Origin of the sequence: Rhodococcus sp. WWJCD1 (genome assembly GCF_002258735.1) — a bacterium.
Taxonomy (GTDB): domain Bacteria; phylum Actinomycetota; class Actinomycetes; order Mycobacteriales; family Mycobacteriaceae; genus Rhodococcoides.
On record NZ_NOXY01000020.1, the window covers coordinates 56,940 to 112,930 of the forward strand.

General features: G+C 65.1%; 59 protein-coding genes (2 of these 59 cut by a window edge). 36 read left to right on the forward strand and 23 right to left on the reverse strand.

All coding sequences use genetic code 11. The annotated features are described in order from the left end of the window. The 11 genes from folK to CH286_RS12520 all read left to right on the forward strand — a co-directional run. Positions 1–100 carry the final stretch of a 2-amino-4-hydroxy-6-hydroxymethyldihydropteridine diphosphokinase gene (gene folK, locus CH286_RS12470; RefSeq protein WP_032380128.1) on the forward strand. It extends 410 nt beyond the left edge of the window, so the window shows 100 of its 510 coding nt (coding positions 411–510); its start codon lies off the left edge, out of view; it ends in the stop codon at positions 98–100. Beyond that, the gene (locus CH286_RS12475; RefSeq protein ID WP_032403783.1) at positions 97–567 is read left to right on the forward strand and encodes a DUF3180 domain-containing protein; all 471 of its coding nucleotides are present in this window, start codon (positions 97–99) and stop codon (positions 565–567) included. The genes folK and CH286_RS12475 overlap by 4 nt, the downstream gene beginning before the upstream one ends. Before the next feature lie 90 nt (positions 568–657). Next, positions 658–1,959 (forward strand): DUF6779 domain-containing protein, encoded by a 1,302-nt coding sequence (locus CH286_RS12480; RefSeq protein WP_176458222.1) that lies wholly within the window; start codon positions 658–660, stop codon positions 1,957–1,959. Between the two features lie 114 nt (positions 1,960–2,073). Continuing rightward, entirely contained in the window at positions 2,074–2,988 is a 915-nt protein-coding gene (locus CH286_RS12485) for a Rossmann-like and DUF2520 domain-containing protein (RefSeq protein ID WP_032380129.1), read from the forward strand. After that, entirely contained in the window at positions 2,985–3,929 is a 945-nt protein-coding gene (panC, locus tag CH286_RS12490; protein ID WP_094609375.1) for a pantoate--beta-alanine ligase, read from the forward strand. Before CH286_RS12485 ends, panC begins: the two co-directional genes overlap by 4 nt. Before the next feature lie 4 nt (positions 3,930–3,933). Then, positions 3,934–4,365: an aspartate 1-decarboxylase gene (gene panD, locus CH286_RS12495; protein ID WP_032403785.1), complete on the forward strand. Its 432-nt coding sequence runs from the start codon at positions 3,934–3,936 to the stop codon at positions 4,363–4,365. A gap of 4 nt (positions 4,366–4,369) precedes the next feature. Further along, a complete protein-coding gene (locus CH286_RS12500; protein ID WP_032403767.1) occupies positions 4,370–5,170 on the forward strand; it encodes a type III pantothenate kinase in 801 nt (266 codons plus the stop codon). A gap of 135 nt (positions 5,171–5,305) precedes the next feature. Next, a complete protein-coding gene (locus CH286_RS12505) occupies positions 5,306–5,875 on the forward strand; it encodes a cysteine dioxygenase (RefSeq protein ID WP_032403768.1) in 570 nt (189 codons plus the stop codon). Between the two features lie 11 nt (positions 5,876–5,886). Further along, a complete protein-coding gene (locus CH286_RS12510) occupies positions 5,887–6,309 on the forward strand; it encodes a rhodanese-like domain-containing protein (protein WP_032380719.1) in 423 nt (140 codons plus the stop codon). Positions 6,310–6,345: 36 nt separating this feature from the next. Continuing rightward, a complete protein-coding gene (lysS, locus tag CH286_RS12515) occupies positions 6,346–7,869 on the forward strand; it encodes a lysine--tRNA ligase (RefSeq protein ID WP_032380133.1) in 1,524 nt (507 codons plus the stop codon). A 274-nt stretch (positions 7,870–8,143) separates the two neighbouring features. Next, positions 8,144–10,684, forward strand: coding sequence for an ATP-dependent Clp protease ATP-binding subunit (locus tag CH286_RS12520; protein WP_032380134.1), 2,541 nt, complete (start codon positions 8,144–8,146; stop codon positions 10,682–10,684). Positions 10,685–10,852: 168 nt separating this feature from the next. Here CH286_RS12520 and CH286_RS12525 read toward each other — a convergent pair whose 3' ends face one another. Together CH286_RS12525 and CH286_RS12530 are read right to left on the reverse strand one after the other, a co-directional pair. Further along, positions 10,853–12,175: a serine hydrolase domain-containing protein gene (locus CH286_RS12525; RefSeq protein WP_094609376.1), complete on the reverse strand. Its 1,323-nt coding sequence runs from the start codon at positions 12,173–12,175 to the stop codon at positions 10,853–10,855. A gap of 65 nt (positions 12,176–12,240) precedes the next feature. Continuing rightward, positions 12,241–13,428, reverse strand: coding sequence for an alpha/beta fold hydrolase (locus CH286_RS12530; RefSeq protein WP_094609595.1), 1,188 nt, complete (start codon positions 13,426–13,428; stop codon positions 12,241–12,243). A gap of 111 nt (positions 13,429–13,539) precedes the next feature. On the opposite strand from CH286_RS12530, the gene CH286_RS12535 reads away from it, so the two are divergent. After that, positions 13,540–13,977 carry an OsmC family protein gene (locus CH286_RS12535; protein ID WP_032401489.1) on the forward strand — a complete coding sequence of 146 codons (438 nt, stop codon included), beginning with the start codon at positions 13,540–13,542 and terminating at the stop codon, positions 13,975–13,977. A gap of 173 nt (positions 13,978–14,150) precedes the next feature. Next, positions 14,151–16,463, forward strand: a complete 2,313-nt coding sequence (locus CH286_RS12540; protein ID WP_052058239.1) for a putative bifunctional diguanylate cyclase/phosphodiesterase — start codon at positions 14,151–14,153, stop codon at positions 16,461–16,463. A gap of 10 nt (positions 16,464–16,473) precedes the next feature. Here the strand turns inward: CH286_RS12540 and CH286_RS12545 are convergent, their stop codons facing one another. After that, entirely contained in the window at positions 16,474–16,785 is a 312-nt protein-coding gene (locus CH286_RS12545) for an antibiotic biosynthesis monooxygenase family protein (RefSeq protein WP_094609377.1), read from the reverse strand. Between the two features lie 36 nt (positions 16,786–16,821). Here CH286_RS12545 and CH286_RS12550 point away from each other — a divergent pair, with 36 nt between their 5' ends. Both CH286_RS12550 and CH286_RS12555 read left to right on the forward strand, forming a co-directional pair. Beyond that, positions 16,822–17,559 carry an alpha/beta fold hydrolase gene (locus CH286_RS12550; RefSeq protein WP_032401490.1) on the forward strand — a complete coding sequence of 246 codons (738 nt, stop codon included), beginning with the start codon at positions 16,822–16,824 and terminating at the stop codon, positions 17,557–17,559. Positions 17,560–17,563: 4 nt separating this feature from the next. After that, positions 17,564–18,373 (forward strand): alpha/beta fold hydrolase, encoded by an 810-nt coding sequence (locus CH286_RS12555; protein WP_032401491.1) that lies wholly within the window; start codon positions 17,564–17,566, stop codon positions 18,371–18,373. 31 nt (positions 18,374–18,404) lie between these two features. On the opposite strand, the gene CH286_RS12560 is transcribed toward CH286_RS12555, so the two are convergent. Then, positions 18,405–18,749 carry a MerR family transcriptional regulator gene (locus CH286_RS12560; RefSeq protein ID WP_037149002.1) on the reverse strand — a complete coding sequence of 115 codons (345 nt, stop codon included), beginning with the start codon at positions 18,747–18,749 and terminating at the stop codon, positions 18,405–18,407. A 57-nt stretch (positions 18,750–18,806) separates the two neighbouring features. On the opposite strand from CH286_RS12560, the gene CH286_RS12565 reads away from it, so the two are divergent. Next, a complete protein-coding gene (locus tag CH286_RS12565) occupies positions 18,807–19,367 on the forward strand; it encodes an RBBP9/YdeN family alpha/beta hydrolase (protein ID WP_094609378.1) in 561 nt (186 codons plus the stop codon). A 45-nt stretch (positions 19,368–19,412) separates the two neighbouring features. Here the strand turns inward: CH286_RS12565 and CH286_RS12570 are convergent, their stop codons facing one another. Then, on the reverse strand, positions 19,413–20,297 hold the full coding sequence (locus CH286_RS12570; RefSeq protein WP_094609379.1) for an A/G-specific adenine glycosylase: 885 nt from the start codon (positions 20,295–20,297) through the stop codon (positions 19,413–19,415). 90 nt (positions 20,298–20,387) lie between these two features. Here CH286_RS12570 and CH286_RS12575 point away from each other — a divergent pair, with 90 nt between their 5' ends. From CH286_RS12575 to CH286_RS12585, 3 genes are all read left to right on the forward strand, one after another. Continuing rightward, positions 20,388–21,014, forward strand: a complete 627-nt coding sequence (locus CH286_RS12575; RefSeq protein WP_032401495.1) for a carbonic anhydrase — start codon at positions 20,388–20,390, stop codon at positions 21,012–21,014. Between the two features lie 90 nt (positions 21,015–21,104). Beyond that, the gene (locus tag CH286_RS12580; RefSeq protein ID WP_032401496.1) at positions 21,105–21,842 is read left to right on the forward strand and encodes a hypothetical protein; all 738 of its coding nucleotides are present in this window, start codon (positions 21,105–21,107) and stop codon (positions 21,840–21,842) included. 15 nt (positions 21,843–21,857) lie between these two features. After that, the gene (locus tag CH286_RS12585; RefSeq protein WP_032401497.1) at positions 21,858–22,733 is read left to right on the forward strand and encodes an SCO6745 family protein; all 876 of its coding nucleotides are present in this window, start codon (positions 21,858–21,860) and stop codon (positions 22,731–22,733) included. On the opposite strand, the gene disA is transcribed toward CH286_RS12585, so the two are convergent. From disA to CH286_RS12600, 3 genes are all read right to left on the reverse strand, one after another. Then, positions 22,730–23,815 (reverse strand): DNA integrity scanning diadenylate cyclase DisA, encoded by a 1,086-nt coding sequence (gene disA / locus CH286_RS12590; protein ID WP_032380142.1) that lies wholly within the window; start codon positions 23,813–23,815, stop codon positions 22,730–22,732. The two genes, CH286_RS12585 and disA, sit on opposite strands and share 4 nt — an antisense overlap. A gap of 109 nt (positions 23,816–23,924) precedes the next feature. Then, positions 23,925–25,322, reverse strand: coding sequence for a DNA repair protein RadA (gene radA / locus CH286_RS12595; protein ID WP_032401498.1), 1,398 nt, complete (start codon positions 25,320–25,322; stop codon positions 23,925–23,927). Positions 25,323–25,365: 43 nt separating this feature from the next. Next, positions 25,366–25,974, reverse strand: coding sequence for a hypothetical protein (locus CH286_RS12600; protein WP_032401499.1), 609 nt, complete (start codon positions 25,972–25,974; stop codon positions 25,366–25,368). 288 nt (positions 25,975–26,262) lie between these two features. Between CH286_RS12600 and CH286_RS12605 the strand changes: the two genes are divergently transcribed. From CH286_RS12605 to rlmB, 5 genes are read left to right on the forward strand one after another with little or no spacing between them, the layout of a single operon-like run. Beyond that, a complete protein-coding gene (locus CH286_RS12605) occupies positions 26,263–26,751 on the forward strand; it encodes a CarD family transcriptional regulator (protein ID WP_027494344.1) in 489 nt (162 codons plus the stop codon). Between the two features lie 18 nt (positions 26,752–26,769). Further along, positions 26,770–27,435, forward strand: a complete 666-nt coding sequence (ispD, locus tag CH286_RS12610) for a 2-C-methyl-D-erythritol 4-phosphate cytidylyltransferase (protein ID WP_094609380.1) — start codon at positions 26,770–26,772, stop codon at positions 27,433–27,435. Positions 27,436–27,445: 10 nt separating this feature from the next. Next, on the forward strand, positions 27,446–27,910 hold the full coding sequence (gene ispF, locus CH286_RS12615; RefSeq protein ID WP_032380146.1) for a 2-C-methyl-D-erythritol 2,4-cyclodiphosphate synthase: 465 nt from the start codon (positions 27,446–27,448) through the stop codon (positions 27,908–27,910). Positions 27,911–27,933: 23 nt separating this feature from the next. Then, a complete protein-coding gene (gene cysS, locus CH286_RS12620) occupies positions 27,934–29,349 on the forward strand; it encodes a cysteine--tRNA ligase (protein ID WP_037149278.1) in 1,416 nt (471 codons plus the stop codon). Next, positions 29,349–30,332: a 23S rRNA (guanosine(2251)-2'-O)-methyltransferase RlmB gene (gene rlmB, locus CH286_RS12625; protein ID WP_032380147.1), complete on the forward strand. Its 984-nt coding sequence runs from the start codon at positions 29,349–29,351 to the stop codon at positions 30,330–30,332. The genes cysS and rlmB overlap by 1 nt, the downstream gene beginning before the upstream one ends. A 2-nt stretch (positions 30,333–30,334) precedes the next feature. On the opposite strand, the gene CH286_RS12630 is transcribed toward rlmB, so the two are convergent. Next, positions 30,335–31,108, reverse strand: coding sequence for an IclR family transcriptional regulator domain-containing protein (locus CH286_RS12630; protein WP_052058237.1), 774 nt, complete (start codon positions 31,106–31,108; stop codon positions 30,335–30,337). 117 nt (positions 31,109–31,225) lie between these two features. Between CH286_RS12630 and shiA the strand changes: the two genes are divergently transcribed. Both shiA and CH286_RS12640 read left to right on the forward strand, forming a co-directional pair. Further along, positions 31,226–32,620, forward strand: a complete 1,395-nt coding sequence (shiA, locus tag CH286_RS12635; RefSeq protein ID WP_094609381.1) for a shikimate transporter — start codon at positions 31,226–31,228, stop codon at positions 32,618–32,620. Beyond that, positions 32,617–33,453, forward strand: coding sequence for a shikimate dehydrogenase family protein (locus tag CH286_RS12640; RefSeq protein WP_176458223.1), 837 nt, complete (start codon positions 32,617–32,619; stop codon positions 33,451–33,453). Before shiA ends, CH286_RS12640 begins: the two co-directional genes overlap by 4 nt. Here the strand turns inward: CH286_RS12640 and CH286_RS12645 are convergent. From CH286_RS12645 to CH286_RS12670, 6 genes are read right to left on the reverse strand one after another with little or no spacing between them, the layout of a single operon-like run. After that, positions 33,443–34,297, reverse strand: coding sequence for a biotin-dependent carboxyltransferase family protein (locus tag CH286_RS12645; RefSeq protein ID WP_094609382.1), 855 nt, complete (start codon positions 34,295–34,297; stop codon positions 33,443–33,445). The genes CH286_RS12640 and CH286_RS12645 overlap by 11 nt on opposite strands. Beyond that, positions 34,294–34,896 carry a 5-oxoprolinase subunit PxpB gene (pxpB, locus tag CH286_RS12650; RefSeq protein WP_094609383.1) on the reverse strand — a complete coding sequence of 201 codons (603 nt, stop codon included), beginning with the start codon at positions 34,894–34,896 and terminating at the stop codon, positions 34,294–34,296. The genes CH286_RS12645 and pxpB overlap by 4 nt, the downstream gene beginning before the upstream one ends. After that, on the reverse strand, positions 34,896–35,654 hold the full coding sequence (locus CH286_RS12655) for a LamB/YcsF family protein (protein ID WP_094609597.1): 759 nt from the start codon (positions 35,652–35,654) through the stop codon (positions 34,896–34,898). The genes pxpB and CH286_RS12655 overlap by 1 nt, the downstream gene beginning before the upstream one ends. Before the next feature lie 10 nt (positions 35,655–35,664). Beyond that, positions 35,665–36,543 carry a metal ABC transporter permease gene (locus CH286_RS12660; RefSeq protein WP_032401506.1) on the reverse strand — a complete coding sequence of 293 codons (879 nt, stop codon included), beginning with the start codon at positions 36,541–36,543 and terminating at the stop codon, positions 35,665–35,667. Then, complete coding sequence (locus tag CH286_RS12665; RefSeq protein WP_032401507.1) at positions 36,540–37,373, reverse strand: metal ABC transporter ATP-binding protein; 834 nt, start codon at positions 37,371–37,373, stop codon at positions 36,540–36,542. The genes CH286_RS12660 and CH286_RS12665 overlap by 4 nt, the downstream gene beginning before the upstream one ends. Before the next feature lie 31 nt (positions 37,374–37,404). Next, positions 37,405–38,415: a metal ABC transporter solute-binding protein, Zn/Mn family gene (locus CH286_RS12670; RefSeq protein ID WP_255182645.1), complete on the reverse strand. Its 1,011-nt coding sequence runs from the start codon at positions 38,413–38,415 to the stop codon at positions 37,405–37,407. A 142-nt stretch (positions 38,416–38,557) separates the two neighbouring features. Between CH286_RS12670 and CH286_RS12675 the strand changes: the two genes are divergently transcribed. Beyond that, entirely contained in the window at positions 38,558–39,664 is a 1,107-nt protein-coding gene (locus tag CH286_RS12675; RefSeq protein ID WP_032380155.1) for a LacI family DNA-binding transcriptional regulator, read from the forward strand. Positions 39,665–39,840: 176 nt separating this feature from the next. Here the strand turns inward: CH286_RS12675 and otsB are convergent, their stop codons facing one another. Together otsB and CH286_RS12685 are read right to left on the reverse strand one after the other, a co-directional pair. Next, the gene (otsB, locus tag CH286_RS12680) at positions 39,841–42,393 is read right to left on the reverse strand and encodes a trehalose-phosphatase (RefSeq protein WP_094609385.1); all 2,553 of its coding nucleotides are present in this window, start codon (positions 42,391–42,393) and stop codon (positions 39,841–39,843) included. A gap of 59 nt (positions 42,394–42,452) precedes the next feature. After that, positions 42,453–43,196 carry a FadR/GntR family transcriptional regulator gene (locus tag CH286_RS12685; protein ID WP_094609386.1) on the reverse strand — a complete coding sequence of 248 codons (744 nt, stop codon included), beginning with the start codon at positions 43,194–43,196 and terminating at the stop codon, positions 42,453–42,455. An 80-nt stretch (positions 43,197–43,276) separates the two neighbouring features. Here CH286_RS12685 and CH286_RS12690 point away from each other — a divergent pair, with 80 nt between their 5' ends. The 4 genes from CH286_RS12690 (at position 43,277) to CH286_RS12705 (ending at position 45,538) form a co-directional block, all read left to right on the forward strand. Next, positions 43,277–43,837, forward strand: coding sequence for a gluconokinase (locus CH286_RS12690; protein ID WP_032401511.1), 561 nt, complete (start codon positions 43,277–43,279; stop codon positions 43,835–43,837). Positions 43,838–43,956: 119 nt separating this feature from the next. Next, the gene (locus CH286_RS12695; protein WP_094609598.1) at positions 43,957–44,259 is read left to right on the forward strand and encodes a WhiB family transcriptional regulator; all 303 of its coding nucleotides are present in this window, start codon (positions 43,957–43,959) and stop codon (positions 44,257–44,259) included. Positions 44,260–44,307: 48 nt separating this feature from the next. Beyond that, positions 44,308–45,003: a DUF2637 domain-containing protein gene (locus tag CH286_RS12700; RefSeq protein ID WP_094609387.1), complete on the forward strand. Its 696-nt coding sequence runs from the start codon at positions 44,308–44,310 to the stop codon at positions 45,001–45,003. Between the two features lie 22 nt (positions 45,004–45,025). Then, positions 45,026–45,538: a DUF427 domain-containing protein gene (locus CH286_RS12705; RefSeq protein WP_032380167.1), complete on the forward strand. Its 513-nt coding sequence runs from the start codon at positions 45,026–45,028 to the stop codon at positions 45,536–45,538. 4 nt (positions 45,539–45,542) lie between these two features. On the opposite strand, the gene CH286_RS12710 is transcribed toward CH286_RS12705, so the two are convergent. Genes CH286_RS12710 through CH286_RS12720 form a run of 3 tightly spaced genes read right to left on the reverse strand, consistent with a single transcriptional unit; the run spans position 45,543 to position 49,488 of the window. Then, on the reverse strand, positions 45,543–46,586 hold the full coding sequence (locus tag CH286_RS12710) for a hypothetical protein (RefSeq protein WP_094609388.1): 1,044 nt from the start codon (positions 46,584–46,586) through the stop codon (positions 45,543–45,545). After that, positions 46,583–47,203 (reverse strand): 5,6-dimethylbenzimidazole synthase, encoded by a 621-nt coding sequence (gene bluB / locus CH286_RS12715; protein ID WP_170944735.1) that lies wholly within the window; start codon positions 47,201–47,203, stop codon positions 46,583–46,585. The genes CH286_RS12710 and bluB overlap by 4 nt, the downstream gene beginning before the upstream one ends. An 11-nt stretch (positions 47,204–47,214) precedes the next feature. Continuing rightward, complete coding sequence (locus CH286_RS12720) at positions 47,215–49,488, reverse strand: putative bifunctional diguanylate cyclase/phosphodiesterase (RefSeq protein WP_255182646.1); 2,274 nt, start codon at positions 49,486–49,488, stop codon at positions 47,215–47,217. 167 nt (positions 49,489–49,655) lie between these two features. On the opposite strand from CH286_RS12720, the gene dinB reads away from it, so the two are divergent. Continuing rightward, the gene (gene dinB / locus CH286_RS12725; RefSeq protein ID WP_032402001.1) at positions 49,656–50,843 is read left to right on the forward strand and encodes a DNA polymerase IV; all 1,188 of its coding nucleotides are present in this window, start codon (positions 49,656–49,658) and stop codon (positions 50,841–50,843) included. Here the strand turns inward: dinB and CH286_RS12730 are convergent, their stop codons facing one another. Then, positions 50,844–52,241 carry a cytochrome P450 gene (locus tag CH286_RS12730; protein WP_094609389.1) on the reverse strand — a complete coding sequence of 466 codons (1,398 nt, stop codon included), beginning with the start codon at positions 52,239–52,241 and terminating at the stop codon, positions 50,844–50,846. A 96-nt stretch (positions 52,242–52,337) separates the two neighbouring features. On the opposite strand from CH286_RS12730, the gene CH286_RS12735 reads away from it, so the two are divergent. Together CH286_RS12735 and CH286_RS12740 are read left to right on the forward strand one after the other, a co-directional pair. Then, the gene (locus CH286_RS12735; RefSeq protein ID WP_032401518.1) at positions 52,338–52,913 is read left to right on the forward strand and encodes a TetR/AcrR family transcriptional regulator; all 576 of its coding nucleotides are present in this window, start codon (positions 52,338–52,340) and stop codon (positions 52,911–52,913) included. A 22-nt stretch (positions 52,914–52,935) separates the two neighbouring features. Next, positions 52,936–53,214 (forward strand): DUF2277 domain-containing protein, encoded by a 279-nt coding sequence (locus tag CH286_RS12740; RefSeq protein ID WP_032401519.1) that lies wholly within the window; start codon positions 52,936–52,938, stop codon positions 53,212–53,214. On the opposite strand, the gene CH286_RS12745 is transcribed toward CH286_RS12740, so the two are convergent. After that, a complete protein-coding gene (locus CH286_RS12745) occupies positions 53,211–53,630 on the reverse strand; it encodes a helix-turn-helix domain-containing protein (protein ID WP_032380730.1) in 420 nt (139 codons plus the stop codon). The two genes, CH286_RS12740 and CH286_RS12745, sit on opposite strands and share 4 nt — an antisense overlap. 291 nt (positions 53,631–53,921) lie before the next feature. Between CH286_RS12745 and CH286_RS12750 the strand changes: the two genes are divergently transcribed. Then, positions 53,922–54,593 (forward strand): hypothetical protein, encoded by a 672-nt coding sequence (locus CH286_RS12750; RefSeq protein WP_141215841.1) that lies wholly within the window; start codon positions 53,922–53,924, stop codon positions 54,591–54,593. A 17-nt stretch (positions 54,594–54,610) separates the two neighbouring features. Here CH286_RS12750 and CH286_RS12755 read toward each other — a convergent pair whose 3' ends face one another. Next, complete coding sequence (locus tag CH286_RS12755) at positions 54,611–55,774, reverse strand: globin domain-containing protein (protein WP_094609390.1); 1,164 nt, start codon at positions 55,772–55,774, stop codon at positions 54,611–54,613. A gap of 200 nt (positions 55,775–55,974) precedes the next feature. On the opposite strand from CH286_RS12755, the gene clpB reads away from it, so the two are divergent. Further along, positions 55,975–55,991 carry the start of an ATP-dependent chaperone ClpB gene (gene clpB, locus CH286_RS12760; protein WP_032380174.1) on the forward strand. Its footprint extends 2,530 nt past the window's final position, so 17 of the gene's 2,547 nt are visible here — the first part of the coding sequence; its start codon is at positions 55,975–55,977; its stop codon lies beyond the right edge, outside the window.

The following is a 55,991-nucleotide window of genomic DNA, read 5'->3' on the forward strand; positions in this document are numbered from 1 at the left end:
TGACGAGGATGTGCCGGTGACCGAGTTGCTGTCGCGATTGAGTGCGGAGGAGCGTGCCGGAGTCGTACGTCTCGACGGCATCGGTGATCGCCTGTGGTGACCAATCCCACCAAGGTCGGGGATGTCTTGGGTATTTTCCTGGTCGCCTCGGTCGGCACCTGGCTGCTGGTCCGGGTTTTCTACGGTTCGTTACCGCCGATTCCGGTGTACGCCGGGGCGTCGTTGTATCTGGTGGCGGTGGTGGAAGTGGTGACCGCGGTGATCGTCCGCAATCGCATCGCGGAGCACCGCGTGGGCACCGGACTGCACGATCTGAATCCGTTGACGGTGTACAGGGCACTGGTGCTGGCGAAGGCATCGATGCTGGTGGGGACGGCTGTCGTCGGGGTGTGTGTCGGATTTCTGGTGTATGTGATGCCGCGTGCCACAACGGTGCGGGCCGCGTCGTCCGATCGGGTCGGGGCGATGGTGGCGCTGGTTGCGGGAGTGGCCGTCGTCGGTGCCGCGGTATGGCTGGAGCAGTGTTGCCGAACCCCGAAAGATCGGGACGACGAGCGTTCCCGGTAACGCACGAAACATTTGATTGTTACCTCGGTTGTGTAAGCGATCGGCCGAGGATGACTATTTGCGAACGGGTTGCCAGTTACCCTTGTGAACATGACAGATCAGACTCGCGCAAAGAAGGGGCGCCGAAACAGGCGTAGTGCGAGCCAGCTGTTTCTTGCGGCGCTCGTCGTGTTCGGCATCGTCGCCAGCGTGTTCCTGTTGTTTACCGAGAGTGTGCAGTGGATGAGGGTCGGCGTTCTCTCGGCGCTGTGGGCTGCCGTGATCGGTGCTTTCGCAATGACCAAGTACCGCCGGGAATCGGCTGCGGACCAGACCAAGGCCAAGGATCTGCAGACGGTCTACGAGTTGCAGTTGGCCCGTGAAATTTCGGCGCGACGCGAGTACGAGATGAGCGTCGAGGCCCGGGTTCGTAGCGAATCGCGAATGGAGATCGACGAAGTCGCAGCATTGCGCAACGAACTCGCCGCACTCCGCCAGAACCTGCAGGTGCTGTTCGACGGCAATCTGCCGACCGAACGCGTCGCGTTGCGGGCCGAGGCGATGAGAATGCAGGAACTCGGCGGTCGGCGATACGACAGCTACCAGCCTGCGCCGTCCGGCTTGTACATCCCCGGTGGTGGGAACAGCAACGGTGTCGGAACTCCCTACGACGAGCCGGTCACGGCCGAGACGTCGGTGGTGTACCCCGAAGGACCGGACGAGATGCCGCAGGCCACCGCCGCGCAGGGTTCGTACGCCGAGAACTCGTTCGAGCCCGAGGAGCCGAGCTACGACGCGACGGCAACAGCGGTGGACGAGGTCGATGCTTTCGAGCGCCCAGCAGCGCGACCGCGTCCGTACGGCGCGCCGAGGCCGGCCGCGCGAGTCACTCCGCCCAGCTCGCCGTTCACGGCGTACAACTTCGAGCAGACGCGTCCGCCGGCAGCGGAGCCGGACGCGCAGGACTACGAACCTCAGCCCGCCGCGGAAACGTACGAGGCCGAGAACGACGTGGCCGAGGAGTACCAGGCCCCCGAGTTCTCGACCCCCGTCGAGCCTGATCAGCCCGAGTATTCCGAGACCGAGCCTGCAGCGGACTACGTTTCCGGTCCTGCGTACGGATCGGACTCGGCCCAGGACGGCGACGCCTACCCGGCGTCCCGCAGTGCGTTGCGTGAATCGGCGGATGCGTTCTTCTCGGCCGATCGTGACCACGAGACTTCGGCCGTGGATACTTCCAGTTCGCCTCGGCGCGGTCGTAGGCGCGCAGAGTCGACCGACGAGGATGCCACCGGCGCACACTCGAACGGCCGTTCCGTCGCCGAGATCATGGCCGGTCTGGCCGGCGGCGACTCGGCCGACACGACGACCACCGACGCAGGCACGCGTCGTCGTCGCCGTCGCGCAGACTGAGAACCAGATCACACCGGTTTTCCATGGCACCGTCGGTGCCGCTGTCGCTATTGTTCCCTGCAGGACGTCTGGTACCCGCCGAGCGGGACTGGAACGAACGAGAGGAAGTTTTCGGTGACCTCATCAGGGTTCACTGGTGGTCTGTCTCCAGCTCGATTGACGGTGGGTGTCGTCTCGGCCGGGCGGGTAGGTACTGCATTCGGTGAGGCGCTCGAACGCGTCGGTCACGTTGTCGTCGGTGCTGCCGCTGTGTCGGACGCGTCGCTCGCTCGGGTGCGCGACCGTTTGCCCGAGTCGCAGGTTCTGCCGGTCGACGACGTCGCTCGCCGCGCAGAACTGCTCATTCTTGCTGTGCCGGACAGTGAACTGGCGTCGATCGTCGCCGGACTGGCAGCAACGGGAGCGGTGGCGCCCGGAAAATTGGTGGTGCACACCTCCGGTGCGAACGGCGTCTCGGTCCTCGAACCACTGGCCGCCCTCGGTGCCGTGCCTCTTGCCATCCATCCGGCCATGACGTTCAGCGGCAGAGCCGAGGACACGGACCGGATGACGGCGGCGTGTTTCGGGATCACCGCGAGTGACGAGATCGGATACGCCGTCGCGCAGGCTCTGGTGCTCGAGATCGGCGGCGAGCCGGTGCATGTGGCCGAGAACAATCGGGCGCTCTACCACGCTGCGCTCGCGCACGGTAGCAATCACCTCGTCACCCTTGTGGTCGACGCGGTCGAAGCGCTTCGAGTTGCGTTGGCCGGACCAGGTTTTCCCGGTTCCGACGCCGAACGTGGTGTGCCCGAGCGTGTTCTGGCTCCATTGCTCGAAGCTGCGCTGGACAATGCACTGCGCAACGGGCAATCGGCGCTCACCGGCCCGGTGGCCCGAGGCGATACCGCCGCCGTCGGTAAGCACCTCGACGTGCTGGGGACCGTCGATCCTCGCATCGCTGCCGGGTATCGGGCGCTGTCTCTTCGCTCTGCGCAGCGCATCGGTGCCAGGGCAGACCTGATCGAACTTCTGGAAGGGAAGCAATGACCCTCGCGGGTAGCTACACCAAGGGGCAGTTGACAGTTCACCACGATCCCGCGGTGATCACGTCGGTGTCCAAGGCCCTACGGGGTGTCGGGAAGCAGGTCGCGCTGGTGCCGACCATGGGCGCGCTGCACGCCGGTCACCTGCAATTGGTGCGCCAGGCCAAGCTCACCGGCGCGGTGGTCATCGTGTCGATCTTCGTCAACCCCCTTCAGTTCGGGGTCGGCGAGGATCTCGATGCCTACCCACGAACCCTCGACGCCGATGTCGCGCTACTCCGCGAGGAGGGCGTCGAGCTGGTCTTCGCGCCGTCGGTATCGGACATGTATCCGGCGGGACCGCGCACCACCGTCAATCCCGGACCGCTCGGCGCAGAACTCGAAGGCGGCAGTAGGCCAACGCATTTCGCGGGCATGCTCACCGTCGTCGCCAAACTGTTGCAGATCGCGGCTCCCCATCGCGCGTACTTCGGGGAAAAGGACTACCAGCAGCTGACTCTGATCCGGCAGATGGTGCGAGATCTGAATTTCGACGTCGCCGTCATCGGGGTACCGACGGTCCGCGAGCAGGACGGTCTCGCACTGTCCTCGCGTAACCGGTATCTCGATACCGAGCAGCGTGATGCGGCGATGGCGCTGTCGGCCGCGCTGGTGGCCGGGGCACACGCTGCGGCAGGCGGCACCGAGGCCATCATCGCCACTGCGCGTGCCGTTCTGGACGAGGCACCGCTGGTTCAGGTCGATTACCTCGAGGTACGAGACCCGCATCTCGGCCCGGCTCCCGAGCGCGGAGACGGCAGACTGCTCGTGGCGGCCAAGGTCGGTACCACGAGATTGATCGACAACGTCGGTGTCGCAGTCGGCACCGGGTTTTTGGAGGCAGGAGTGGAGCCTGCGGAACGACCAGAAAAGAACAGTCCTGACGATCCGAAAAGTGGAGAGTGACACGATGTTTCGTACCATGATGAAGTCCAAGATCCATCGCGCCACCGTCACGCATGCAGACCTGCACTACGTGGGCTCGGTGACTGTCGATGAGGATCTGATGGAGGCCGCCGATCTGCTCGAAGGCGAGCAGGTCACCATCGTCGATATCGACAACGGGGCTCGGCTGGAAACCTATGTGATCACCGGTGAACGCGGCAGCGGGGTCATCGGAATCAACGGTGCTGCAGCGCATTTGGTGAACCCTGGTGACCTGGTCATTCTGATCGCCTACGGAGTGATGAACGAGCAGGAAGTCGCCGACTACGCGCCTCGGGTCGTGTTCGTCGACGAGAAGAACCGGCCGGTCGAACTCGGCAGCGACCCGGCTCATGCGCCTGCGGGCTCGGGTCTGATCACGCCGCGCGATCTCCGGGCCGATTCCGTGCTGGTCTGATTCGATGCTCCTCGCGATCGATGTGCGCAACACCAGCACCGTGGTCGGGCTGTTCACCGGCACCGGTGATCACTCGAAGCTGCTGCGGGACTGGCGCATTCGAACCGACCCTCATGTGACGGCCGACGAGCTGGCGTTGATGTTGCGTGGGTTGCTCGGAGCCGATTCGGAACAGATCACCGGCATCACCGCGCTGTCGACGGTGCCGTCGGTGCTTCGAGAGATGCGCACCATGCTCACGCGCTACTGGGATCATGTGGTGCACGTGGTCGTCGAACCCGGCGTCCGGACCGGCGTTCCGCTGCTGGTGGACAACCCGAAAGAAGTCGGAGCCGATCGGATCGTCAATACCCTTGCCGCGCATGATCTGTACGACTCGGCGTGCATCGTGGTGGATTTCGGCACCACCACCTGCGTCGACGTAGTATCCGCCAAAGGGGAATTCCTCGGCGGTGCCATTGCGCCCGGACTCGAAATGTCGGCGTGGGCGATGTCGACCCGCACCGCCACGCTGCGCGAGGTGGAGATGATCCGACCGCGGTCGGTGCTGGGCAAGAACACCGTCGAATGCATCCAGTCGGGCACCATCTTCGGGTTCGCGGGCCTGGTGGACGGTCTCGTCGGACGGATCAGGCGCGAGGTGCCGGAGGTTACCGGTACGGACGTCGCGGTCATCGGCACCGGAGACATCGCGGCGCTGATCCTGCCCGAGTCGACCACCATCGAGCACCACGAACCGGACCTGACGCTCGAAGGGCTGCGACTGGTCTACGAACGAAACATGGCAAAACGGCGTCCGCGCTGAATGTTTCGGTAAGCGGGTAGCGCATCGGGCGTTCGTGTGTCAGAATCGTCGGCGTGATGACGTGCATGGCCACCCAGGAGTGTTGTCGAGGCTGACCGCTGCCTCGTTCGTCACACACCCCTGGAGTAGAGCTTCATGCTTTCCACACCTGTATTTTCTGCACCCTCCCGACCCACATTGTCCTCGCGATCGGTCTCGACGTTGCCGACGCGGCTGCGTCCTCCCGACCTGCTGCGGATCACCGACCAAGGCGCATCGGACGTCCTCGAAGGTCGTTTCGACCACCTGCTGCCCGGCGGTGGGCTGTGGCCTACCGACGAGCGCTGGGCCACTCGACTGCACTCCGACGATGATCTGGACCTCTGGTTGATCAGCTGGGTTCCCGAGAGATCCACCGAACTGCACGATCACGCCGGATCGCTCGGTGCACTGACCGTCCTGAGTGGGTCGCTGCTCGAATATCGTTGGGCAGGAACCGAACTGAAGGAGCGTCATCTCGACGCTGGAGATCAGGCGGCCTTCCCGCTGGGATGGGTGCACGACGTGATGCACGATCCGGCGTCGACCACGGCCGGGCCCACTCTCAGCGTGCACGCATACTCACCGCCACTGACGGCAATGTCCTACTACGAGGTGACAGAGCGCGCGACTCTGCGCCGCACCCGCAGCGAGCTCACCGACGAACCCGAGAAGGCCACACGATGACCATCCACACCATGACCATCGTCGACATGCTCGAATCCGCTCGCGAGACCATCGACCGCATCACCGTCTTCGAGCTGCGCGACGCAGTCGACCGCGGTGCCGTCGTGATCGACATTCGCCCGCAGGCCCAGCGTGCCGTCGAGGGAACGCTGCCCGGCGCGCTGGCCATCGAACGCAACGTTCTCGAATGGCGTCTGGATCCCACCAGCGACGCGCGTCTGGCGATCGCCACCGACCACGACGTCGAGTGGATCGTCATCTGCTCCGAGGGCTACACCTCCTCGCTCGCGGCCGCGTCGCTCAAATTGCTGGGTCTGCACAAGGCCACCGATCTGGTCGGCGGCTATCAGGCCCTCAAATCGGCCGGGCTGCTCGGAGTGTTGACGCAGGCCAAGCACTGTGTTCGTGAGGCAGAGGCCGTCGCAGCGCACTGACCGTCCTTACACGCTCGGACTGTAAAGTATCTGCGCGTGAGTGATACAGCTTCTACCCAGCCCGCCGACGACACCCCGGAGCAGCTACGGATTCGTCGTGCCAAGCGCGCTGCGCTGCTCGAGCGCGGGGTCGAGGCGTACCCGGTGTCGGTTCCGCGGACCCATTCTCTGCTCGAGATCCGCACCGAGTTTCCCGAGCTCGAGGCCGACACGACCACCGGTCTCATCGTGGGAGTCGTCGGCCGCGTCATCTTCGTCCGCAACACCGGCAAGCTGTGCTTCGCCACGCTGCAGGAGGGCGACGGTACCCAGCTGCAGGCGATGATCAGCCTGGCCGGCGTCGGCGAGGACGCCCTCGCAGCATGGAAGGCCGATGTCGACCTCGGCGACTTCGTGTTCGTGCACGGAGAGGTGATCAGCTCCCGTCGCGGCGAGCTCTCGGTCATGGCAGACGCGTGGCAGATCGCGTCGAAGTCGTTGCGGCCGTTGCCCGTCGCGCACAAGGAACTGAGCGAAGAGACGCGCATCCGGCAGCGTTACCTGGATCTGATCACCAACCCGACCTCGCGCGAAACTGCGCGCAAGCGCATCGCCGTGGTTCGCGAACTACGCAACGCGCTCGAGCGTCGCGGCTTCCTCGAAGTCGAGACACCTATGCTGCAGACGCTGCACGGCGGTGCCGCGGCCCGGCCGTTCGTCACCCATTCCAATGCCATGGACACCGATCTCTACCTGCGGATCGCGCCGGAGCTGTTCCTCAAGCGATGCGTCGTCGGCGGCATAGAGAAGGTATTCGAGATCAACCGCAACTTCCGTAACGAAGGTGCCGACTCCTCGCACTCGCCGGAGTTCGCGATGCTCGAGACGTACGAGGCCTACGGCACGTACGACGATTCGGCGAAGATGACGCGTGAGCTCGTTCAAGAGGTGGCCATGGCCGCGCTCGGATCCACGGTCGTGACGTTGCCCGACGGCACCACCTACGACCTCGGCGGAGAATGGACGACGCTGGAGATGTACCCGTCGTTGTCGGAGTCGCTCGGGTTCGACGTCACCCCCGACACCACCGTCGACGAACTGCTCGCGATCGCGGACAAGGTCGGGCTGGACGTGCCGCGCAAGGACGGCGTCCCGATCTACGGCCACGGCAAGCTGGTCGAGGAGCTGTGGGAACACCAGGTGGGTGACGCGTTGACCGAGCCGACGTTCGTTCGCGATTTCCCCGTCGAGACGTCCCCGCTGACGCGGCAGCACCGGAGCAAGCCCGGCGTCACCGAGAAGTGGGACCTGTACGTTCGCGGATTCGAGCTGGCGACCGGATACTCCGAGTTGATCGACCCGATCATCCAGCGCGAGCGTTTCGAGGACCAGGCTCGTCAGGCTGCGGCGGGCGACGACGAGGCGATGGTTCTGGACGAGGACTTCCTCGCCGCGATGGAGCAGGGCATGCCGCCGACCACCGGAACGGGCATGGGCATCGACCGTCTGTTGATGGCGCTGACCGGCCTCGGCATCCGCGAAACGATCCTGTTTCCGATCGTCAAGCCCTCCCAGGCCTGATCGGTCGGTACAGCGCTGTTCGCCAGCAGCGGACATCGAATGGGAAACGTTTTGCATTGTGCCTGCGTTATGAACAGTAAGCAGGCAAGGCAGTCCGTATTTGCGGGCGGTCGCGCAGCATTTCAGGGGTGGAGGGTCGGCGTTCGTAACGTCGGCCAACTACAGTGAGTACCAGTCTTACCTTCAAATGCACAAGCGACCTCAGCGTATGGACACTGCGGCGCTAGAAGAACTGGTGGGCGAGCTACCACCCACCAAGAAGTGAGGGAGAGCGATGTTCGAGAGGTTCACCGATCGCGCGCGGCGTGTTGTCGTCCTGGCTCAAGAAGAAGCCCGGATGCTCAACCACAACTACATCGGCACGGAGCACATTCTGCTCGGCCTCATCCACGAGGGCGAAGGCGTCGCCGCCAAGTCTCTCGAGTCGCTGGGCATCTCCCTCGAAGGAGTACGCAGCCAGGTCGAGGAGATCATCGGCCAGGGCCAGCAGGCTCCGTCCGGTCACATCCCGTTCACCCCGCGCGCCAAGAAAGTACTCGAGCTCAGTCTGCGTGAAGCACTGCAGCTCGGCCACAACTACATCGGCACCGAGCACATCCTGCTCGGCCTGATCCGCGAAGGCGAAGGCGTCGCAGCTCAGGTTCTGGTCAAGCTCGGAGCCGACCTCAACCGGGTACGCCAGCAGGTCATTCAGCTGCTGTCCGGTTACCAGGGCAAGGAGCCGTCCGAGAGCGGCAGCGGCCGCGGCGAGGCGGGCACCCCGTCCACGTCACTGGTCCTCGATCAGTTCGGTCGCAACCTCACCCAGGCAGCACTCGAAGGCAAGCTCGACCCGGTCATCGGTCGCGCGAAGGAAATCGAGCGCGTCATGCAGGTGCTCTCGCGTCGTACCAAGAACAACCCTGTTCTGATCGGCGAGCCCGGTGTCGGTAAGACGGCCGTCGTCGAGGGACTGGCTCAGGCCATCGTCAACGGCGAAGTTCCCGAGACGCTCAAGGACAAGCAGCTCTACACCCTCGACCTCGGCTCGCTCGTGGCCGGCAGCCGTTACCGCGGTGACTTCGAGGAGCGCCTGAAGAAGGTGCTCAAGGAGATCAACACCCGCGGCGACATCATCCTGTTCATCGACGAGCTGCACACGCTCGTCGGCGCGGGTGCTGCCGAAGGTGCCATCGATGCCGCGTCGATCCTCAAGCCGAAGTTGGCTCGTGGTGAGCTGCAGACCATCGGTGCCACCACCCTCGACGAGTACCGCAAGTACATCGAGAAGGACGCCGCACTCGAGCGTCGTTTCCAGCCCGTCCAGGTCGGCGAGCCGACCGTCGAGCACACCATCGAGATCCTCAAGGGTCTGCGCGATCGCTACGAGGCACACCACCGCGTCTCGATCACCGACGGTGCACTCGTCGCGGCCGCCACGTTGGCCGACCGGTACATCAACGATCGGTTCTTGCCCGACAAGGCAATCGACCTCATCGACGAGGCGGGCGCGCGGATGCGCATCCGCCGGATGACCGCGCCGCCAGACCTGCGCGAGTTCGATGACAAGATCGCCGACGCGCGCCGGGAGAAGGAATCGGCCATCGACGCACAGGACTTCGAGAAGGCTGCGAACCTGCGCGACAAGGAGAAGACCCTCGTCGGTCAGCGTGCCGAGCGTGAGAAGCAGTGGCGCTCCGGCGATCTCGACGTTATCGCCGAGGTGGACGACGAGCAGATCGCCGAGGTTCTGGGCAACTGGACCGGCATCCCCGTCTTCAAGCTCACCGAGGAAGAGACCACTCGTCTGCTCCGCATGGAGGACGAGCTGCACAAGCGGATCATCGGACAGGTCGAGGCAGTCAAGGCCGTCTCGAAGGCGATCCGTCGTACCCGTGCAGGTCTGAAGGACCCGAAGCGTCCGTCGGGCTCGTTCATCTTCGCCGGCCCGTCCGGTGTCGGTAAGACCGAGCTGTCGAAGGCTCTCGCGAACTTCCTCTTCGGTGAGGACGACGCGCTGATCCAGATCGACATGGGCGAGTTCCACGACCGCTTCACCGCCTCGCGTCTGTTCGGTGCTCCTCCCGGATACGTCGGCTACGAAGAGGGTGGCCAGCTCACCGAGAAGGTTCGCCGCAAGCCGTTCTCCGTCGTGCTGTTCGACGAGATCGAGAAGGCCCACCAGGAGATCTACAACACGCTCCTGCAGGTGCTGGAAGACGGCCGTCTCACCGACGGCCAGGGACGCACGGTCGACTTCAAGAACACCGTGCTGATCTTCACCTCGAATCTCGGTACCTCGGACATCTCGAAGGCAGTGGGCCTCGGCTTCTCCTCGGGTGAAGGCACCGGCTCGAACTACGAGCGGATGAAGCTCAAGGTCAACGACGAGCTGAAGAAGCACTTCCGCCCCGAGTTCCTGAACCGTATCGACGACATCGTCGTGTTCCACCAGCTCACCAAGGACGAGATCATCCAGATGGTCGATCTCATGCTCAACCGAGTCGAAGGTGCGCTCAAGAACAAGGACATGGCGATCGAGGTCACCGAGAAGGCGAAGTCGTTGCTCGCCAAGCGCGGATTCGACCCCGTCCTGGGTGCGCGGCCACTGCGTCGCACCATCCAGCGCGAGATCGAGGACCAGTTGTCGGAGAAGATCCTCTTCGGCGAAATCGAAGCCGGCCAGATCATCCTGGTCGACGTCGAGAACTGGGACGGCGAAGGCGCAGGCGAGGACGCGAAGTTCACGTTCCGCGGTGAGAAGAAGGCCATCATCGTCCCCGACGAGGTCCCGGTCGATCTGGCCAAGGCCACCGGAGACAGCGACAGCGAGTAAGTTCCACCAGCTCCACACAACGGGCGATCCTCTTCGGAGGGTCGCCCGTTGTTGTGTGTCCACCCGGCGTCCGCCCCGTTCGCGTCAATGGACCCCTGCAGCGCCCAGACGTATGCAAAGGTCCATTCACGCAGATCAGTTCCGTGGGTGAATGGACCTTTGAACCGCTCAGACGTGTGCAGTGGTCCATTGACGGAGGGCCCGGGCGGCGAGAGCACCAGCGATGATCGCAAGTTCGGCCAGCACGATCCAGAACAACAGCGTCACATCCGGAGCCCAGCGGGAAAGGGTCGAGATGGGGGTACCGGTGAGCATCGGCATCCCGAAGTACAGCGTTCCGCCGGCAATGACGGCCATCAGGATGTGCGCAGGTGCCCATCGACCCGGGGCAGTCCTGATGCGAAGCAGGATTCGGCCTGCGCACAGTGCCAGCAACACCGCGAGTGTGCTCGACGCGATCAGCGCAATCTCGTACATGCCGAGGCCGGTGCTGCGGGGCTCGTCGATTCCGAGTCGGTTGAGGACGAGTGAGCGGGCCGCCGACGCCAGGTTTTCGGCCTCCAGTTCGCCGTATCTGTTGGCCGCGAACACCACGGCCAGATGGCGTTCGGGAATCAGCGCAACGTGCGTGAAGTAGCCGGGAACCGCTCCGGAATGCCATCGCATCTCGGTACCGTCGGACAGCGTTTCGACGTACCACCCGTCTCCGTATGCCATGCCCGAGCCGGTCGGCACCGTATCGAGACTGTTCGACGCCGGGTCGGTCAGTTGCCGCGCTGCGTAACGCGAGAGTTCGTCGATCGAACCACCGAGGTAGCCGTAGCCGAGTCCGGCGGCATCTATCCCGGTGTCGACGCGTCGGGGTAATCCGAAGAACGGAACGTGTCCGGGCGCGACGGCACCCGCGGTGTGCACTCCGGTTTCACGAGCCACGACGTTCGCAAACGGTTCGGCAGTGATCTTCTCGACGATGGCCTGCAACAGTAGGTAATCCAGGCTGGAGTATCGGAAAGTGCCACGCTCGGCAGCGGTGACGTCGAGGGTGGGCACGACGTCGAGTGCCCGGTCGGTTCGTCCCCACACATCGAGTCGGGCGACGTCGTGGGGGAGTCCGCTGGTGTGGTGGATCAGGTCGGTGATCGTGACGTCGTCGGGAAGGATCGAATCGCTCTCCGGGAGAACCGAATTCACGGTGCCACCTAGATCGAGGCGATGTTGCGAGGCGAGAGAGTGCACCGTCGCCGCCGTCACCGACTTCGACACCGAACCCCAGACGAACGGCGTGCCGTCATCGATCGGCGCACCGTGTCCGTCCACCCCGTATTCGACGTTCTCGATGACCTCACGTTCGGAGACCACTCGAAAAGCCACTCCCGGCAGGCCCAATTCCTGGGCGACGACCGCGACATCCGACGCGGTCTCACCACCGGGCAAGGTAGGCGATGCGGTCAGGACTGCTGCGACGGTCAAGAGGGCGTGCACGATTCGCATGGATGGAGTGAACCAACGTCACCGGGGTCGACGCCTCGGTGAACACCCTGATTTCACACCTGAGATCAGCTCGAGCGCACGAGGTCGGCGATCCAGGGCAGGACGTCGGAGTAGGCGGCCAGAGACCCGGGGAGGTGGTTCGCGCCCTTGTACGGGATGGCTGGAAACTCGTACTCGCGGTAGGTGATCCGGGCTCCCAGATCCTGCCAGCGCTCGCGCAGAGTTCGACTCTGCTCGATGGGCACGGTGTCGTCTTCGACTGCATGCGACAGGTACACCGGCATGGTGGGGGCGATGCGGCCGACGGTGTTCGCTGCGGTCACCTCGACGAAAGCTGGGTTGCTCAGCTGCTCGATCAGTGGTCGGCCGTCCCGGGTGAGGTCGTTGGTGTGCACTATCTCGGTGGCCGCGGGGTCGGTGGTGCACCAGTTCTGCGCGGCATCGAGCGCGGCGACGCCGTCGGAGTCGAAGAAGCTGCGGATGTTCTCCGCTCGTTCCGGGTAGGAGTTGATCATGCCGTCGACGGCGAAGAGTACGGCGCTGCCGAGAGTCGTGTTGTCCAGGTTGTCGATGTTGAGCGTCGGATCTGCCGGTGGTGCACCGACATACGCCCCGACGATATCGAGGTCCGGGGCGTACGTGGCAGCGAGTTCGGCGGCGGCTCCCGACGCGAATCCGCCTTCGGAGTAGCCGAACAACACGACCGGGGTGGCTGGGTCGGCGTCTGCCGCTCTGGCTGCGTCCAGCAGAGCGCGGCCCGAGGCGAGCCGGTTCAGATACGTGTGTCCGCCGGGAGTGCCCAGCCCCTGGTAGTCGGTTGCGACGACGCGGTATCCGGCCAGGAGCAGCGGCAGGATGGCCGGGGACGACCCGACGGTGCCGAGGACGGCCGATCCAGCGCAGCGGTCGGCCATGCCGGAGGTGCCGGGCGCGTAGGCGATCACCGGCCGCGGGCCGGGGCCAGGCCACGGAGCGGTGGGGGTCATGGAGTACCCGGACACGACCATGGGGTCGTCGTGAGTGTCGTTGGACCGATAGAGAATGCGTTCGATGTCGAAGCCCAATCCGAATCCCTTGGGTGAGGTGACCGGCTTTGTCCGCACCACCTCGCCGGGGGCCGCTGCGGCGATGGTCGGGACGGGCGCGTCGTAGAAGTCTCGCAGTGAATCGGCGCTCGCCACCGGGGTCGACACCACTGCGCTCGCCAGGATCACCGTCGACGCGATCGCGAGTGCGTACACGCACTTCTTCATCTGTTGCATCCTTCGTGTCGAGATTCCCGCACTCGATGGCCCGGCCGTGCCGCCGACGTTAGCCTGAGTATCGGTCCTACACAGGGTCGACAACGAAAGGATTGAAGTCCGATGCCAACTCGTACCTCACGCACAGCTTGGAACGGCACTCTCGAGCAGGGTTCCGGCCAGGTCGAGCTGTCCAGTTCCGGCGCAGCGACTTTCGACGTGTCGTTTCCCAAGCGCGCCGCCGAGAATGCCGACGGCACCACCAGCCCCGAGGAACTGATCGCAGCTGCTCACTCGAGTTGCTACGCGATGCAGCTGTCGGCCCTGATCGCCGAGGCGGGTGGTACCCCGCAGAGCCTCGAGGTCACCGCCGACGTCTCGCTCGGTCCCGACCAGCCCGGGTTCAAGTTGACGGGTATCAAGCTGACCGTTCGAGGCGAGGTCGACGGTCTCGACGCAGACGGGTTTGCGAAGGCTGCTCAGGCCGCAAAAGAAACGTGTCCCGTCAGCAAGGCGCTGACCGGCGTCGACATCACTTTGGATGCGTCTTTGGAGGGCTGAACAGACGCGGGGCCCGATGTGAGACTGGCGAACGATCGTCAGGTTTGAAATAGTTCGTTAATTGACCCATCTACGGATGATTCGGTGACGAATCGAGGTCAAACGTCGGGTTCGATCGGCTGTTGCGTACGTTCGGGGTACGCACCGAGCGGCCTAGGAAGGATCGGCCCACCATGTTGTGGACGCGCTTCCTGGGCCTCGGTGCGATTGCGGTGGTGGCCTACGCAATTGCCCCGCAGGGATTACCCCGGAACGCGATCTACGCAATCGTGGTCTCGGCCACAGTGGCCGCCTTCGTGCATCGCTACGTGGGTGAACCCGGCCCGGACAAGCGGACGTGGAAGTACATGGCCGTCGGCTTCGGCAGCTGGGGCATCGGGGACGCGCTGATAGCTGTGATGAAGATCGACGGTGGTCGGGTGCCGACGTTCTCCGCTGCCGACGTGCCCTACCTTCTGGGCTACGCGATCCTCGCAATCGGGTTCGCCCGGGCCGCCGACGAGAACGGTCTGGTGTTCGGGCTGGAGGAACTGTACGAGTGCCTGATCGTCGCCGTCGGATTCGGTCTCGTCACGTGGGTGTTCGTCATCTCCGACGGCTCGACCCGGTCGTTCTCGGAGGCGATGGCCCTGTGGCCGGCAACCGCATACCTCACCGTCGACGCGTTCTTGCTGACCCTCGTCGGCAGTTTGTACCTCGTCACCCGGTCGGCCACAGTTCCCCTTCTGGCCGCGGCAGCAGGGGTACTGATGCTCGTATCCGCCGACTTCGCGTCCTACGCCGCCGCGAGCAATACCGAGGTCTACCGATCGACGATTCCGAACGTGTTGTGGTTGGCCTCGTACGTCTGCTTCGGAGTGGTCGCCCTGCACGATGTGCAGAAGTCGGCCAGGCGGGCCGCCCGGCCCGGTCCGTTCAAATTCGGTAGGGGACGGTTTTTCGGACTCTCGGTTGCGGTCGCCGTGACACCGACGGTGATGACTGTGCAGCTGGTCCGCGGCGTCCCCGTCGAGCAATGGGGTTGGGTCATCGTGGGATCCTCGGCGCTGGTCATCCTGCTGGTCGGATTCCGAATGGCGCGCTTCGTGCGGACTCTGCGACTGCAGGCCGCCATCCTCGCGGACGTTGCACGTACGGACGCTGTGACCGGACTCGCCAGTCGGCGTCTACTGCGGGAGCGGTTGGACACGATGCTCGCCACTCGAGGTGATTCGGACGTCTTCACGCTGGTGGTCGACATCGACCGCTTCGCGCAGATCAACGAGACGTTCGGTTACAGCGTGGGCGACAGCGTGCTCCGTGAGATCGGCCATCGACTCGTCGCATCGGTTCGATCCGACGATCTGGTCGGACGCCTCGGTGGTGATCAATTCGTCGTGGCGATGCGCAGAAGTCCCGATCGGATCGATGTGTGCGAGACCGCCGCACAGCTGCAGTTCGCCGTCAGTCGCAAGATGTTCGTCCACGACATCAACGTCGCCCTCGACGCGACGGTCGGAATAGCGGCGATCGAAGAGTCGGCGGCACGTGCACACCGGCCGGAGGGCGCGTCGGCGACGCCGATCGACGGTGAGGCGATGATGCAGCAGGCTCATGTGGCGCTGACCGCGGCCAAGGCAGGGCAGACCCGAGTCGGTCGATACGAACCCGACATGGATCGTGACCGCCACGATCAGATGCGGTTGCTGGGCGAGCTCGACACTGCGATTCGGGATCATCAGCTTCGGGTGTTCTTCCAGCCGTGCCTGGATCTGGAATCGGGCAGCGTCGATCGCGTCGAAGCTCTGCTGCGGTGGCAGCATCCACGTGAGGGCTTGATCGGGCCGTCGATCTTTCTGCCCGACGCCGAGCGCACCGGCATGCTGCCCGCCATCACCGCGTTGGTGCTCGACGAGGCGTTGGCGCAGTGCAGCGCGCTACGGCGAGGCGGCATAAATCTGTCTGTCTCGGTTAATCTTTCGGTCCGAAATTTGCTCGACGAGACACTCACCGAACAGGTGTCGGCTGCGCTGGCCAAGTACGCGATGCCCGCGCACACCCTGGAATTCGAGGTCACCGAAACAACCGCGATGACCGACCCGGTGCGTTCGGTGAACGCGCTGGCGTCACTGCGCAGTTTGGGGGTGACCATTGCTATCGACGATTACGGCACCGGGTACAGCTCGTTGGCTTATCTGCAGAGTCTGCCGGTGCAGACGCTGAAGATCGACCGCTCGTTCGTGTCGAAGATGAACACCGACGACACCGATGCGTCGATCGTGCGCTCGACCATCGACCTGGCTCGAAGCCTCGGGGTACGAGTGATGGCAGAGGGGGTCGAGGACGCGGGCACGCTCGATGCGCTCCGACTGCTCGGGTGCGACGGTGCCCAGGGCTACTTCCTGGGTAGACCGATGCCCGCAGAGTTCCTGGCCGACGCCGTGACGAAACTTGATTCGGAGACGCCGACGAAACTCGAGTGGGAACTCGCTCGCGAACGCATCTGAGCGGCGTTGCTCACGATGTGGCAGGCACGTCCAGCACTACCTCGAATTCGAGCAGTGACGCTCCCGACGAAACCGGTTTGCCCTCACCGGAACCGGCGTGTGCCTGGCGAGACGGTCCACCGGACCAGGCCTGGAACGACTCCTGGTCTTCCCATTGGGTGACGACGAAGTAGCGCGATTCACCCTTGACCGGCCGGAGCAACTGGAACCCGAGGAATCCGGGGGAGCCGTCGACGGTTCCGGCACGCGCGGCGAAGCGCTTCTCGAGTTCGGGGCCTGCGCCCTCCGGTACGTCGATCGCGTTGATCTTCACAATGGCCATGCTCGCGAGATTACTCCGCCGTTATGCTCGGCGGTGATGCTCTACGACGAGGGTGGATCCGGCCGTTCGATACTGCTGCTGCACGGGTTGATGGGCAGTGCGGCCACCTGGCGTCGACAGGTTCCGTGGCTTCGAGAATTCGGGCACGTGCACACCTACGACGCACCCGGGCACCGGCGGCCGGCACCGGCCGAGCTCACGACCGAGTCGTTCGTAGCGGACCTTCTGCAGAATCTGGAGTCGCTCGGCCCGAGTGTGTTGATCGGCCATTCGATGGGGGCGCTGCACGCCTGGTGTGCGGCAGCGCGGCGACCCGACCTGGTGACCGCTCTCGTCGTCGAAGACATCGCGCCGGACTTCCGCGGCCGCACCGCCGACGATTGGGCCACCATGATGAGGGCATGGCCGCAACCCTTTCCCGACGCGGATGCGGTGCGTGCGTTTTTCGGAGACGTTGCAGGACAATACTTTCTGGACTCCTTCGAGCGCGATGACGACGGCTGGCGACTGCACGGCGACATCGACACTTTCGAGGCGATCTCGCAGGAATGGGGTACGCGTCATTTCTGGGACGAATGGGATGCCGTCGATGCTCCGGTGTTGCTGATCGAGGGCGAACACACCATCACACCGGCCGGGCAGATGAGACAGATGCACGTACGCAATGCCGAATCGACGTATGTGCGGATCGAGAACGCAGCGCACCTGATTCACGACGAGTGCCCCGAGCGATATCGCACGGCCGTCGAGGGGTTCCTGCGCACACTAAGATGATCCGATGCCGCTCGCGAAGCTCAACGGAATCGACCTCAACTACGACGTGACCGGCGACGGCCCACTGGTGGTGTTGGTGATGGGCACCGGTAGTCCGGGACGAGTGTGGCGAACCCACCAGGTTCCGACCCTGGTGAAGCAGGGATACCGGGTCGTCACATTCGACAATCGCGGCATCGCACCGTCTTCCGAGTGCGCGGGCGGGATGACGCTCGACGACCTGGTGGCCGACACCGCCGCCCTCGTCGAGCACCTCGGTGGTGGCCCCGCGCGCGTCGTGGGCACCTCGATGGGGGCTCGCGTCACCCAGGAATTGGCTTTGGCCCGGCCGGATCTGGTGTCGCATGCAGTGATGATGGCCACCTTCGGCAGGACCACCACCTTTCGTGCGCAGATGTCGAAGGGCGAGAAAGATCTCCACGACGCCGGAATCGAACTTCCCGCGTCGTACCGCGCGGCAATGACTGCGATGCAGAACTTTTCACCGAAGACCCTGGCCGACGACAGTGCGATCGGTGATTGGCTGGCAGTTCTCGAATATTCGGGCGGCAGGAAGACGGCGGGAATGCGGGCGCAGATCGGACTCGAAATGCGTTCCGGAACAGACCGATTGGCGGCGTACCGCGCAATCAGGGCGAAATCTCTGGTGATCGGATTCGCTGATGACCGCATGATTCCGGTACAGCAGTGCCGCGACGTTGCCGCCGCGATACCCGGTGCGCAGTACGTCGAAATCGCCGACACCGGTCACTTCGGCTACCTCGAACGCCCCGATGCGGTCAACGCCGCGCTCGTGGAGTTTCTCTCGCGGTAGCGAACTATCCTGCGTCGGAGGACACCTCGGTCTACGAGGTGAGTGCGCCCAGGCGCTCGCGAGTCTCCTCGAGGGCGGCTTGTTGTCGATCCAATCGGTCCGACAGTGCGTCCACCTCCGCACGAAGTCGGGGACACATGTCCAAGGTGATGCCGTGGTCGCCGTTTTGTGCGCATTCGAGGTACCGAGCGATCGTGGCCGTCGTGAGCCCCGCGGCGATCATCGACTTGATCTGCAGCACGCGCAGCACGTCGGATTCGGCGTACACGCGGTAGCCGTTGGCATCGCGGTGGGGGACGAGCACCTCGCGACTTTCGTAGTGGCGCAGGGCACGCGCCGACACCCCGGTTCGTGCAGCGAGCTCGCTGATCAACATCTCTGCCCCTCTCGCACTTGACCTTCTCGCCGGTGTCAACCCTTATCGTCCGGCAGTATGGCATTCACAACCAGCAGACGAGCGGTGATCTTCCACGGATACAGGGCAACGCCCGACGATCACTGGTTCGGTTGGCTCGCCGAGCAATTGGACAGCGTTGGAATCTCCGCGCACATCCCTCCGTTGCCGGATCCCGCGTCGCCGAATCGGGATTGCTGGGAGGCAGAGATAGCAGCGACGCTCGGGACGCCGGGGCCCGACACGATCGTGGTGGCGCACAGCCTTGGATGCCTCGCCGTACTGCGGCACCTCGCCACCCTCACGGGGCCATGGCAGTTGGGAACGCTCGTCTTGGTCTCGGGGTTCGTCGACAGGCTACCTGCGCTACCCGTTCTCGACGGCTTCGTTGCCGGCGGTGTGATGCTGTCGACGATGCAGGACCACATCGAGTCGATCTCGATCCTGCGATCGGACGACGACCCGATCGTTCCGCCTGCGCACACCGATCGGCTGGCTCGACTGCTCGACGCGTCGGTGCAGATCGTCCCCGGTGCGGGCCACTTTCTCGCCGGCGACGGAGTCACCTCCCTGCCACCCGTCTTCGATGCGGTGACCTGATTTCGCTGACGGTCCGGCATCTGGGTAGCGGCTCGGTAGCTGCTCTCAGCCGTCCGAACCCTCGCCCGCGAGGGCGAACAATCCCGATTCGGTTTGTTCGATCAATCCGTCGGTCAGCAGCGAATCGAGAGCTCGGTCGCGCTGGGTCGGGTCGGTGGGCCAGACGATGTCGAGCTGAGCTCGCTCGACGGGGCCGGTGCTCTCGCGCAGCACCGACATGAGTTTGCCGCGAACCTGTCGGTCGGTGCCCGCGAACTTCTGGACCTTCTTCGCGGGCCCGGTGTGTGCCGGTCTGCCCGCCTCGATCCAGGCGCACTCCGGCAGCGGGCACAGCAGGCACGCCGGATTCTTGGCGGTGCAGATCAACGCGCCGAGCTCCATCAATGCCGCCGAGTATCGGGCGGCCCGTGGGACGCTCACCGGAAGCAGCTGTTCCACATCGGCCAGATCCCTCGATGTGGAGGGATTTCCGGGCTCGGCGTTGCCGTGCTGTGCACGTGCGACAACGCGTCGAACATTGGTGTCCACCACCGGAACTCGCTGACCGTAAGCGAAAGTCGCGACCGCTCTTGCTGTGTAGGCACCGATGCCCGGCAGGCTCAGCAGTGTCTCCACGTCGTCCGGCACCTCGTCGCCGTACTCCTCGGCGAGCACTCGCGAGCACTCGTGCAACCGCAGCGCTCGACGCGGATAGCCCAACTTGCCCCACGCACGCAGTACCTCGGCCTGCGAGGACGCGGCCATCGCCGAGGGTACCGGCCACCGCTGCACCCACTGCTCCCAGATGGGTGCCACCCGCACCACCGGAGTCTGCTGCAGCATGATCTCGCTCATCAGGATCTGCCAGGCGCTGACGCCCGGACGACGCCACGGCAGGTCGCGTCCGTCGGTGTCGAACCACCCGAGCAGAGCCTCGGCATCGATCGGCAACTGTGCGCCCTTCTTCTCGTGTCTGTGATCGAGATCAACAGTAGTGAACCCGACTCGCCCCGCGCCCGCTCCGCGTGCACAATGAAACCCATGCCTGCTTCGAATCCGATCGCTGCCTGGAAGTCACTCAAGGAAGGCAACCAACGGTTCGTCTCCGGAGAGGTCCTGCACCCGTCGCAGGGCATCGAGGACCGTGCTCGTCTCGAGAGCGCTCAGCATCCCGGTGCCATCCTGTTCGGCTGCGCCGACTCGCGCGTTGCGGCCGAGATCATCTTCGATCAGGGCCTCGGTGACATGTTCGTCGTTCGCACCGCCGGTCACGTGGTCGACTCCGCCGTCCTCGGTTCCATCGAGTACGGCGTCGCGGTGCTGAACGCGCCGCTGATCGTGGTGCTCGGTCACGACCACTGCGGTGCAGTGCAGGCGACCGTCGATGCCCTCGAAAGCGGAGACGTCCCCGGTGGCTATATCCGCGACGTCGTCGAACGCGTCACCCCGTCGGTGCTCTCGGCGCGACGTGACGGTCACGAGGCGGTCGACGAGTTCGAGGCACGACACGTCCAGGAGACCGGCAATCTGCTGATGCAGCGCTCGCGCATCGTGGCCGAGAAGGTGGAGGCCGGGGAACTCGCGATCGTCGGCCTCACCTACCAGCTGTCGAAGGGACACGCGCAGCTCCGCGAGGTCATCGGCGAGATCGGCGAACAGCCCGCCTGACTCCTGCCCGAGCACGTGCGAGCGAGTCGTTCGCGCGACACGCCGCGTGGGCTCAGGGAAAGGTTGCCTCCGGCCGCATACGGTTGATTCGTGTTGGAACCGAGCGGGCCTTTGCCTCCCGAAATCTATTGGCGACGCCGCGCGCTCGCCATCGGTGCGGCCGTTGTCGTCCTCGGATTGATCGTGTGGTTCATCGCTTCGCTCAGCGGCGGTTCCGACGACACCGAGGCCGCACCGGCCGGTGTCGTGTCGGCACCGGCATCGACCTCGGCTCTGCCGTCACCCAGTTCGTCCGCCACCGAAGGTGATTCCGGCGGCTCGGGTGGCTCCGGCGGCGGTTCCGGTGGATCGGGCGGATCAGGTGGAGGCACCGACTCTGCAGCCGGCGGTGGAGCAGCAGTGACAACCAGCGGTGCACCGGCTCCGGTGATCGCCAATCAGTGCCCGGACCAGTCACTCGCAATCAAGGTGACGCCGGAGAAGGCCACCTACCGTCTGGGTGAAGAGCCCGTGTTCACCGTGGTCATCACCAACATCGGCTCCGCCGAATGTCAGCGTGACGTCGGTGCCGGTCTGCAGCAGGCGCTGGTCTACACCCTCGACAATCAGCGCATCTGGTCCAACGTCGACTGCTTCCCCAACGCCGCGTCCGATCTGCGTACCTTCAAGCCCGGCGAGCAGGCCGGATTCACGGTCAAGTGGTCGGGTACCAACTCCGTCCCCGGTTGCGGTGAAGAGCGCATCCCGGTGGGTGTCGGTGCATACCAGGCGATCGCGCAGCTCGGCGAGCTCAAGAGTGTGCCGGAGCCGTTCAACATCACCGGCTGAGTACGGTCGAATCTCATGACCACTTCGACAGCCCTCGCCCGTGCCGCCTACAAGACTCTCGAACCCTTTCACGTCACCGCCTACTTCAATCCCGAGTTGGGGACGGCCTACGAGGACACCGGACTCGACGGTCATGCCTGGTACGTCGGTGCACGGGCCGCGCCGATGGGTCCGTGCGCGCCGAGTGTCGTTGCGGCTGCGTTCTACAACTTCAACCCGGTGCTGATCGAGCGCGCGTGGCCTGCCGCTGTGGCCGTCGGTCTGGATGCGGTGTCCGACCGTCGGTGGGCACTGCTCGATTCCGTTCTCGGCACCGCTCTCGGCTCCTTGGCCGACGACCCGGCGCTCGCCACGTTGGCGGGCCGTCTGGGCGATATCGGTGACACCGCCTCGTTCGCCGGTCGGCCGCTCTCGGCAGCGTGGCATTCCACCGAACGACCCGACGTGCCGCATCTTGCCCTCTGGCATTCGATCACCGTTCTGCGTGAATGGCGCGGCGACGGCCACCTCGCCGCCTTGATCGACGCAGAACTCGACCCGACGGAAGCGGCCGTGTTCCACGAGGCCGTCCGCCCGACTCCGCAGCCCGGCCGCCGAGCACTCGGCAAGCGCATCACGCAGCTGACGAGGCAGTGGTCCGAGAGCGAATGGGACTCGGCCGCAGAACGACTCGCCACCCGCGGACTACTGACCACCTCGGCCGACGGCGAGACTTTGACCGACAACGGCACCGCTCTCGATCAGCACATCGAAGACCGCACCGACGCGATGGCGTCGGCGGTGTGGAACAACGTCCCGGACGCGGAGCAGTTGATCACGAGCGCACGGCCGTATGTGAAGGCCGTGATCGACGCCGGTTTCCTGCCGGGGACGAAGAAGAAGGCGTCCTAGTCGTACGGACCCGAGATCGAGGCCTCCGCCAGCCTGGAGAGGCCTTCCCTGATGTGTCGAGCCCACAGTCCACCGATTCCGTCGACCGATTGCAGATCGGCAGCAGTGGCGGCGAGCAGCCCCTGCAGCGTGCCGAAGGCACCGACGAGTCGATGAATCTGGCTGAACTGCAACCGCGGAACGCGCGTCAGTACCCGATACCCGCGAGGACTCATCGGGGTGTCGAGGGCTTCGATGGTTGCGGGGTAGCCGAAGGCGCGGGCAAGAGTTGTCAGATCCAGCAGATCGACGTCGGTCAGCTTGTCGAGGGCGGCGAGTGCCTTCTCCACCCCGGTGGTGCTCGACGGCTCGTTGCCGGCCAGGTAGTCGCGCACCACCAGTTGGCGATCGACGTCGTTGTCGCCCAACAACTCTTCGAGCTGCAGGGCGAGCTGGCGGCCGTCGGTGCCGAGTTCGAGGACGTTCTGTTCGATCTCCACCGACACTCGCCGCACCATCTCGAGCCGCTGCGCGACGGTCAGGGCGTCGCGCAGGGTCACGAAGTCCTCGATCTCGACGACCGAGAGCTGGCGAGTGTTCTCGTCGAGCCGGGCCTTGTATCGCTCGAGGGTCGCGACGGCCTGATTGGCGCGAGAGAGGATGGTGGCCGAGCCCTCGACGACGTGTCTGATGCCGCCGATGTACACGCTGACGATGCTCATCGACTGGCTCACGGAGACAACGGGATAGCCGGTCTGCATGGCGGTGCGCTCGGCGGCACGGTGTCGAGTACCGGATTCGACCGTGGGAATCTTGTGGTCGGGTACCAGCTGGACATTGGACCGAACGATGCGTTTGCCGTCGGTCGAAAGCACCACTGCGCCATCCATTTTCGACAACTCACGAAGCCTGGTCGGGGCGAACTCGACATCGAGCTCGAAGCCTCCGTCGCAGATCGCTTCGACTTCTTCGTCGTAGCCGAGGACGATCAACCCGCCGGTGCGGCCGCGCAGAATTCGCTCCAGGCCGTCACGCAGGGCGGTCCCCGGTGCGAGCCGAGCAATGGTCTCGCGCAACGCTGGGGACGGCGTGGTGCCCTCCATGGCCAACCCCCTCGTGTTCGTATCGGCGTCGTGCTGCGGATCTACTCGTGCGAACACAGAGTACTGCGCTGCTACATGCGGGCAGCCCGACAAAGAATACTGCCCGGTGTCATACGGGGCGCATACGCGTATAGGTCAACGCCTCGCCGACGTTGGTCACCGTCTTAACCTTGATGCCGTCGGGAATGGGGCCTGCGTCCTCGGGGACGATCGCGTAATTGAAGCCCAGTCGTGCAGCTTCGGCGAGTCGGCGGCCCAACCCGGCCACGCGTCGCACCTCGCCGGCCAGGCCCACTTCGCCCAGAATCACCATTCCCGCAGGGAGAGGTTGATCGCGCACGGCCGAGGCGACTGCCGCCGCGAGAGCGAGGTCAGCGGACGGTTCGCTGGTGCGCATGCCGCCGACGGTGGCCGCGTAGACCTCGGCCTTGGAGACCTTGACCCCGCACCGGCGTTCGAGGACGGCCAGGATCATCGCCACTCGAGCATGATCGAGTCCGCTGACCGCACGCCGGGGCGACGGCATCGCGGTGTCGACTATCAGTGCCTGCAACTCCGCCAGCAGCGGCCGCTTGCCGTCCATGGTGACCGTGACGGCCGTACCGGGCACGGCGTCGCTTCGATGATGCAGAAACAACCCGGACGGATCGCTGATGCCGACGATGCCGGTCTCTCGCAACTCGAAGCACCCCACCTCGTCGGAGGCCCCGAACCGATTCTTGACGCCCCGGATCATCCGCAGCGTTGAGTGCTTGTCACCCTCGAAGTTGAGCACCACGTCGACCAGATGCTCCAGCGACCGCGGACCTGCCACCGCGCCGTCCTTGGTGACATGTCCGACGAGCAGCACCGCCACCCCGGTGGTCTTGGCCAGGGTGGTCAGGGCACTGGTGATGGCGCGAACCTGCGTGACTCCGCCGATGACGCCGTCGACGTCGGCGGCGAGCATCGTCTGTACCGAATCGACGATCAACAGGCTGGGCTTGACCTGTTCCACATGGCCGAACACCGTGGCCAGATCGGATTCCGCGGCGAGGAAGACTCGCTCGTGTACCGCGCCGGTGCGGTCCGCGCGCAACCGAACCTGGCCGGCTGATTCCTCGCCCGTGACGTACAGCGCGCGGCGATCCGGTGCCGAGCGGGCCCACCGATGCACGACCTCGAGCAGCAGGGTCGATTTTCCGACTCCGGGCTCACCCGCGAGCAGAACGACCGAACCGGGCACCAAACCGCCGCCCAGTACGCGGTCGAACTCGTCGATCCCGGTGGTGTTGGCCTGAGACGTGGCACTGCTGATGGTCGTCAGAGCAGCTGCGGGCGTGGTCGGGATCATCGCCCCGCCGCCGGAACGCAGTGCCGATGCGCCTGCGCGGGAGGTCAGGGGAGCGGCGGTGGCCTGGACCTCGTCCATCGATCCCCAGTTGCCGCATTCGGGACAGCGCCCGACCCATTTCGAGACCGAGTGATGGCATGCGGAGCACCTGTAACTCGATTTCAGTTTGACCACGCACGGAGCCTAACGATCGGCACCGACAGGGTCGAGGTGGTGGTTACTCGCCTTCGCTGTGCTCGGACACTGCCTCTTCGGAGCGCTCGAGCTCGTGGCCTGCATCGACCGGAACGTTGACGACGACCTCGCCTGCGTTCGCGAACTCGAACGTGACCGGAAGGGTCAGGCCCGGACGTACGTTCTCGCTGATGTCGGCCATCTCGACCTTGATCAACTGGATCGGCAGAAGGGGATCGTCGAGCTGAACGTCGGCGGGCGAACCTGCACCGAGCGCGGTGAGTGGAGCGATCTCGTTGCTTCCCGATTCCGCCTCGTCGACGATGGTGATCTGCGCCTCGGGGGATGAGATGCCGGTCAGTTCGTCGGCCTCGGCGGGGTTGGAGTTGATGGCGGTGAAGCCGAGCTCGACGGTGCCGCCGGGCTCGATGCTGTACTCCTGCGAATCGGGGTACACCACGTGGACGTTGCGCAGCTGAATTGCCCCGACGTCGGCGGAGTTGCCGTTGACAGCGGCGACCTGGGTGGCAGTCTGGGAAATCTGGCCTGCGCCGCACGCCGTGAGGGCGAGTGCGCCACCGGCGAGAAGAGCGAGAGTGGCGGCCACTTTGCGATGGCGGCCAAGCGGTGTCGCAGCGTCGATTGCAGTCACTTCGGTCGTCCTCCATGTGGTGCCGGGCCGGCTCGGTCCATCTCGTCCACTAGGCAGAGTAGTAGTTCTCGTCCACCGACCGCCCGTGGGGTCTGCCAGCGGCCCGATGACGCCAGGTGGGGGTGCCTGTCAGGAGAAGAACATGCAGAACGGCCCGCGTGAAAATGTGGCCCCGGATACACGTCGATCCGTCTGTGTCAACCCCTGATTCGGCATCGCTATGCCCCTGACCTGCACCGTTGATATCGGACGTGGTATTCTGGGTAAATCGAAAGGGGCACTTGTCACATGATTTTCAAGGTCGGAGACACCGTCGTTTACCCCCATCACGGAGCGGCGCTGATCGAAGCGATAGAGACACGCACCATCAAGGGTGAACCGAGAGAGTATCTGGTTCTCAAGGTCGCGCAAGGCGACCTCACCGTTCGAGTCCCCGCGGACAACGCGGAGTACGTGGGCGTTCGCGACGTCGTCGGGCAAGAAGGTCTCGACAAAGTCTTCCAGGTGCTGCGCGCACCGCACACCGAAGAGCCCACCAACTGGTCTCGCCGCTACAAGGCGAACCTGGAGAAGCTGGCCTCCGGTGACGTGAACAAGGTAGCCGAGGTCGTCCGCGATCTCTGGCGACGCGAACAGGATCGTGGACTGTCGGCAGGCGAGAAGCGCATGCTCGCCAAGGCACGTCAGATTCTGGTCGGCGAGTTGGCACTGGCCGAAGGAACCGACCAGGCCAAGGCCGACACCATGCTCGACGAAGTTCTCGCCACAGCTTCGTAGTGTGAACAGCTTCGTAGAGTGAACGGTGCTGCCGGCGACGTAGTCGCGCTGGTACCCGCTGCAGGCAAAGGCCTTCGGCTCGGACACGACGAGCCGAAGGCATTCGTCTGTCTGGGTACCGACTCTCTTCTGACGCGGTCCGTCGACGGACTTCGGGCTTCGGGTGCCGTCGATCGCATCGTCGTCGTAGTCCCCGCGGATCTTCTCGACGTGGCTCGCAGCCACGTGGGTGCCGATGTCCTCGTCGTAGCGGGTGGCGTCGAGCGCACCGATTCCGTGCGAGCCGGTCTCGCTGCCGTCGGTGACGCGTCCATCGTGTTGGTCCACGACGCCGCGCGTGCCCTCACTCCACCGACGCTGATCGCCCGCGTCGTGGCCGAGGTGCGCGCCGGCCGCCGCGCCGTGATTCCGGTTCTTTCGGTCGTCGACACCATCAAGTCGGTCGACCTCATGGGCGCGGTGGTCGGCACACCCGATCGCGCGAGTCTGCGAGCGGTACAGACACCACAGGGCTTCGACGCCGACGTCCTGCGTCGTGCGTACGACGCGGCCACCGACGTCTCCACCGACGACGCGGGTTTGGTCGAGCGCATCGGCGAAACGGTGCACACCATCGTCGGCGACGCCCTCGCATTCAAGATCACCACACCACACGATCTGTTACTGGCACAGGCCCTGCTGTGAGAGGCGCGCTATGAGAGTCGGCATCGGCACCGACGTGCATCCGATCGCTCCCGGCCGACCCTGCTGGCTGGCCGGGTTGCTGTTCGAGGACGCGGACGGACTCGAGGGACATTCCGATGGTGACGTCGCCTCCCACGCTCTGTGCGACGCGTTGCTGTCCGCAGCAGGTCTCGGCGACCTCGGCTCGGTCTTCGGCACCGGCCGTCCGGAATGGGACGGGGTCAGCGGAGCTGCCATGTTGACCGAGGTCAAGCGGCTGCTCGACGCGGACGGATTCGCGATCGGCAACGCTGCGGTACAGATCATCGGCAACAGGCCCAAGATCGGACCGCGTCGCGTCGAGGCGCAGGAAGTTCTTTCGCGCGTGCTCGGTGCACCGGTATCGGTGTCTGCGACCACCACCGACGGGCTCGGCCTGACCGGTCGCGGTGAAGGAATTGCCGCCATCGCGACCGCACTTGTCATGACGGGGTAAAACCACCGGTAGCATTGCTGGTCGTGACCCTTCGCCTACACGACACCGAGACGAGGGCCTTGCGGGAATTCACCCCCTTGGTCCCTGGCCATGCATCGGTGTACCTGTGTGGGGCGACGGTGCAGGGTGAACCCCACATCGGTCATGTGCGCAGTGGCGTCGCGTTCGACGTGTTGCGGCGGTGGTTGCTGGCGCACGATTACGACGTCGCCTTCGTCCGCAACGTCACCGATATCGACGACAAGATCCTCAACAAGGCACGCGATGCAGGCCGTCCGTGGTGGGAGTGGGCCGCGACCTACGAGCGGTCCTTCACCTGGGCGTACGACCGACTCGGGGTACTTCCGCCGTCGGCCGAGCCGCGCGCCACCGGGCACATCACCCAGATGGTCCAGATGATCGAGCGCCTGATCGAACGCGGCCACGCTTACGCCGACGAGTGCGGCGACGTCTACTTCGACGTGCAGAGCTTCCCGAGTTACGGCGCGCTGTCCGGCCACAAGCTCGACGACGTGCACCAGGGCGAGAGCGTCGCCGAGGGCAAGCGTGATCCCCGCGATTTCACGCTGTGGAAGGGTGCCAAGCCCGGCGAGCCGTCATGGCCGACGCCGTGGGGCCCGGGTCGCCCGGGTTGGCACCTCGAATGCTCGGCAATGGCGGAGACATACCTCGGCGCGGATTTCGACATCCACTGCGGCGGGCTCGATCTGGTGTTCCCGCATCACGAGAACGAGCGCGCGCAGTCGATGGCGGCCGGAGACGGATTCTCGCGGTACTGGCTGCACAACGGGTGGGTGACGATGGGCGGCGAGAAGATGTCGAAGTCTCTCGGTAACGTTCTCTCGGTACCCAATGTGCTCAAAAAGGTTCGGCCGCAAGAGCTTCGGTTCTACCTCGGTGGCGCACACTACCGGTCGATGCTCGAGTACTCCGACACCGCGCTCGAGACCGCGGCCGTGACGTATCGGGGCATCGAGGGGTTCGTCCGGCGAGCCGTCGAGCGCGCCGGTGAGGTACCGATGGGCAAGTGGACCACAGGATTTGCCGCGGCACTCGACGACGACCTCGGGGTTCCCAAGGCGTTGGCCGAGATTCACGCCACCGTCACGTTGGGTAACACCGCGCTCGAATCCGGTGACCTACCGGCCGCGGTGGAGCACGCAGGCAGTGTGCGGGCGATGCTGGACATCCTGGGCGTCGACCCGCTCGATCCGCACTGGGCCAGCGACAGTGGTTCCGATGCAGCCGCTCTCGGTGCGCTCGGCGTATTGGTCGAGGCCGAGCTGGAGCGTCGAGCAACGGCGAAGGCGACCAAGGACTGGGCCGCCGCAGACGAGATACGCGATCGATTGGCCGAGGCCGGAGTCGACGTGACAGATACACCCAACGGGCCCGAATGGTCGTTGGGTACGAGCAAGACCGACGAAGCAGGTTTGTGATGGCAGGCAATTCGAGTAGGCGCGGCGCAATCCGCAAGGACGGCACCAAGAAGGGGCAGGTCGCCGGTTCCGGAGGCAAGCGTCGTAAGGGCCTCGAAGGACGAGGTGCGACGCCTCCCGCCTCCGAGCGCACCAAGCATCCCGCGGCGCGCCGGGCGAAGCTCGCCGAGAAGTCCGCGCAGAACCGCGGCGGCACCACCGGTGGCCGCGCAGGCAGCAGGCCGGCAGGACGTAAGGCCGAAGACGGCCCCGAGGTGGTACTCGGTCGCAACCCCGTCGTCGAGTGCCTGCGCGCAGGTGTGCCCGCGACGGCCCTGTGGGTTGCTGTCGGGACCGACAGCGACGACCGGCTCAAGGAAGCCGTCCAGCGAGCGGGCGACGCGCGCATCTCCATCCTCGAGGTGCCACGCTCCGATCTGGACAAGCTCAGCGCCAACGGACTGCACCAGGGCCTTGCGCTGCAGGTACCGCCGTACCGTTATGCGCATCCCGACGACTTGATCTCGAACGCGCGCACGCACCAGGAACCTGCGCTGCTCGTTGCGCTCGACAACATCACCGATCCACGCAACCTGGGCGCAGTGGTGCGTTCGGTGGCGGCGTTCGGTGGCCACGGCGTCGTGATCCCGCAGCGGCGTAGCGCGAGTGTGTCCGCAGTGGCCTGGCGCACCAGCGCCGGCGCTGCTGCTCGGCTGCCCATCGCGCGCGCGGTCAATCTGACTCGCACCCTGAAGGATTGGCAGTCCAAGGGCGTCACGGTCGTCGGCCTCGATGCCGGCGGCGACACCGAACTCGACACCTTCGACGGCAAGGGTCCGGTCGTCATCGTCGTCGGATCCGAGGGCAAGGGCCTCTCGCGTCTGGTCAGCGAGACCTGCGATCACATCCTGTCGATCCCGATGGCGGGGCCGGTGGAATCGCTCAACGCCTCCGTCGCGGCAGGCGTCGTATTGGCCGACATCGCCCGGCAACGCCGCGGGTAGACCTAGGTTCTGATGCGGGCGGCGGTGTCGTGCATCGCCGGGACGACGGTGTCGATCATGTCCGTCGGGGTGTAGTTCCTCGCGTGCAGTGACGTGTTCAGTGCTGCCACGACGGTGCCGTTGCTGTTGCGCAAAGGTACTGCCGCAGCGCGCATTCCGACGTCCAGTTCGTCGACGACCTCCGACCATCCGGCGCTGCGTACCCGAGTGATCTCGGCGCGCAGTGCGTCTCGATCGACGAGCGTGCGCGGGGTCAGGGCTTCGATGGGGGCGTCGGCGAAGTATCGTTCGAGCTCGCTCTCGGCGAGGGCTGCGAGCAGCACTCGACCCGAAGACGTTGCGTGCGCCGGGAATCGAGTGCCCAACGTGATGACGACCCGCAACATGCGAGACGACGGAACGCGCGCGACGTAGACGATGTCGAATCCGTCGAGGATGGCCACCGAAGTAGTCTCGCCCAATTGTCTTGCGAGCGCTTCGATGTGGGGTTCGGCCAGGCGGGGAAGGTCCATTCCCGACAGGAACGAGAAGCCCAGATTCATCACTCGCGGGGTGAGGGTGAACTGACGGCCGTCCTGGCGGACGAATCCCAATTCTGCGAGCGTCAGTAGCAGTCGGCGAGCCGTTGCTCGGGTGACTCCGACGGCCTCGGCGACCTCGGTGAGCGTGCGGGCCGGATGTGCGTCGTCGAAGCACTGCAGCACGCTCAGGCCGCGTTCGAGTGACTGCACGAACCAGGCGGGGCGTTGGTCGTCGGGGGCGATCTCGGCCGTCATGGTTCGAGTCTGCCTCATCGCCCTGTTCGCGCTGCATCACACCGCTCCGTGCTTGTGGTGTTGACCACAAAGCCTGCCTCTGGTTACAGTTGTGCGAATAACAAACAACTGTGCGCGATGCGCACAAAACCGAAGGGCCGACAAGTGAACGTTGACGTCGCAGTCGCGGACGGATCCAGAGCACGGAAAGCTGCCATCGGCAGCTTCGTCGGTGCCGTGGTCGAGTGGTACGACTTCCTGCTGTACGGCATCATCGCCGCGCTGGTGTTCAACTCCCAGTTCTTCCCGAGCGTCTCGCCCGCGGTCGGCGTGATGGCGGCGTTCGCCACCTTCGGTGTCGGCTTCCTCTTCCGGCCCCTCGGCGGCATCTTCTTCGGCCACTTCGGTGACCGCCTCGGACGCAAGCGCATGCTGATCTGGACGATGCTGCTGATGGGCGTCGCAACCGCGTTGATCGGCCTGGTTCCCAACTTCGAGTCGATCGGTTGGTTCGCGCCGCTGCTGCTGGTGCTGTTGCGCGCCATCCAGGGCTTCGCAGTCGGCGGTGAATGGGGTGGTGCATCCCTGATGGCTGTCGAGAGCGCGCCGGCGAAGAAGAAGGCGTTCTACAGCAGTGGCGTTCAGGTCGGCTACTCCGTCGGTCTCATCCTCGCCACCGGCGCGGTCACCATCATGAGCAACCTGCTCAGCGACGACGCATTCACCAGCTGGGGCTGGCGCGTACCGTTCCTGGCCAGCGCCGTCCTCGTACTGTTCGGCCTGTGGATCCGGTCCGGTGTCGAGGAGTCGCCCGTGTTCGAGCAGGCGGTCGAGGAGAGCGGCGAGAAGAAGAAGCTGCCGGTCATCCAGGCGATCACCGAGCACCCCGGCTCGTTCCTCAAGATCATCGCGCTGCGTATGGCAGAGCTGTTCACCATGTACATCGTCACCACGTTCGCGCTGAGCTACACCGTCAACGAACTCGGCTACGAGCGTCAGTTCATGCTCAACGTCGCGCTGCTCGTCGGCGGCATCGGCATCCTGAGCATCCCGACCTACGCGGCGATCGCCGACCGCTTCGGCCGCAAGCCGATCTTCGTCACCGGTGCCGTCGTCGGCGCACTGGCAGCCGTCCCCTTCTTCCTGTCCCTGCAGGCCGCCTCGGTGGTCGCCATCGTGATCCTCGCCGTCATCCTGGTCAACGTCTCGCACGACATGGTGGTCTCGGTGCAGCAGCCCCTGTTCACCGAGATGTTCGGCCCCGAACTTCGCTACAGCGGAGCCGGTGTGGGCTATCAGGTCGCCAGCGCGATCGCCGGTGGCTTCACCCCGTTCATCGCAGCGGCGCTGGTCAGCTGGAACGACGGCTCGTGGCACTACGTCGCGGCGTACCTGGCTCTGGGATGCGTCATCTCGGCTGTGGTCGCAGCACTGATGAAGAACATGGGCTCCTCGGATGTCACCTCCATCTCCGATCAGGCCGCCCCTGCAGCAGAAGCCGTTGTTGCAGAGCGTGTCTCGAAGTCGGTATGAGCTCACTGACTCTGGTCGGTTCGCACGCGTCCACCGCGATGTCGCCTGCGCTGTGGACGCGTGCGTTCGAGATCGCCGAGGTGTCGTCCAGCTACGACGCCTGGGAGGTCGCCGATGTTGCCGACCTACCCGACGTCGAGAGTGCCCTCCGCGGCGGGCGTACCGATGCTGCGAATGTGACGATGCCCTGGAAGCATTGGGCTGCAACGGTTGCCGACGAGGCGCATCCGGATGTGACGGTCTCCGGAGTGGCGAATCTGCTGTTCCTGCGTTCGGGTGCGCTGTTTGCCATGAACACCGACATCGCGGCAGTACGAGCGGCAACCTCGGGACGTACCTTCGGCTCCGCTCTGCTGCTCGGAGCCGGTGGCGCCGCGCACGCCGCCGCCTTCGCGCTACAGGGCCGCATCGACAGGCTGGTGATCTCGGACGTCGACCGGAGCTCGGCGGCCGGGCTCGTCGCCGAGCTCGACGGGTACAACGGGTCGGCCTCGGTTGTCGACTGGTCGGATCGGGCAGTGGATCTGGACTCCTACGACCTGGTGATCAACGCGACGCCGATCGGCCGTGACGGCTCCGAGGACCAACTCGCTTGGGGATCAGGTGAACTGGCACCGTCGGCTACGGTGTACGACTTCGTGTACGCCGACACGCGCAATGCCGCCGAGGCCTATACCGCGGACCGCGGAATCGATCTGATCGATGGCTGGACGCACCTGTTCCACCAGGCCGACGCCATGGTTCGCCCGCTCGGACTACCCGAACGCATGTCCGATGCCCTGCGGCGCAGCATTCGGGAGATCTGCCCAGCTTCGGCCGGAATCAACCGATAGCGCGAAAGTGCACCCGACTGGCGGGGGTCAGCTGCGCGGCGGCGGACACATCGCCCGCGGTGACTACGGCGATCACCGGATAGCCGCCGGTGATCGGATGGTCGGCGAGAAACAGTACCGGCTGACCGGACGGCGGAACCTGTAGCGAACCGAGAACCATTCCTTCGCTGGACAATTCGTCGTCGATCGCGCGGGTCAAGGGTTCGGCACCGTCCAGCCTGATCCCGACGCGATCCGAATCCTGCGTCACGGTCCACGGCTGCTCGAGCAGTAGCGATCGAGCGCGCTCGGTGAACCAGTTCTCGCGCGGCCCGAAGCTGACACCAAGCGCGTCGGGTTGGGCGCGTGGTGGTGCGAAATCTGCAGCGGGCCAGGACGCCTTGTCGGTGCCGACAGGCAGCGCGGTGCCGGGGGTCAGGACGGCCGGGCCGATGCCCGACATCGTGTCTGTCGAGCGACTGCCCAGGACAACGGGCACGTCGATCCCGCCCCGTACGGCGAGGTAGCTGCGCAGACCCCAGGTCGGCGCGGACAGTTCCAGTTCCTGCCCCGCTCGTATCACCAGTGTCGAATACAGACCCTGCTCCGTGCCGTCGACGCGGCAGGTCACGTGCGCACCGGTGACGGCGACGAGAGCGTCGAACTCGGCCCGTAGCGTCAGTCCGCCGAAGGTCACTTCCAGTGTTGCGGCATCGGAAGTGTTGCCCACCAGGCGGTTTGCGGCATCGTGCGAGAGCAGGTCCGCTGCACCGGAGCGGCCGACACCGATCGACGCGTGCCCCGGGCGGCCACGATCCTGCACGGTGCACAGCGGTCCCGTCCGCAGCACGGTCAGGGCCCTCATGCTTGCTCGAATCGGACGGTGGTGCCGGGGCGTAGCAGTGCGGGTGGATCGCGGTCGAGGTTCCACAATTGTGCGTCCGTGCGCCCGATGAGCTGCCAGCCGCCGGGGGAGGAGCGTGGGTAGATGCCCGAGAACTCGCCCGCCAGCCCCACCGAACCAACCGGAACGCTGGTACGCGGCGACGTGCGCCGCGGGACGTGCAGTCGGGTGTCGGTGCCGACGAGGTAGCCGAACCCGGGGGCGAAACCGCCGAACGCGACTGTCCATGTCTGATCGAGATGTGCCGCAACGACTTCGGTGGTGGACAAGTCGGTCAGGCGGGCCACCTCGTCGAGATCTTCGCCGTCGTAGACCACCGGGATCGTGACGGTGTCGGATCCTGCTTCCGTCCCCTCGACGGTTGGCTGTACCGACGAGATCCACTGCAGCACGGGCCCCGGCGGTCCGTCGAACGTCACCAACACAGTGCGGGCGGCCGGAACCAGATCCACGACTGGAGGCGGCGGATCGGCCGCCAGCGCCCGGTAGTACGCCATCGTCTCGTCCAGCCCGTCGAATTCGACGAGTGTTGCACTCCTGCCGGCCGAGTGGATACGCATCAGACGAAGGCAGTGACGTCGATGTGGTTGGCCCGCAGCAGCTCCGAGACAGCGCCGGCCATTGCGACTGCGCCTGGGGAGTCGCCGTGCAAGCAGATCGAGTCGGCCCGGACGTCGATGCGCGAGCCGTCCACCGCTCGGACGGTGCCGTCGGTGACCATGGTCAACACTCGCTGGGCCACGGCGTCGGGGTCCGAGAGCACCGCGCCGGGCTCCGAGCGCGAGACGAGCGTGCCCTGCGGTGTGTAGGCGCGGTCTGCGAAAGCCTCTGCGACAGTGCGCAGTCCGGCCCGCTCGGCCTCCTCCAGGAAAACCGAACCGGGGAGCCCGAGGACCGGCAGGGTCGCGTCGTACGAGGTGACGGCGTCGACCACTGCCCGTGCCTGCTCACGGTGATGCACGATCGCGTTGTACAGCGCCCCATGCGGTTTGACGTAGGCAATGGCAGAGCCGGCTACCTGGGCCAGGGCATCGAGTGCGCCCATCTGGTAGATCACGTCGGCGGTGAGGTCGGCGGGGGAGACGTCGAGAAAGCGTCGGCCGAACCCGGCGAGGTCGTGGTAGCCGACCTGCGCTCCGATCCGCACGGCTGCTCGAGCTGCCGAACGGCACGTCCGCAACAGAGTGGTGGGATCACCGGCGTGAAAGCCGCACGCAACGTTGGCACTCGACACGACGGCGAGCATGGCGTCGTCGTCGCCGAGAGTCCATGCGCCGTAGCTTTCGCCGAGATCGGCGTTGAGATCGATGGCCGTCACGCTGCACATCCTAGGCGGCGACGAGCCGTCCGGAATTGGCCTTGCGCGTCGCACCCACAGCGCGGCAGAGGAGGTAGATGACGAACGAGATGGTCGTCACGAACGTCGAGACGGGAAGTCCGGGAGCGAGGGAGAGCAGGATGCCTCCGACGGCGGCGATTTCGGCGAACAGGATGGACAGCAGCGTCGCCTTGAGCGGACTGGCGGTGACCCGCGCAGCAGCCGCGGCGGGCGTGATGAGCAGCGAGAGCACCAGCAGGGCTCCGACTATCTGGACGCCCAGCGCACACGCCACGCCGACGAGAACGGCGAACACGACCGAGAGCGCGCGGACGGGGACGCCGCGGGCCAGCGCCACCTCGGGATCGGTACTGGCGAACAGCAGCGGCCGGTAGACCACCGCGAGCACGATCAACACCAACACCGCGCACACCAGCAGCAGCTGGATTCCGCTCTGCCCGACGCCGACGATCTGGCCGATGAGCAGCGAGAAGCTGGTGCCGGTTCGGCCCGGGTAGAGCCAGATGAACAGCACCGACAGGCCGAGCCCGAAGGACATGATGACGCCGATGACCGAGTCGCGGTCGCGGGCTTTGTTGCCGAGCAGTGCGAACATCACCGCCGCGACGACCGAACCGACGATGGCACCGAGACCGACGGTGATGCCGACGAGCAGGGCTGCGGATGCTCCGGTGAGCGAGAGTTCGCTGGATCCGTGCACCGCAAAAGCCCACTGCCGGCTGACGATCAACGGCCCGAGAGCGCCCGCGAGCAGCCCGAGAATTGCGGCCGCGATCAGCGCCTGCTGCACGAAGTCGTAGGTCAGCAGGTTGGCGGTGGTGTCGAAGTCGAGCATCTTCGAGAATGCCTCGAGAACCTTCTCGTTCATGCCTTGTCTTCTCTGTCGTGCGGCACGGGTGGATGGTGGGCGCCCGCCGAGCCGAGCGCATCGATCGAGTCGCCGGTCCCGACGACCACGAGTCGGCCGCGGACTTTCAGCACCTCGACCTCGGTGCCGTAGAGCTCGGACAACACCTCGGTGGTCATGACCTCCTCGGGAGTTCCGATGCGGAACCGGCCGTCGACGATGTAGACGATGCGGTCGACGAGCGGGAGGATCGGGTTGATCTCGTGAGTGACGAACAGGACGGCTGTCTCGTGCTCACGCCGTCGACGATCGATGAGGCTCGAGACCAGTGACTGGTTGGCGAGGTCCAGGCTGAGCAGGGGCTCGTCGCACAACAGGACCGAGGGGTCCCCGACGAGTGCCTGGGCAATGCGCAGTCGCTGCTGCTCCCCGCCCGACATCGAGCCGACCGGTGCACCCGCGAAGGAGTTGGCGTCGACCTGATCGATCGCTCGCTGCACCGTTTCCTTGCGCTGTCGCATGCCGCGCAATCCCATGCCCCATTTGTGGCCGTCCCAACCCAGGCCGACGAGATCGCGTCCGCGTAGCGGCAGATCGTCGTCGATGTTGCGTTGCTGGGGGACGTAGCCGACTCCCGACTGGCCGCGATGGACGGGATTGCCGTCGATCGCGGCCGTGCCGGACGTGAGCTGATTCTGGCCGAGCAACACCTTGAGCAGCGACGTCTTACCCGACCCGTTGGGGCCCAGAACGGCAACGAACTCGCCCTTTTCGACCGTCAGGTCCAGGTTCTGCCACAGCGTGCGCTCGCCGAACGCCAGTCCGGCATCGCGCAGTTCTACAGCAGGCATGTACTACAGCTTTCCATCACGCCGGTTCGACTCAGGAGGCGGTGGTGAGAGCGGCCCGAAGATCCGTCGCAGCCTTGGTCTGCCACTCGATGTACGTCATGCCTGCGGGCAGTGTTTCGGTGACCTCGACGACAGGGATGCCGGCGGCCTCGCTGGTGGAGCGAATGTCCTGGGTGACGGCATCCTCGGTCTGAATGTTGTAGACCAACGCGCGAACGGACTTGGAGGTGAACAGATCTCGCGTCGCGGCGATGGAGGCGGGCGACGGATCGTTGCCTTCCTCGATGGAGTCCTTGAAGTCCTCGGGGGTGCGATCGTCGAGTCCCGACTCCTCGATCAGGTAGTGCGCGATCGGTTCGGTCTGTGCCACAGGCGCATTCGGGAAATCGGCGGCAATCTGCGCGGTCACGTCGGTGATGGCGTGGACCTGCTCGTGGAACGCCTGGGCGTTGGCGGTGTACTGCGCGGCGTTGTCGGGATCGAGCTGACCGAGCTTGTCGGCGATCTCCTCGGCGGTGTGCGCTGCCACCTCGGCGTTGTACCAAACGTGTTCGTTGACCTCGCTGTGTGAATGACCGTCGTCCGTCGTCGGTTCGGCAGTTGCATCGGAGGTGGGCTCGGAGGTGTGATCGTGGCTGTCGTCGAGCAGGGTGTAGGCGTCGACCGACGGCACATCCTTGCCCTCGGAGCCGAGGATGTCCTCGATGAACTGGTCGTAGCCACCGCCGTTGTAGACCACGAGCGACGACTCGGAGACGGCAGCCGCGTCGGCCGGGCTCGCCTCGTAGGAATGCGGGTCCGCGGAGGGATCGGAGATGATCGACGTCACTGTCGCGAGGTCACCGGCAACCGCTTCGGCGACGCTTCCCCAGACGTTGGTGGACGCGACGATCGTGATCGGCCCGTCGACGGGGGTGGCGGGGGCGGACTCGGTGCTCGCGGGATCGCTGGAGCTGCATGCGCTCAAAGTGAGGGCTGCGGCGCAGCTCAGGCCCAGTGCGGCCATGAGCTTGGTCCTGGACGCGCGATGGATGGACGACATCGATGTACTCCTGATGGGCAATGCTTGACGCTAATGGAAACCGTTACCGTTGTACTCTAGCGCTCGTCGGGGCTCCCGATCGAATCGGACGACGGCGACCTCGAATTTCTCCGGAGTGCGTTGTGGGACTAACGTCCCGGTAATGGTCAGGTCGAGCGAACCGCGACGTCAAGCGACGTTGGCGTCGATTGCTGCCGAGCTGAAGGTATCGCGCACCACTGTCTCGAACGCCTACAACCGACCGGATCAGCTCTCTCCCGAACTGCGCGAACGCGTACTGCAGGCGGCCAAACGCCGCGGCTACGCCGGCCCCGACCCGGTTGCCCGATCGCTGCGCACCCGCAAGGCCGGTGCCATCGGGCTGCTCCTCACCGAGGCCCTGAGCTACTCCTTCCGCGACCCGGCCGCCATGAGCTTCCTCGCAGGCCTCGCCGAATCCTGCGAGGCCGCGGGGCAAGGCCTACTGCTGATTCCCGCCGGTGCCGAACGCGACGACGTCCAGGCCGCTGCCGTGGTGCAGCAGGCGGGAGTCGACGGATTCGTCGTGTACTCCGTCGCCGACGACGACCCCTACCTCGCTGCCGTGCGCGAACGTCACCTGCCGATCGTCGTCTGCGACCAGCCCCGCAACATCCCCGAGGCCGCCCTGGTTGCCATCGACGACCGTGTCGCCATGAAAATGCTTGCCGCACATCTCATCTCGCTCGGGCACGAGCATCTCGCCGTGCTGTGCATGCGGCTCGGACGCGACCGCCGCGATGGCGTCGTACCCCCGGGGCGGCTGGCGGACAGTCACTTCCACGTCCAACGCGAACGCATCGCCGGAGTGCAGGCCGCGATGATCGACGCCGGACTCGATCCCGACACCCTCACCGTCGTAGAGCGCTTCGACCACACCGTTCGCTCCGGCCACTCCGCCGCGGCCCAAGCGCTGCAAGCCAATCGCGAAACCACGGCGTTGCTCTGCACCACCGACGTCATCGCGCTCGGTGCACTCAACTTCGCGAGGGTCTCCGGAATCGATGTGCCGAGCCAACTCTCGGTGACCGGATTCGACGGCATCTCCGACGCCATCCGCGAGAACCTCACCACCGTGCGCCAGGACGCCGAGGAGAAAGGCCGTCGAGCCGGGAAACTGGTGCTCTCGTCCTCGCACTCGGGCATCGTCGCCGCCGAAACCCTGCCGACCGAACTCTTCCGCGGACGAACCGCGGGACCTCCGCCGGAGCAACCGCCCGCTATCGCCTGACCTCTGCCGTCGCCCGCTCGCCCGCCCCCACCTGCCCTCCCAGTTCGCGTCAATGGACCACTGCACGGCTCAGACGTATGCAATGTGCCATTCACGCAGCAGACCCCAGTGGGTGAATGAACCATTGCACGGGTTGGACGTATGCAGTGGTCCATTGACGCGGAGCGGGGGCGGGGTCAAGCAGGCTGGGCGCTGAGCAATCTCGCGCAACGCAGCAGACCCAGGTGGCTGTAGGCCTGAGGATGGTTGCCGAGCGATCGTTCGGCGATGGGGTCGTATTCCTCACTGAGCAGTCCGGTGGGGCCTGCGGCACTGACCAGTTGGGCGAACAAGGCCTCGGCTTCGGCGCGCTGTCCCACCAACAGGTATGCCTCGACGAGCCAGGCGGCGCAGAGGTGGAATCCGCCTTCGCCGCCGGGGAGTCCGTCGTCGTGGCGGTAGCGGTAGACGGTCGATCCACTTCGCAGTTCGGCCTCGGTGGCGGTGACGGTGGCGGCGAAGCGGGGGTCGGCCGGATCGATCAGCCCGGACAGGCCGATGTACAACGTTGCGGCGTCGAGGTCGGTGCCGTCGTAGGCGGCGGTGAAGGACTGCACCTCGTCGTTCCAGCCATTGGCGAGCACTTCCTCGCGGATGGTCTCGCGTAGTGGTACCCAGCTCGATTCGGCTGTGCGACCGAAGGTTTCGGCCAGACCGATGGCGCGATCGACGGTGATCCACCCCATCACCTTCGAGTAGACGTGGTGGCGGGGATTGTCGCGGATCTCCCAGATGCCGTGGTCGGGCTCGAACCAACGTCGCTCGACGGCTTCGACCATGGCGCAGACGAGTTCCCAGTCGTCGTCGGAGAGGCCGTTCTCCGAACCTGCGGCCTTACGTGCGAGTGCGAGGGCGGACACCAATTCGACGATGGGGCCGAAGACGTCCAGCTGAACCTGTTGGTTGGCAGCATTTCCCACGCGCACCGGACGTGAACCGGCGTAGCCGGGGAGCTCGTCGATGACGGCCTCGGGTGGAAGTCCCAGGCCCCAGATCGTGTACAGCGGGTGTAGACGCTCGGGGCCGGACACCGATTCCAGTACTCCGTGGATCCAGGACAGGTAGTTCTCGGCCTCGGCCACCGATCCCACGTCCACCAGTGCGGTCGCGGTGAGTGCAGCGTCACGCAACCAGCAGTAGCGGTAGTCCCAGTTACGCACTCCGCCGATATCTTCGGGCAGTGAAGTGGTGGCGGCCGCCATGATCGAACCGGACTCGGCGTGCACCAGACCGCGCAGAGTGAGTGCCGATCGTTTCATCAGATCGCGCTTGAGAGGCGGCAGGTCCAGGCCGTCGGCCCAGTCCTTCCAGTATGCCTCGGAGGCGCGACGACGCTCGACCTCGGCCCAGGGGTGCTCGCTCAGATCGTCTGTGCCGAGCCGCAATTCGAGAACGATCGGCCCGTTCGAGGGATCGACCTCTGCATGCGCGGTCTGCTGCGACCCGTCGGAGACGATATTCCAGGTGACGCCGGGGCTACGCAGCACCATCGGGTCGGCCGTGCCGAGAATGCGCAGGCCGTCGGCGTCGGGTTCCAGTGAAGCCCACGCTTTTCCGAATTCCGGACGCGGCGCGAACGTCACCACGGCGGTGGCTTTGCCGGTGATGACGCGGGTCAACGCGGTCTGGCCCTGGCCGATGTCGTGTGGCAGGTAGTCGGTGACCTGCAGGCTGGCCCACTTGGTCTGCACCGTCATGGTGCCGTCCACGTACTGCTGGCTCAGCGGCAACGATGCACGGGTGGGTCCGACACTGAAGTGACCGGCCTGATCGCCGCCGAGCAGATGTGCGAACACCGCTGCCGAATCGGGCTCGGGGTGACACAGCCAGGTGACATCTGCATCGGGGGTCAGCAGCGCAACGGCATTGGGGCTTGCCAGCATCGTCAGGCGCTCGATGCGCGGGGCGTCTGCACCCGAGAGCCACTGCCGACGCTCTTCCAACAGGAACGCCAGGGCGAGCGCGACCTGTTCGGTGCTGTCGATACGGAACTCCGCGAGGCTGTCTCCCGGCCCGATCTTGACCCCGATATCGGGGCCGTGCAGGTGGCTGAAGGCCTTCTCGTCGGTGACGTCGTCGCCGAAAAAGACTGCAGCAGTGGCTGCTTCCTGATGGCGAAGGATGTCGAGCGCGACGCCCTTGTCGGTGACGATGACGGCCAACTCGATGACGGACTTGCCCTCGGTGACCTGGACGCCGTCCCGTGCTGCCGCGCCGGAACGCACGGCCGCGAGCGCCTCGCTACCGGCGGCGGTGTCGGCGTTGCGCACGTGCAGCGCGACACTGGCCGGCTTGGTTTCGATACTGACGCCGGGATGGGTGTCGGCGATGGCCTGCAGTTCGCCGGTGATGACGGTGAGGAGCTTCTTGGCGTCGTCGTCGATGGCGTTGACGAACCCGGCGTCGAACTCGCTGCCGTGACTGCCCACCAGCTGCACCTCGGACGGCAGCCGAGAGAGGATCGCGAGATCGCGGAGGGCGCGCCCGGAGATGACGGCGGCATTGGTGCCGGCCAGTGAGGCGAGCCCGCGCATGGCGCTCACCGACTCGGGATGTGGGAACGCCTTCTGGGGGTCGGAGACGATCGGTGCCATGGTGCCGTCGTAATCGGACGCGACGAGCAGACGCGGAGTCCGAGCTACTCCAACGAGTGCGCGGCGTAGTTCGAGCGGCAATTCGAGAGCAGTCACCCGTCGAATCTAGGCGATGAACCCCGCCTCGGCGTACCTGGCTTTGTGCGCTCGGTGTATCACTGCTGGTCGGGCACCAGACCGGGCGACGGCGTCACACCCGAGGCTGCCGACATCGATGCGGCGGACTTGGTGACGATGGCCAACATGGCTCGCTGTGCGGCGTCGGCGTCGCCGGACTGGATCGACGAGGCGACCACCCCGTGCAGGCGGATCGCCTCCGGGTCTGCCTGCCTCGACATCAGGGCGTGCCGGGTGCGTCCGGCGAGCACCTCGACCACGATGTCGGACATCGACCGCAACATCGGATTGCCCGACGCGGCGAGCAGTGTCCGATGAAAGTTGCAATCGTGTTCGAGATACGCCTCGGAGTCGGCTGCGCGGGACGTCGACGACATTCCGATGACGGCGGCTGTCAATGCGCCGCACTGCTCGGGCGTCGCTCGGTGAGCTGCCAGTTTGGCTGCCAAAGGTTCTATGCCCGAACGCAATTCGCTGAGCAGTAGTAGTTGTTCGGCGCGAGCGGGCCCGGCCAGCTGCCAGCGGATCACCACCGGATCCAGTGAGTTCCAATTCTCGGAACCCTGCACGGTGATCCCGACGCGCCGCCGCACGGTGAGCAACCCCAGCGACTCGAGAACCCGGACCACTTCCCGTACGACCGTCCGCGAGACGGTGAACCGCACGGCGACGTCGTCGGCCGAGATTCGGGTTCCGCCCGGGATCGCGCCGCTGACGATGTCGCGACCGAGCTCGTCGAGCACCGAATCGTGCAGTTGGCGGAAATCGCTGGTCTCGGTCATGTCCGATCGATCGTCCCACGGGTGGCCCGGTTTCTCGCGTCTGTCCGATCCGAACGAGCTCGATGCAGCAGTATCGAGGGATGGCATCGCAGACGACAGGCAGAGCGCATCATCCGGTTCTCGTGGTGATGGGAGTGTCCGGATCGGGCAAGTCCACGGTGGCGGGCATCCTCGCCGGGGCGTTGAAATGGGACCTACAGGAGGGCGACGACCTGCACCCGGACGCCAACGTGGCGAAGATGGCGTCAGGGCAGCCGTTGACCGACGAGGACAGGTGGCCGTGGCTCGACGTGATCGCGGAGTGGATCACCGACCACACCACTACGGGCCGATCCGGGATCGTGACGTGCTCGGCGCTCAAACGGTCGTATCGGGACGTGCTCAGTGCCGCGTCGAGGGAGGGTGCGGAGGTGATCTTCGTTCATCTGGCCGGAACCAAGGATCGGATCAGCGGGCGCCTCAATGCCCGGATGGACCACTTCATGCCGTCCTCGTTGCTCGATACCCAGATCTCGACACTCGAGCCGCTCGGTGAGGACGAGAACGCCATCGTCGTCGACATCGGCCCGCCTCCGACGAAGATCGCCGAACAGGTCCTCGTCGAGCTCGAAAAGCGGGCAGGGATGTCGGAGAGTCATTGACGGTCAGGTTTCAAGCAAGCGCGCTTGCTTTTAAGTACTACGAATGAACGAAGGAGCTTGTAAAAGTACGACGAATGAGGGAAGGTGAGCTTGTTCACTTTTCAGTGAGGAGACAGCTCATGGTGCGAGGCGCACCCGCCAGGCCGGTCCAACTTCCCGTCCCCAACGCAGATGTGTGGGACTGGCAACTCGACGGCCTGTGTCGTGGACTGGACTCGTCCGTGTTCTTCCACCCCGAGGGTGAACGGGGCCGCGCCCGCTCCTCGCGAGAAAAGGCCGCCAAGCAGGTCTGCGGTCGCTGCCCGGTCCTCGACCAATGCCGTCAGCACGCCCTCGAGGCGAACGAGCCCTACGGCGTGTGGGGCGGAATGTCGGCGCACGACCGCGCCGATGTCTACCGCGGAGCCGTCCGTACCGCTTGATCCTGCTGTACCGAAACTTGTCGGTGGTCTCGTGTTTCATGACGACCCATGAACAAGGTCCTGCGTGCGACGCTCGTCAGTGCGGTCGTCATCACCACCGTCATCGGAATTGCGTCGTTCGTGCTGAGTTTCGCCGCACTGTGGGATCTCGCCACGATGGCAGGCGTCCCGCGCTCGCTGTCATGGCTGTGGCCGGTGATCGTCGACGGCACCATTCTCCAAGCGACCATCTCCGTGATCGCACTCGCCCAGTTCGAGGATCAACGCAGTGGCCGACGCTTCTTCTGGGGTGTGTTGATCACCGCGGCTCTAGTGAGTATCGGCGCAAATGCCATGCACGCCTTCATATCCGACGCCGGCACACTGCATCCCGCTCTGTCGGCGGCCATTGCGACCGTCGCCCCGGTGAGTCTGTTGGCCGCAACCCACGGACTCGGCATCCTCGTTCGGGTACCGGCGGAACTGCCGAAGACCGTGGACATCGCCGACGACGAAAAACCTGCAACCGACGAGTGGGCTTTCGTCCCGCGAGCCGAACCCGTGACACCTGCGCCCGAACTCCCCACACCCGAGATACCGACACCCGGGCCGACAGAGCGCGCCGAGAAGCCGGTCCGCATCGAGCAGCCCGTGCCTGAATCAGCGATGGCATCGGTGCGCACGGTCGAACCTCTCGACGAAGTCGATCGCTGGATTCTCGACGAAGAACGGGTGGACGATCTCTATCCCGTCGACGCCCCGTGACACCCGGTGGCACCATCGAAGGATGAGTCCACAATTGCCGAGATCCGTAGTTCCGGAGAAGCCGAAGCCCGGCCAGGAATCCGTCTGGGATTACCCCCGTCCGCCGAGCCTCGAGTCCTCGAACCGTTCACTCGTCGTTCGACTCGGAGGAGAGGTGGTCGCCCGCACCACCGCCGCCTACCGCGTACTCGAGACGAGCCATCCGCCCACCTGGTACATCTCGCCGGCTGACGTCGTTCCGGGCGCGTTGACCCCGTCGGCAGCGCGCTCGACGCACTGCGAGTGGAAGGGTGCGGCAACGTACTGGGACGTCCACGGCGGAGATGCCGTCGCAGAGGCAGCCGGATGGAGTTACGAGAACCCCACGCCGCGGTTCGCCGCGATCGCGGGCTACCTGGCGTTCTCGCCGAGCCGTCTCCAGTGCGAAATCGATGGAGAAGCGGTCCGACCCCAGGAAGGCGGTTTCTACGAGGGCTGGATCACCGACGACGTCGTCGGCCCGTTCAAGGGAATTCCGGGCTCCTACGGCTGGTGACGATTCACTCCGCGGGCAATTCGGCGCGGGCGATGATCTGAATCGAACTCGCCGCACCGGGGTCGCTGCCGGTCACCAGCACGTTCCCGGTGCGCGGATCGACCGCGACGGAATTGGCCTGTATCACCGTCGGGACGTCACCCAGAATTCGCGGAGCAGTGGGATCCGACACGTCGACCACCCGCAGGAGGTTCGACGCGGTCAACGTCACGAACAGCAGCTGACGGTCGGTGTCCACAGCGAGCCCGTACGGGTTGCCGGGTGCGTCTATCGACGCGATCTGACGAATGCCCCCAGCAGCGTCGACCGATGTGAGCAGGACTGCTCCGCCGTCGGTGTCGGCGAATCCGGCCGTCGTCTCGTTCACCGTCACAGCGTGCGTGAGCTTGACGCCGATCGGGGCCTGCGCCACCTCGCGTTGTGTCGCGCCTTCGTAGACCCACACGCCGTTGCCCTGAACGTCCGCTACGGCTGCGTACGGCCCGAGAGCTGCGACTCCACCGGGTTGGACGGGGCCCGGCGGTAGCTCCGACAGCACCGAGCCGTCGCGCAGGAAAATCACTCCGCCACCCATTTCGTTGGTGGCCACGATCGTGCCGTCGGAGGTCGAGACGGCATCGTGCGGCTGACGGCCCACACCGGTGGCGGTCGACAGGATCGTACCGTCGTCGAGTGAGACCTCGACCAGCTCGTCGCTGCCTTCGAGCGGTGCCAGCACCGGGCCGTCGGGGCCGGCGAGCGAGAGATGCCGTGGTGCTCCGGTCGTCTGGACCATTTGCCGCACGACACCTGTCGCCGCGTCGAACAACACCACACCGTCGGGCTCTCGGACCGCTGCGGCAGCGATCCCGGATGTCCCGACCACAACACCTTCGGGAGCGCCCGGTAGCGCGACGACGGTGCCGATCGGGTCGGCCGAATCCGGAGCCTGTGCGGGCTCGGCCGCCGGAGTCGTTGCCGGAGTGGACGGTTCGGTAGGGGATTCGGCGGCGGAGCATCCGGCCACCAGAACACAGACTGTTGCCACCGCAACCAGGCGCGCCCTCATCGGCGGTACTGCTCGAAGTGCAGGGCGTCGTCGAGGGGACGCCGAGAGCGCCAACCGAAACGCTCCAGATCCGGCACCTCCTGGAACGACTCGACCGGGCCGACGCACAGCCAAGCGATGGGACGGACCGGAGCGGGGATATCGAGCAACTCGGTGAGGTACGCCTCGTCGTAGAACGAGACCCAGCCGACGCCGACGTTCTCGGCAATCGCTGCCAGCCAGAGGTTCTCGATCGCGAGCACAGCAGAGAACAATCCGGTGTCGTCGACGGTGTCGCGGCCCAGGACGTGCCGTCCTCCGCGGTTCGGATCGTAGGTGACCACCACTCCGGTCCCGCTTGTTTCGATCCCCTCGATCCGAATGGGGTCGAACGTCTTTCGGCGTTCGGCATCGAGCTTGTCGGCGAAGTCCTGTCGGCAGCCCGCGACGTGGGCGGCGAATGCGCTCAAAGTGTCGGGCTTGCGGACCACGACGAAGTCCCAGGGCTGGGTGTTGCCGACGCTCGGGGCCTGATGCGCGGCACCGAGGATGCGGCGCAGCGTGTCGTCGTCCACGACGGTTCCGTCGAACTCGGCACGGACATCGCGTCGAGATCTAATCGCGGCGTACACCGACAGGGCTGCCTCGGTCATGGTATCCGTTCTCCTGTAACAGTTTTCAAGCGAGTGTTCAGTTCGGCGACGAGGGCGGGCAGTAGATCCGATGAGGTGGGTCTGCCGAGGTGGTACCCCTGGGCACGCCCGCATCGCAGTTCCCGTAGCGCGGTCATCGTCATCTCGTCCTCCACGCCCTCTGCAGTCACCGACAACCCCAGCGTACGGGCGAGCTCGACGGTCGATCGTACGATCGCGGCGTGCGCGGGATCGTGGGCCATCCCGCCGACGAAGGCTCGATCCATCTTGAGCTCCTGCACAGGTAACCGTTCGATGTAGGCGAGCGAACTGTAGCCCGTGCCGTAGTCGTCGATGGCGACCTGTACGCCCATCGCATGCAGAATCGACAGCATCTCGGTTGCACCCACAGGATCGGTCATGGCCGAGGTCTCTGTCACTTCCAGTGTCAATCGTTCTGCAGGACAGTGGAATTCCCTCAACGCGGTGCGTACCTGCGCGATCAGGGTGTCGTCGAACAGGTTGCGGGTCGAGATGTTGACGGCCATCTGTAGATCCAGTCCGTCCATTGCCCAGAGACTGCGTTGGGCGAGCGCACGGGTGAGCACGTAGCTCGTCAGCGGCCGGATCAGCCCGGTCCGTTCGGCGGTGGGTAGAAATGCGCTGGGCGCAAGCAGCATCCCGTTCGGATGATGCCACCGCAGCAATGCCTCAACGCCGACGACAGTCATCGACTCGAGATCGACCTGGGGTTGATACAGCAGTTCCAGCTGGTCGGATTCGAGTGCGGTGGTCAACTCGCCGAGCATGATCAGTTGCGCGCTCGTGTCGCGGTCCATGGACCGGTCGTAGAACGCGACGCGCGACTGCGTCGCCTTCGCGGCCTGCACGGCGAGATCGGCACGCTGCACCAGGCGATCCGGGGTGTCCTCGTCCTCGCCCTCTGCAATGGGAAGGCTGAACGCCACACCCACACTCGCCTCGATCAGCAGCGTCATGGTGCCCACATCGAACGGCGCAGCGAACCGGCGCTGAATCTCGTGTGCCAGTGCGGTCGGGTCCATCGAATCGGCCGTCCCGCACAGTGCGAACTCGTCACCTGCCAAGCGCGCCAACATGATCGAATCGTCGACGACACCCCGCAGTCTGTCGGCGACCGCCACGAGAACCTGATCGCCCAGGCCGCGTCCGAACGTGTCGTTGATTTCTTTGAATCGGTCGATGTCGACAGTCAGCAAGGTTGTGTCGCCCGCGTTCTGCCAAATTCTGTGTTCCAGGGCGCGGAGGTTGGCGAGACCGGTGAGGTGGTCGGTGTCGGCGGCGGCGCGGAGCCGCACGGTCTGCGTGTGGAGCAAGCGCAGCAGATCGGTGATGCGGTATATCACCAGAATCACCAACGCCGATGCACAGAGCAGAACTGCCCAGCCCCATTGCGCGATCGGCTCGTCGCGAATCACCTCGATGAACATGACCGTCGGAGCCGTCAGGGTGGCAGCGGTCAAGACGACGACCGTAGGGGTGGTGAACGACGCCATCAGGTGTGCTTCGGGTTCGATGTTCGGGCTCGTTATTCGCCGCATGGACGGATGCAGGGCCGCGACGCCGATGAGGACGTACGACATGGTCCACCCGACGTCGATCAGTGAGCGCTCCGACGACGGCTCCGAAACGATCGAGAAATTGTTGACGATATCGGTGACGACCAGCAGCAATACTCCCGCCGTCAGGAACCGGTACGACAGAGTGCGCCATTGTCGTGAGCCGACGAAGTGGGCCAGTAACCCGAGTAGAAAGATGTCCATGGCGGGGTACGCCACGTCGACCAGGCCTGCCGTCCCCGAAACAGCGTCGTCGCCGAGCGTCGGCTGCACGGCGAACACCCAGGTGAGCAATCCGAACGCGACCATGACGATGGCACTGTTGGCGACGTGACCGCGCTCGCTCGCTCGCCATTTATGCCGGACCAGCAGAAACAGACCGAACCCGTAGATCGGGTAGGCCGTCAGATAGACCGCGTCGGCGAGCGAGGGTTCGGGAACGCTGCCCCGCGTGACATCGATCCACTCGAACACGATGTCGCCGACGACCCAGAGCCCGGTGCCCAGCGCGATGGTCAACCACGCAGTGCGATTGGTCGGCCGGTGCATCCTGGTGCCGATCACGGTGGCCGCAACAGCGGACGCACCGACGAGCACGAAGATCGACTGTGCCGCGGCGATGCTGGGAACTGCGAAGTAGGCGACGCAGCCGAGTACGCCGAGGGCTGCGTACCACCGCCACCAGGCCGTCACGATTCTCTCCAGCCGTTCACGCCGATCCGACGACATCAACAATGGCACACTCGGTGATCTGGGTCACTTCGGCTGTCTCGATTGCTCTGCTTGTGTATCAAGAGTATGTCGGTAGCCCGTGCGAGCATGGATTCGTGGAGTCCACCGGCAGACCCGTGGCGAGCATCATGCACGCCGACCTGGACTCCTTCTATGCCTCGGTGGAGCAACGTGACGATCCCCGGCTGCGCGGTAAGCCGGTCATCGTCGGCGGGGGAGTGGTGCTCGCCGCCAGCTACGAGGCCAAAGCGTTCGGGGTGCGCACCGCAATGAGTGGCGGTCAGGCCAGGGCCGTGTGCCCCCAGGCCATCGTGGTGCCGCCGCGCATGGAGGCGTACTCGCAGGCGAGCAAGGACGTGTTCGACGTCTTTCACGACACCACCCCACTGGTGGAGGGCATCTCCATCGACGAGGCTTTTCTCGACGTCGGTGGGTTACAGAAGATCGCGGGCAGTGCAACGGAGATCGGACAGCGTCTGCGGCAGGAGGTGGCCGAGCAGGTGGGGCTGCCCATCACCGTCGGGATCGCCACCACCAAGTTCCTGGCGAAGGTCGCCAGTGCGTTCGCGAAGCCGGACGGTCTGCTGCTCGTACCGCCCGGCGGCGAACTCGAGTTCCTGCACCCGCTGAACATCGAAAGACTCTGGGGCGTAGGGAAAGTGACCGCCGAGAAGTTGCACGTTCTCGACATCAGGACCGTCGGCGACATCGCGGCCTACGGCGAGCGGTCGTTGGCCTCGGTGCTGGGCAAGGGTGCGGGCGCGCATCTGTATGCGCTGGCCATGGGCCGTGATCCCCGACGCGTCCAGCCCGGCAAGTCGCGTAGTTCCATCGGCGCACAGCGGGCACTCGGACGCGGCAGGCACGACGCAGCCGAGGTGGAGGCATCGTTGATCGGGCTCGTCGATCGCGTCACACACCGTATGCGCGCAGCGGAGCGAACCGGTCGAACTGTCATGTTGCGCTTGCGTTTTGCCGACTTCACCCGCGCTACCAGATCGCACACACTCGATCGCGCAACCGCCGACACCCGAGATATTCTCGACGCCGCGCTGGAATTGCTGCACGACGCGGCACCGATGATCACGGAGAAGGGCATCACCCTCGTCGGTGTCACCGTCTCGAGCATCGACAAGGGCGGCGCGGAGCAACTGGAACTGCAGTTCGACGCACCGCAGGTGCGCAAGCCCCCGGAGGCATCGGCTCTCGACCGTGCGCTCGACGGGGTGCACAAGAAGTTCGGCTCCACGTCGTTGACGCGTGGGGTGCTGCTCGGCCGAGACCCGGGAATCTCGGTCCCCCTCCTACCGGACTGACTACGTGCGAACTGTGGGCCGAACCCGAAAGCCCTCGGGCATCATGGTCAGTCGCTCCTGGACCTTCAGACGGTACGACGGGTCGGCCTGCAGATCGAAGCGCTGCAGGATGGTCCCGAGTACCAGAACTGCTTCGTGGATAGCGAATTGTCTTCCGATACAGGCGCGTTCGCCGGTACCGAAGGGTTTGTACACGTGCGCGGGGCGTGCCTTGATGCGATCGGGTAGAAAATTGTCGGGATCGAAGTCGCTCGGACGGTCACCCCACACCGGATCGCGGTGCAAGGCCGTCACCAGAACGACTGCCCAGTCGCCGGCCGCCATGCGGTAGTCGTCGCCGATGACGGTGTCTGCCCGCGCGCCGCGTCCGAACGCGGGAACCGTCGGCCACAGGCGCAGCGATTCGTCGAGGACTCGGCGGACGTACCGCAGTTTGGGAACCTGACCGAACTGGGGTTTGCCCGTGCCCCAGACCTCGTCGACCTCGGCGCGGGCGCGCTCGAACACCTCGGGGTGGTTCGCCAAGTAGTAAAGCGCGAAAGACAGTGCACCCGAGGTGGTCTCGTGGCCGGCGATCAGGAACGTCAGGATCTGATATCCGATGTTGGCCTCGCTCAGCGCATTCGGATTGTCGGCGTCTTTCGCCGCATCCATCATGATCTGCAGCAGGTCGCTGAAGTCCTCGTTCGATCGGCGGCGGGTTCTGACGACATCGGCGAGGACGTCGGCCAAGTACTGCTTGTTGTGTGCGTATCTGCGATCGGACTTGGCGAACAAGGGCTTTGCGAACGCAGGGATCGACAGCAGCGACCGCCGCTGGTTGTACGTCAGTGCGCCGACCATGGCGGCCACGAAGGGATGCGGCTCGGCGCGCGCGAACGAGCCGAAGCTGTAACTGAAACCGGTGCGTCCGATGGTCTCGAGTGTCAGTTTTGTCATGTCCGAAGAGACGTCGGTGTCGGCACCGCTACGAGAGCGGCCCTCCCAGTGCTCGATCAGGTCATCTGCGACGTCGACCATGATCTCGTGGTACCCGCGCATGGCGCCCGCAGTGAAGGCCGGACGCAGAAGGTCATGGGCGCGTTGCCAATTCGGCTCGTGGTTGTAGGCGGTGAACAATCCGTCCGCCCCGATATCCCGTAGATTCTCGACTCCAGGGGGCAGGAACTTCTCGAAGCGTTTTTCGTCGCACAGCTCGCCCACCACGTCGGCACCGGAGGCGAAGACGAAGCGTCGCCCGAGAATTTCGCGCTCGAACATCGGGCCGAGTCGGCCGGCCAAGACGGTGGAGTCCTGAATCGGGGTGCGGGGATCGACGCCCACGACATCGCCGAGTACGGGGAGTCGGTAGGGAGGATGCGGTAGCGAGCCGTTTCGCACCGCGAACTGTGTCGACATTGCCGCTCCCTCGTTGACGAACCGCGTGCTGTTGAACTGATGTGTAATAGTGACCGTACTCACTGTTGAACTCGTGTCAAGTAAGATCCGAAGCCCATGACCACACCCCGTAAGCGCATGACGCCGGCGCAGCGTCGCGCGCAGTTACTCGAGATCGGTTCCGCATTGTTCGCCGAGCGGCCGTACGAGGATGTGTGGATCGAGGAGGTCGCCGATCTCGCGGGAGTGTCCCGTGGGTTGATGTACCACTACTTCCCGTCCAAGCGGGAGTTCTTCGTCGAGATCGTGCGCACCGAATCCGAGCGCAACCTCGACGTCACCGCGCCGGACACCTCGCTGCCCGTCCTCGAGCAGGTCGCAGCCGGTCTCGACGCGTACATCGCCTACTCCGACGAACACGCGCACGGCCTCCGTGCCGTCAACCGGGGCGCGTTGCTCGGCGACCATCGGATCAACGACATCCTCACGCGAGAGTTCGCTGTTCAGCAGGAGCGGATCCTTGCTGCGCTGCCCCCGGCATTCGCCGACGACGAGATGGTGCGAACAGCGCTGCGCGGCTGGATCGCGTTCGTGCGAGCGGTGTGTCTGGATTGGGTGGAGCGCAGAACCCTCGATCGTGAGCAGGTTCGTGAGCTGTGCCTTCGCGCGCTGTCGGGTCTTCTCGAGGTGTGAGCTGCGGGGTTATCGTCGACACATGTGCCGAAACATCACCACCCTTCGAGGGTTGGAACCACACGCAACCGACGAGGAAGTCGAAGCTGCCGCGCGACAGTACGTCCGCAAGATCAGTGGCGTACAGAAGACGTCCGACGCCACGCGCGACGCCTTCGAGCTGGCCGTCGCCGAGGTGACAGCAACGACGCATCGGCTCCTCGATGCACTGCCGGACCGGCGTCAGCCACCTCCCACGGTGCCGCCGCTGCGGCGTCCCGAAGTGCAGGCGAGGATTGCAGCCAAGGCCGGCGCGTCCTAACGGGTGCTGTCCGGTGGCACCGCCGGCAGTCCCTCGCTCACGCGCAGTTTCTCGGCCATCGAGCTGAGTAGGTTCTGCGATTCCTCGGACAGGTCGAACGCGCGGGCAGACAGGCGGCGTAGGCCGTATCCCTGCAGTCGGCCCAGCAATTCGAGGTCGTGATCGACTTTGGCTGCGTAGATGTTGTCGAAGAAGTAATCGGGCTTGACCTTGAAGAAGGCAGCCAGTGCCGTCACGGTGTCGGCGGACGGGTTGGCGCGTTGGCCCGACCGCAGTTGCGAGATGTACGGCTTGGAGATCTGGTGCCCGCGCAGGGCGAGAGCGTCGGCCACCTCCGCGTTGGTGTGTGGCTTGCGTCCCGCAGGGTGGATCGTGGAGAACAGATGGTTCAGACGTGCGGCGAAATCAGCGGACATCGGGGATGTGTTTGCCTTCCTGACACGGCCGCTGCCCACCGGGCAGATCGATCCGCCGAGGACCGAACCGGTTGATAGTAGCCGGTGCCATGGTTCCGCTGGACCATGGCTGACCTGCAGAAACTTAGCCGAAGATAGTACTGATCGGTTTCCTGATCTTGCGGGCACGCCGGTGGGTCCAGCGTGCTTCCATAGTGGACCGTCTCGATCGAACAGATGGTTTTCGAGCAGAATTCGTCGCACGATCGGCACCTCGGTGGCACACTGGATTGCCAGGCGAAGGGGGTGGAGATGGCCGATCGTCGACGACGAACGTTCGATTCACGCGACGGTGACGCGGAGGTGGTCGAACCACTGCTGCGCGCGGTTCTGTCCTACGCTCCGCGGGACGAGTCGCCCCCGCCGCATCCTTCCGAGGGAATCACTCTTCGAGCCGAGAACGGCTCCGGCTGCATTCGGCTCGAACTTGCCATCGCGGGCGATCTCGGCACGGGCATTCCCGGGCCGTTCGGATCCAGGTTCTACGAGTGCGGATCGTACGAAGTCATTGTGCCGCAGCGAGATCCGCACGACGGCGCGCTGCTGATGATCCATCTTCTCGCCCCGCAGGCACCGCACAGATTCGAGTTCACGACGTCGATGCCGCCGTTGTGGAGTCTGCGGCTCGAGCACGATGGCTCGGTGTCGGTACTGGACGAGGTCGGCATCGCCGTGATCTTCATCGGCCGTCCGTGGGCGTTCGACGGTGATCTGCAGCCGGTGCACGTGCACTACACCATCGAGAACGGTCTGCTGGTGCAGAACGTCGGAGTTACCCCGGATACCGGATATCCCATCCTCATCGATCCCGATCCCGATGCCATCATCACCGGAGACGGCCGACTCGTCACCGAGGCCTGGACTCCACGTCTGGTGGTCGGCGGGGTTGTCGAGGACGTGCCGCCGAAATCGTTGTCCAGCTGAAAAGCGTTGCGGCACAATCAGAATGGATCGTGCTGAACATGCTCCATCGGGGTACCGACCTTGCGTAGTGCGTACAGCGTGGTGCGCACCATCGACGGCGACCCGCAGATCTGAATCTGGCGATCGGCCCACGAGCCGAATCGGGTGACGACCTTTCCCACCGCACCGTGCAGTCGATGGTGCATTCCCCACGGCAGCTCGCGCGCCGGGCCGGAGTACCACCACGGATCTTCCAGCTCCTCGGTTACCGGGACCACCGTCAGCCATGGATTGGACAGCGACAACTGCCACAGGGTGTCCAGATCGTAGAGATCGCACGGATACGTACCGCTGACGAACAGATGCACCCGCGGATTGTTGCTGCGCTGAGCCATCTCCATGACCTGAGCGCGCAACGGAGCCAGGCCGGTGCCTCCCGCGATCATCAACACGTCCTCGTGGATCGCGCGATCGACGTGCATCCCGCCCAGTGGTGGACTGATGGACCAGCGATCACCGACCCGAGTCTCGGTGACCATGGCGGGGGACACCCAGCCGCCGGATACGCGTCGAACATGGAACTCGATCTCGCCGTACGGGTTGCTCGGAATGGCCGGGGACAGGTACCGCCACAACTTGGGTCGCTGCGGGATCTGCACACTGACGTACTGCCCGGGGAAGTACGGGATCTCGCCGTCGGTCTTCAATCGCACCACCGCGAGGTCGTCGAGGAGCCGTTGGTGTTCGACGACGGTGGCACTCCAGTACGGCGGCAGTTCGTCGTTGTCTGCGGCGGCGGCCATCGCGTTGCTGACCACGGTGAGTGCGTCGTGCCAGGCCGTCTCCACCTCGTCGGTCCACATCTCGGTGCCGGCGAACGTGCGGAACGCGCTGATCAGAGCCGAGCTACCCGCGCGGAAGTGCGCGCCCGAGATGCCGTGCTTGCGGTGGTCTCGGCCGAGTTGCTCGAGGAAAGGCTCGACGCGGTCGGTGTCGTCGAGATGCTCGAAGACGTAGCCGAGCGCCAGTACGAAATGTTCGCGAAGTGAATCCATCGAGGCGGGAAACAGGGATCGGAAGTCCGGGTACTCGGCAAAGAGGTGTGCGTAGAAGGACCTGGAGAGCCGGGCGGGGCCGTCCGGCGACGCGACGACGGACTTGAAACCGGTGCGGACCAGGGAGATCGTTCGTGCGTCGAGCATCGATCAACCTCCACCCCACCGATTCGCCACCGAGTTCGCCACCGATGACACAGCCACTGTCGACCGTCACCAAAGTAGACCGATCGAGACTTTCGCGCGAGAGGGCGCTCGAGAAATCCAAGGTTGAGCGGAACAGACTCAACTTGTCTATGGTTGTACCCAGCGACACGCAAGAACCGATCCGAGAAAGAAGGTGACCGGTGGACAGTTTCACTCC

Coding starts and splice junctions, on each gene's coding strand:
- CH286_RS12480 (WP_176458222.1), top strand. CDS start 658: ATGACAGATCAGACTCGCGCAAAGAAGGGGCGCCGAAACAGGCGTAGT.
- panC (WP_094609375.1), top strand. CDS start 2,985: ATGACCCTCGCGGGTAGCTACACCAAGGGGCAGTTGACAGTTCACCAC.
- panD (WP_032403785.1), top strand. CDS start 3,934: ATGTTTCGTACCATGATGAAGTCCAAGATCCATCGCGCCACCGTCACG.
- CH286_RS12500 (WP_032403767.1), top strand. CDS start 4,370: ATGCTCCTCGCGATCGATGTGCGCAACACCAGCACCGTGGTCGGGCTG.
- CH286_RS12505 (WP_032403768.1), top strand. CDS start 5,306: ATGCTTTCCACACCTGTATTTTCTGCACCCTCCCGACCCACATTGTCC.
- CH286_RS12510 (WP_032380719.1), top strand. CDS start 5,887: ATGACCATCGTCGACATGCTCGAATCCGCTCGCGAGACCATCGACCGC.
- CH286_RS12520 (WP_032380134.1), top strand. CDS start 8,144: ATGTTCGAGAGGTTCACCGATCGCGCGCGGCGTGTTGTCGTCCTGGCT.
- CH286_RS12525 (WP_094609376.1), bottom strand. CDS start 12,175: ATGCGAATCGTGCACGCCCTCTTGACCGTCGCAGCAGTCCTGACCGCA.
- CH286_RS12530 (WP_094609595.1), bottom strand. CDS start 13,428: ATGAAGAAGTGCGTGTACGCACTCGCGATCGCGTCGACGGTGATCCTG.
- CH286_RS12535 (WP_032401489.1), top strand. CDS start 13,540: ATGCCAACTCGTACCTCACGCACAGCTTGGAACGGCACTCTCGAGCAG.
- CH286_RS12540 (WP_052058239.1), top strand. CDS start 14,151: ATGTTGTGGACGCGCTTCCTGGGCCTCGGTGCGATTGCGGTGGTGGCC.
- CH286_RS12545 (WP_094609377.1), bottom strand. CDS start 16,785: ATGGCCATTGTGAAGATCAACGCGATCGACGTACCGGAGGGCGCAGGC.
- CH286_RS12550 (WP_032401490.1), top strand. CDS start 16,822: ATGCTCTACGACGAGGGTGGATCCGGCCGTTCGATACTGCTGCTGCAC.
- CH286_RS12555 (WP_032401491.1), top strand. CDS start 17,564: ATGCCGCTCGCGAAGCTCAACGGAATCGACCTCAACTACGACGTGACC.
- CH286_RS12560 (WP_037149002.1), bottom strand. CDS start 18,749: ATGTTGATCAGCGAGCTCGCTGCACGAACCGGGGTGTCGGCGCGTGCC.
- CH286_RS12565 (WP_094609378.1), top strand. CDS start 18,807: ATGGCATTCACAACCAGCAGACGAGCGGTGATCTTCCACGGATACAGG.
- CH286_RS12575 (WP_032401495.1), top strand. CDS start 20,388: ATGCCTGCTTCGAATCCGATCGCTGCCTGGAAGTCACTCAAGGAAGGC.
- CH286_RS12585 (WP_032401497.1), top strand. CDS start 21,858: ATGACCACTTCGACAGCCCTCGCCCGTGCCGCCTACAAGACTCTCGAA.
- disA (WP_032380142.1), bottom strand. CDS start 23,815: ATGGAGGGCACCACGCCGTCCCCAGCGTTGCGCGAGACCATTGCTCGG.
- CH286_RS12605 (WP_027494344.1), top strand. CDS start 26,263: ATGATTTTCAAGGTCGGAGACACCGTCGTTTACCCCCATCACGGAGCG.
- ispF (WP_032380146.1), top strand. CDS start 27,446: ATGAGAGTCGGCATCGGCACCGACGTGCATCCGATCGCTCCCGGCCGA.
- rlmB (WP_032380147.1), top strand. CDS start 29,349: ATGGCAGGCAATTCGAGTAGGCGCGGCGCAATCCGCAAGGACGGCACC.
- CH286_RS12630 (WP_052058237.1), bottom strand. CDS start 31,108: ATGACGGCCGAGATCGCCCCCGACGACCAACGCCCCGCCTGGTTCGTG.
- shiA (WP_094609381.1), top strand. CDS start 31,226: ATGCGCACAAAACCGAAGGGCCGACAAGTGAACGTTGACGTCGCAGTC.
- CH286_RS12640 (WP_176458223.1), top strand. CDS start 32,617: ATGAGCTCACTGACTCTGGTCGGTTCGCACGCGTCCACCGCGATGTCG.
- CH286_RS12645 (WP_094609382.1), bottom strand. CDS start 34,297: ATGAGGGCCCTGACCGTGCTGCGGACGGGACCGCTGTGCACCGTGCAG.
- pxpB (WP_094609383.1), bottom strand. CDS start 34,896: ATGCGTATCCACTCGGCCGGCAGGAGTGCAACACTCGTCGAATTCGAC.
- CH286_RS12660 (WP_032401506.1), bottom strand. CDS start 36,543: ATGAACGAGAAGGTTCTCGAGGCATTCTCGAAGATGCTCGACTTCGAC.
- CH286_RS12665 (WP_032401507.1), bottom strand. CDS start 37,373: ATGCCTGCTGTAGAACTGCGCGATGCCGGACTGGCGTTCGGCGAGCGC.
- CH286_RS12670 (WP_255182645.1), bottom strand. CDS start 38,415: ATGTCGTCCATCCATCGCGCGTCCAGGACCAAGCTCATGGCCGCACTG.
- CH286_RS12675 (WP_032380155.1), top strand. CDS start 38,558: ATGGTCAGGTCGAGCGAACCGCGACGTCAAGCGACGTTGGCGTCGATT.
- CH286_RS12685 (WP_094609386.1), bottom strand. CDS start 43,196: ATGACCGAGACCAGCGATTTCCGCCAACTGCACGATTCGGTGCTCGAC.
- CH286_RS12690 (WP_032401511.1), top strand. CDS start 43,277: ATGGCATCGCAGACGACAGGCAGAGCGCATCATCCGGTTCTCGTGGTG.
- CH286_RS12695 (WP_094609598.1), top strand. CDS start 43,957: ATGGTGCGAGGCGCACCCGCCAGGCCGGTCCAACTTCCCGTCCCCAAC.
- CH286_RS12700 (WP_094609387.1), top strand. CDS start 44,308: ATGAACAAGGTCCTGCGTGCGACGCTCGTCAGTGCGGTCGTCATCACC.
- CH286_RS12705 (WP_032380167.1), top strand. CDS start 45,026: ATGAGTCCACAATTGCCGAGATCCGTAGTTCCGGAGAAGCCGAAGCCC.
- CH286_RS12710 (WP_094609388.1), bottom strand. CDS start 46,586: ATGAGGGCGCGCCTGGTTGCGGTGGCAACAGTCTGTGTTCTGGTGGCC.
- dinB (WP_032402001.1), top strand. CDS start 49,656: ATGCACGCCGACCTGGACTCCTTCTATGCCTCGGTGGAGCAACGTGAC.
- CH286_RS12730 (WP_094609389.1), bottom strand. CDS start 52,241: ATGTCGACACAGTTCGCGGTGCGAAACGGCTCGCTACCGCATCCTCCC.
- CH286_RS12735 (WP_032401518.1), top strand. CDS start 52,338: ATGACCACACCCCGTAAGCGCATGACGCCGGCGCAGCGTCGCGCGCAG.
- CH286_RS12740 (WP_032401519.1), top strand. CDS start 52,936: ATGTGCCGAAACATCACCACCCTTCGAGGGTTGGAACCACACGCAACC.
- CH286_RS12745 (WP_032380730.1), bottom strand. CDS start 53,630: ATGTCCGCTGATTTCGCCGCACGTCTGAACCATCTGTTCTCCACGATC.
- CH286_RS12750 (WP_141215841.1), top strand. CDS start 53,922: ATGGCCGATCGTCGACGACGAACGTTCGATTCACGCGACGGTGACGCG.
- CH286_RS12755 (WP_094609390.1), bottom strand. CDS start 55,774: ATGCTCGACGCACGAACGATCTCCCTGGTCCGCACCGGTTTCAAGTCC.